General features: G+C 66.7%; 40 protein-coding genes. 17 read left to right on the top strand and 23 right to left on the bottom strand.

Annotated elements, in window-relative coordinates; translation table 11 throughout:
* Window positions 1-537: 537 nt before the first annotated feature.
* The 7 genes from BLW27_RS18605 to BLW27_RS18635 form a co-directional block, all read right to left on the bottom strand.
* Entirely contained in the window at window positions 538-1,863 is a 1,326-nt protein-coding gene (locus tag BLW27_RS18605; RefSeq protein WP_089885890.1) for a c-type cytochrome, read from the bottom strand.
* Between the two features lie 28 nt (window positions 1,864-1,891).
* Complete coding sequence (locus BLW27_RS18610; RefSeq protein ID WP_089885894.1) at window positions 1,892-2,257, bottom strand: hypothetical protein; 366 nt, start codon at window positions 2,255-2,257, stop codon at window positions 1,892-1,894.
* A 9-nt stretch (window positions 2,258-2,266) separates the two neighbouring features.
* Entirely contained in the window at window positions 2,267-4,810 is a 2,544-nt protein-coding gene (ctaD, locus tag BLW27_RS18615) for a cytochrome c oxidase subunit I (RefSeq protein ID WP_089885897.1), read from the bottom strand.
* Window positions 4,807-5,796 carry a cytochrome c oxidase subunit II gene (gene coxB / locus BLW27_RS18620; RefSeq protein WP_089885900.1) on the bottom strand — a complete coding sequence of 330 codons (990 nt, stop codon included), beginning with the start codon at window positions 5,794-5,796 and terminating at the stop codon, window positions 4,807-4,809. Before coxB ends, ctaD (BLW27_RS18615) begins: the two co-directional genes overlap by 4 nt.
* The gene (locus BLW27_RS18625; RefSeq protein WP_218141161.1) at window positions 5,796-6,629 is read right to left on the bottom strand and encodes a cytochrome c oxidase assembly protein; all 834 of its coding nucleotides are present in this window, start codon (window positions 6,627-6,629) and stop codon (window positions 5,796-5,798) included. Before BLW27_RS18625 ends, coxB begins: the two co-directional genes overlap by 1 nt.
* Window positions 6,630-7,384: 755 nt before the next feature.
* Entirely contained in the window at window positions 7,385-8,194 is an 810-nt protein-coding gene (locus tag BLW27_RS18630; RefSeq protein ID WP_089885904.1) for an extensin-like domain-containing protein, read from the bottom strand.
* Window positions 8,194-9,186: a L,D-transpeptidase family protein gene (locus BLW27_RS18635; protein ID WP_089885906.1), complete on the bottom strand. Its 993-nt coding sequence runs from the start codon at window positions 9,184-9,186 to the stop codon at window positions 8,194-8,196. Before BLW27_RS18635 ends, BLW27_RS18630 begins: the two co-directional genes overlap by 1 nt.
* Window positions 9,187-9,580: 394 nt before the next feature.
* Here BLW27_RS18635 and BLW27_RS18640 point away from each other — a divergent pair, with 394 nt between their 5' ends.
* Window positions 9,581-11,539 (top strand): bifunctional 2',3'-cyclic-nucleotide 2'-phosphodiesterase/3'-nucleotidase, encoded by a 1,959-nt coding sequence (locus BLW27_RS18640; protein ID WP_089885907.1) that lies wholly within the window; start codon window positions 9,581-9,583, stop codon window positions 11,537-11,539.
* 171 nt (window positions 11,540-11,710) lie between these two features.
* Here BLW27_RS18640 and BLW27_RS18645 read toward each other — a convergent pair whose 3' ends face one another.
* Window positions 11,711-12,223 (bottom strand): hypothetical protein, encoded by a 513-nt coding sequence (locus BLW27_RS18645; protein WP_218141162.1) that lies wholly within the window; start codon window positions 12,221-12,223, stop codon window positions 11,711-11,713.
* Window positions 12,224-12,684: 461 nt separating this feature from the next.
* Between BLW27_RS18645 and BLW27_RS18650 the strand changes: the two genes are divergently transcribed.
* The 6 genes from BLW27_RS18650 (at window position 12,685) to glgB (ending at window position 23,321) form a co-directional block, all read left to right on the top strand.
* Entirely contained in the window at window positions 12,685-13,107 is a 423-nt protein-coding gene (locus tag BLW27_RS18650) for a CBS domain-containing protein (RefSeq protein WP_089885910.1), read from the top strand.
* An 82-nt stretch (window positions 13,108-13,189) separates the two neighbouring features.
* Window positions 13,190-13,441, top strand: a complete 252-nt coding sequence (locus tag BLW27_RS18655; RefSeq protein WP_089885913.1) for a DUF3309 family protein — start codon at window positions 13,190-13,192, stop codon at window positions 13,439-13,441.
* A 136-nt stretch (window positions 13,442-13,577) separates the two neighbouring features.
* Window positions 13,578-15,566 carry a protein-L-isoaspartate(D-aspartate) O-methyltransferase gene (locus tag BLW27_RS18660; protein ID WP_089885916.1) on the top strand — a complete coding sequence of 663 codons (1,989 nt, stop codon included), beginning with the start codon at window positions 13,578-13,580 and terminating at the stop codon, window positions 15,564-15,566.
* A 281-nt stretch (window positions 15,567-15,847) separates the two neighbouring features.
* Window positions 15,848-17,818: an alpha-1,4-glucan--maltose-1-phosphate maltosyltransferase gene (locus tag BLW27_RS18665; RefSeq protein ID WP_089885919.1), complete on the top strand. Its 1,971-nt coding sequence runs from the start codon at window positions 15,848-15,850 to the stop codon at window positions 17,816-17,818.
* Entirely contained in the window at window positions 17,815-21,114 is a 3,300-nt protein-coding gene (gene treS, locus BLW27_RS18670) for a maltose alpha-D-glucosyltransferase (RefSeq protein WP_089885923.1), read from the top strand. Before BLW27_RS18665 ends, treS begins: the two co-directional genes overlap by 4 nt.
* Window positions 21,111-23,321, top strand: coding sequence for a 1,4-alpha-glucan branching protein GlgB (glgB, locus tag BLW27_RS18675; protein ID WP_425429306.1), 2,211 nt, complete (start codon window positions 21,111-21,113; stop codon window positions 23,319-23,321). Before treS ends, glgB begins: the two co-directional genes overlap by 4 nt.
* Window positions 23,322-23,437: 116 nt before the next feature.
* Here glgB and BLW27_RS18680 read toward each other — a convergent pair whose 3' ends face one another.
* The 11 genes from BLW27_RS18680 to BLW27_RS18730 all read right to left on the bottom strand — a co-directional run bounded on the left by BLW27_RS18680 (window position 23,438) and on the right by BLW27_RS18730 (window position 32,790).
* Window positions 23,438-23,926, bottom strand: coding sequence for a YciE/YciF ferroxidase family protein (locus BLW27_RS18680; RefSeq protein WP_177177999.1), 489 nt, complete (start codon window positions 23,924-23,926; stop codon window positions 23,438-23,440).
* A gap of 148 nt (window positions 23,927-24,074) precedes the next feature.
* Window positions 24,075-25,283, bottom strand: coding sequence for a permease (locus tag BLW27_RS18685; protein WP_089885929.1), 1,209 nt, complete (start codon window positions 25,281-25,283; stop codon window positions 24,075-24,077).
* A 189-nt stretch (window positions 25,284-25,472) separates the two neighbouring features.
* Window positions 25,473-26,213, bottom strand: coding sequence for a PRC-barrel domain-containing protein (locus BLW27_RS18690; protein WP_089885932.1), 741 nt, complete (start codon window positions 26,211-26,213; stop codon window positions 25,473-25,475).
* A gap of 132 nt (window positions 26,214-26,345) precedes the next feature.
* Complete coding sequence (locus tag BLW27_RS18695; RefSeq protein WP_218141163.1) at window positions 26,346-27,236, bottom strand: c-type cytochrome; 891 nt, start codon at window positions 27,234-27,236, stop codon at window positions 26,346-26,348.
* A complete protein-coding gene (locus BLW27_RS18700; RefSeq protein WP_089885935.1) occupies window positions 27,233-27,571 on the bottom strand; it encodes a c-type cytochrome in 339 nt (112 codons plus the stop codon). The genes BLW27_RS18695 and BLW27_RS18700 overlap by 4 nt, the downstream gene beginning before the upstream one ends.
* Window positions 27,568-28,446, bottom strand: a complete 879-nt coding sequence (locus tag BLW27_RS18705; protein WP_177178000.1) for a cytochrome c oxidase assembly protein — start codon at window positions 28,444-28,446, stop codon at window positions 27,568-27,570. Before BLW27_RS18705 ends, BLW27_RS18700 begins: the two co-directional genes overlap by 4 nt.
* 1 nt (window position 28,447) lies before the next feature.
* The gene (locus BLW27_RS18710) at window positions 28,448-28,858 is read right to left on the bottom strand and encodes a hypothetical protein (protein WP_089885939.1); all 411 of its coding nucleotides are present in this window, start codon (window positions 28,856-28,858) and stop codon (window positions 28,448-28,450) included.
* Window positions 28,859-28,866: 8 nt separating this feature from the next.
* A complete protein-coding gene (locus BLW27_RS18715) occupies window positions 28,867-29,484 on the bottom strand; it encodes a cytochrome c oxidase subunit 3 (protein WP_177178001.1) in 618 nt (205 codons plus the stop codon).
* Entirely contained in the window at window positions 29,481-31,400 is a 1,920-nt protein-coding gene (gene ctaD / locus BLW27_RS18720) for a cytochrome c oxidase subunit I (RefSeq protein ID WP_089885945.1), read from the bottom strand. The genes BLW27_RS18715 and ctaD (BLW27_RS18720) overlap by 4 nt, the downstream gene beginning before the upstream one ends.
* Window positions 31,397-32,392, bottom strand: a complete 996-nt coding sequence (locus BLW27_RS18725; RefSeq protein WP_089885948.1) for a cytochrome c oxidase subunit II — start codon at window positions 32,390-32,392, stop codon at window positions 31,397-31,399. Before BLW27_RS18725 ends, ctaD (BLW27_RS18720) begins: the two co-directional genes overlap by 4 nt.
* Entirely contained in the window at window positions 32,392-32,790 is a 399-nt protein-coding gene (locus BLW27_RS18730) for a sensory rhodopsin transducer (protein ID WP_245710945.1), read from the bottom strand. Before BLW27_RS18730 ends, BLW27_RS18725 begins: the two co-directional genes overlap by 1 nt.
* A gap of 186 nt (window positions 32,791-32,976) precedes the next feature.
* On the opposite strand from BLW27_RS18730, the gene BLW27_RS18735 reads away from it, so the two are divergent.
* The 10 genes from BLW27_RS18735 to BLW27_RS18780 all read left to right on the top strand — a co-directional run bounded on the left by BLW27_RS18735 (window position 32,977) and on the right by BLW27_RS18780 (window position 43,539).
* Window positions 32,977-34,752 carry a thiamine pyrophosphate-requiring protein gene (locus tag BLW27_RS18735; protein ID WP_089885957.1) on the top strand — a complete coding sequence of 592 codons (1,776 nt, stop codon included), beginning with the start codon at window positions 32,977-32,979 and terminating at the stop codon, window positions 34,750-34,752.
* Window positions 34,752-35,861, top strand: a complete 1,110-nt coding sequence (locus tag BLW27_RS18740; RefSeq protein WP_089885960.1) for an enolase C-terminal domain-like protein — start codon at window positions 34,752-34,754, stop codon at window positions 35,859-35,861. The genes BLW27_RS18735 and BLW27_RS18740 overlap by 1 nt, the downstream gene beginning before the upstream one ends.
* Window positions 35,858-36,796, top strand: a complete 939-nt coding sequence (locus BLW27_RS18745) for a hypothetical protein (protein WP_218141164.1) — start codon at window positions 35,858-35,860, stop codon at window positions 36,794-36,796. Before BLW27_RS18740 ends, BLW27_RS18745 begins: the two co-directional genes overlap by 4 nt.
* The gene (locus BLW27_RS18750) at window positions 36,793-37,410 is read left to right on the top strand and encodes a gluconate 2-dehydrogenase subunit 3 family protein (RefSeq protein WP_089885963.1); all 618 of its coding nucleotides are present in this window, start codon (window positions 36,793-36,795) and stop codon (window positions 37,408-37,410) included. Before BLW27_RS18745 ends, BLW27_RS18750 begins: the two co-directional genes overlap by 4 nt.
* Window positions 37,407-39,032: a GMC family oxidoreductase gene (locus tag BLW27_RS18755; protein ID WP_089885965.1), complete on the top strand. Its 1,626-nt coding sequence runs from the start codon at window positions 37,407-37,409 to the stop codon at window positions 39,030-39,032. Before BLW27_RS18750 ends, BLW27_RS18755 begins: the two co-directional genes overlap by 4 nt.
* A 4-nt stretch (window positions 39,033-39,036) precedes the next feature.
* On the top strand, window positions 39,037-40,893 hold the full coding sequence (locus BLW27_RS18760) for a glycoside hydrolase family 15 protein (protein WP_089885968.1): 1,857 nt from the start codon (window positions 39,037-39,039) through the stop codon (window positions 40,891-40,893).
* Window positions 40,890-41,393 (top strand): hypothetical protein, encoded by a 504-nt coding sequence (locus BLW27_RS18765; RefSeq protein ID WP_089885972.1) that lies wholly within the window; start codon window positions 40,890-40,892, stop codon window positions 41,391-41,393. The genes BLW27_RS18760 and BLW27_RS18765 overlap by 4 nt, the downstream gene beginning before the upstream one ends.
* 19 nt (window positions 41,394-41,412) lie before the next feature.
* On the top strand, window positions 41,413-42,477 hold the full coding sequence (locus BLW27_RS18770) for an SDR family oxidoreductase (protein WP_218141165.1): 1,065 nt from the start codon (window positions 41,413-41,415) through the stop codon (window positions 42,475-42,477).
* 132 nt (window positions 42,478-42,609) lie between these two features.
* Window positions 42,610-42,825 carry a DUF1858 domain-containing protein gene (locus BLW27_RS18775; protein ID WP_089885975.1) on the top strand — a complete coding sequence of 72 codons (216 nt, stop codon included), beginning with the start codon at window positions 42,610-42,612 and terminating at the stop codon, window positions 42,823-42,825.
* 285 nt (window positions 42,826-43,110) lie between these two features.
* Window positions 43,111-43,539 (top strand): pseudoazurin, encoded by a 429-nt coding sequence (locus BLW27_RS18780; protein ID WP_089885978.1) that lies wholly within the window; start codon window positions 43,111-43,113, stop codon window positions 43,537-43,539.
* Window positions 43,540-43,669: 130 nt separating this feature from the next.
* Here the strand turns inward: BLW27_RS18780 and BLW27_RS18785 are convergent, their stop codons facing one another.
* The 4 genes from BLW27_RS18785 to BLW27_RS18800 all read right to left on the bottom strand — a co-directional run.
* The gene (locus BLW27_RS18785; protein ID WP_089885981.1) at window positions 43,670-44,746 is read right to left on the bottom strand and encodes an NnrS family protein; all 1,077 of its coding nucleotides are present in this window, start codon (window positions 44,744-44,746) and stop codon (window positions 43,670-43,672) included.
* Window positions 44,743-45,738, bottom strand: a complete 996-nt coding sequence (locus tag BLW27_RS18790; RefSeq protein WP_177178002.1) for an FAD:protein FMN transferase — start codon at window positions 45,736-45,738, stop codon at window positions 44,743-44,745. The genes BLW27_RS18785 and BLW27_RS18790 overlap by 4 nt, the downstream gene beginning before the upstream one ends.
* An 11-nt stretch (window positions 45,739-45,749) precedes the next feature.
* Window positions 45,750-46,307 (bottom strand): nitrous oxide reductase accessory protein NosL, encoded by a 558-nt coding sequence (locus BLW27_RS18795; RefSeq protein ID WP_089885987.1) that lies wholly within the window; start codon window positions 46,305-46,307, stop codon window positions 45,750-45,752.
* Window positions 46,304-46,975, bottom strand: a 672-nt coding sequence (locus BLW27_RS18800; RefSeq protein WP_143042360.1) for an ABC transporter permease subunit, incomplete at its 5' end; no start/stop codon positions are given. The genes BLW27_RS18795 and BLW27_RS18800, both read right to left, overlap by 4 nt.

Consider the following 46,975-nt stretch of genomic DNA (forward strand, 5'->3'; position numbering starts at 1 on the left):
ATACGCGCAGCCACGGCACGACCTGAGCCGCCCTGTCTGCGCGTATCTCGACGAGGCTCACCGGCTCAAGCCTCTCGACGGTATCCCGGTCTTCCTAGACCAGTCGCGACCTCGTCCGCCTGGTCTCTTCCGATGGCGCGGGCGAGGTCGACGGCAACGCCTGCTCGGTGAACTGGCGGTTGGGCGGCGAGCGGGTCAGCGTTCTGGTGACCGGCACGGCTGCGCGTCAGGCATGGCGGTCAGGAAGTCGCGTGCCATCGGCTGAGATCCGGTGGACCGGACGCACTCAGAAGGCATCACGGGCGACCCGCTGGCCCGCGCCGCGACGCAGTCCGAGCCTGAGACCGCACCCGTATCGCCTAGCGCACCGGTGTTTCGGTGCAAGACGCTTCACGAAGAAGGTGTGACTTCACGGGAGCGAAGCCGATTGCGGCGTAGACCGTCTTTCCTTCTCGCGAACTTGCCGCGCAACTGTTCCGGTCAACCGGATCCAGCTGTCAAGGTGACGACGATGATGCTTATCCGCGCGCTTCGACCCTACCGGCTTTCGCCGTGCGCCGCGTACCAGGCCGAGGCGGCCTCTATCTGTTCGTTCGTCATGTTCCTGGCGATCTCCGACATGACATGGGCGTACGGGGTGCCGCCGCGCTTCCCCTCTTTCCAGAGGTGCAGGTGCTCCGAAAGGTACCGTTCCGGCTGGCCGACCAGGTACGGATAGTACGGGCTCTTCGAGCGGCCGGTGCTGCCGTGGCAGCTTTGGCAGGCTGGCAGCTTGCGCGACGCGATGCCCTCGAGCGCGATACGCCGACCCAATTCCAGAAGGTCATTCCGGGTGCCGGGCGGGCCGGCAGTCGCGGCCATCGGCACCTCGCGCCCCGCCGCGTCCCCCTCGCCATCCAGAATCCCCGCCCGATCCTGCCAGACGTCAACGGGTGAAACGAGCGTCTCGATCGCGTCCGTCGCCATAGCGGACAGGTCGAGCGCCGGGGCGTCGTCGCCGGTGTCTCGTCCCTCCGGCCCGGCCTCCGCGAATTCGTCGACATGAAGCGGGGGCTGGGCGGCATAGTACCGGGCCAGCTCGAAAAGCACTTCGGGTTCATAACGCGTCGCGGGCGGCTCCATGAAGCCGCTCTCGCGGAAGCCGTGGGCGAATGCGAGCAGGGTGGCGTAGAGGTAGGGCGCCGGCTGACCGGCGATCACCGGGAAGGCCTCGGGCTCGCCGCGGCCGAGGCCGTCGCGCCCATGGCAGCGCGCGCAGTCGGTGAGCGCGGTGTCGACGATACCGTCGAGCGCCGCCGTGGTTTCACCGCCGGCTTCCAGCGCGTCGCCGGCGAAGCCGCCACCAAGGGCGAGTTCGGCGTACTCGGCCCGCGAAAGGTCGGGCAAGGCGCGGAGGAACGCGACCTGCGCCCAGACCTCGTCGGTGCGGTCCTGCGCAGGCCAGGCGGGCATGCCGGAAAACTTGATGCCGTTCCTGACGATCCAGAACAGCTCCTCGTCGCTCCATTCCGCGACCTTGTGCTCGAGGCGCGGCGGCGCCGGGACCATCTCTTGGACGACGGGCGATTGCGGCACGCCGGGTGCGCCGTGGCAGGCCGCGCATCCCGTGGCGTAGTGCCCCGCCGCGCGACGTATCAGCACCGGATCGTCAAGGTCGGTCCCCTCGGGTTTCGAGACCAGAATGGATTGCGTCTCGACGGCGTTCTCCATCGTCCAGCCCAAGTACCAGCGGGTCACCGCCCAATGCCCGGACGAGGCGGCGATCGAGACCAAACCCGACCAGCCCAGCAGCAGCGCACCCATCACGCCGAGCACGAAAAGCGCGGCGATCCTTTTCCAGGTGACGATCAGCTTCAGTCGCATGGCTGCCTCCGAGGTGTTTCCGCGCACATCAACGGCAATCCCAGAAGACGAAGATGGGAAGCGTCTCGAACACCACGGCCACGAAGGAGAGCGCAGCAAGAAGCAGCGTCGAGAACTCGAGGAACCGCTCGCGCGCGTTGTCCGTGGCCTGATCGTTGCGGTAGGCGCCGCCGTACGTGCGCCACTCCCGGCCGGCGCGCCGCGCGATCAGCAGGATCAGCAGCAGGCAGATCACTGTGACGACCGCGATCGCGGCGCGGGTTCCGAAGATGTCGTCGTTCGGCGCGCATCGGTACGCCGCCAGGAAATAGCTGAACAGGAAGTGAAAACCCCAGATCGCGGGCGCGGCAATCAGGGTCCACAGGTTGTCTTGAGTCTTGCCGAATACCTGCATCGATCGCCCTCAGGTCAACAGGGGAAGATAGGCGAGCGTTCCGACGGTGACGATCACCGCGAAGCCGACAAAATGCCAGTAGAGCGCGACGTTCCAGATATCCATGTCGTGCTTGGGCGTCATTCGGCCCACCAGCGACCGCGCGAGACAGTAAGCGAGCATCAGGCTGCCTGCCACGCCGTGCAGCGCCGTCCAAATGGCGATGACCCAGACCGTCGCCGGATACACATGCGCGGCCGGCCGCAGGCCGGTGGTGTAGGGCCCCCAAAGCAGCGCCGCGCTGCCGCCCAAGGCTGCGACCGCGCCCGCCGCCATCAGCCCCCGCGCAAGACCTATGCGCCCGGCCTGGTTCGTCAGCCGCGCTCCCAGCGCCGTTGCCCATGCCACCGCGAAAAGGCCGAAAGCGACGCTCGGCCAGAGCACGCCGGGGCCGACGTTCGCCGGCGGCGGGAAATCGGCGTGGATGGTGAAGAAGTAGTAGTAGCCGAAGACCAGACCGAGAAACGCGGTCGTGTCGCCCATCATCGTGATGAACATCGCCCACCAGCCGACGGAGTGCGGCCCGGACGTGTAAAGCGGCAGGTGCAGGCCGCGGCCGACATTCTTCTCCGGCTTCTCGGGGATGATCGCGGTGCCGCGCCAAAGCCAGACGATGATCGAGATCGCGGCCAGCACCATCGCGGCGATCGTCGACGCCCACCAATGGAAGGTCGCGAAGATGAACACTGCGCCGGTGAAGATCGCCGCGACCATCGGCATGAAGCTGGGCCCCGGAACCCGCAGGCATTGCAGCGGCGTGCCGTCGAGGACCGAGGTGATGATCGTCTCGCGCTTCATCTCCTCGGCGTCGGGCAGGTAGAACCGGCCCTTGTCGACGTCGTCGATGAAGTTCGGCTGCTCCCAGAGCGGGTAGCGCGACGTGACGATCGGGATCGACCGGACGCCCCAGTCCTCGCCCGGCATCTCGACCAGCCATTCAAGGGTGCCGGCGTTCCACGGGTTGCGCTTGGCGTAGGGCTCCTTGCCGCGCGGGCGCAGCACGTCCCAGACGATGACGAGGATCCCGGCGGCGAAGATGAACGCGCCCACGCTCGAAATCAGGTTGGCGGTGCCGACGCCGAGGCTTTCGGAATAGGTCCAGACGCGCCGCGGCATCCCTGCAAGGCCGCTGTAGTGCATCGGCAAGAAAGCCGCATTGAAGCCGACGAACATCAACCAGAAGGCGATGCGGCCTAGCCGGCTGGACAGCTTGCGGCCGGCGACGAGCGGCCAGTAATAATAGACGCCCGCGGCGATCGGGAACAGCACGCCACCGATCAGGACGTAATGCAGGTGCGCCACGACGAAGTAGGTGTCGTGCGCCTGCCAGTCGAACGGAACCAGCGCCACCATTACGCCGGTCAGCCCTCCGATCACTAAGTTGGCGAGCGAACCCGAGACGAACAGCATCGGCACCGAGTAGATCACCCGGCCGGTGAGAAGCGTCGCGATGAAGACGAAGATCTGAACGCCCGTCGGGATCGCCACCGCCTCGGACGCGGCCGAGAAGAAGCCCAGCGAGATCGAGGGCAGCCCCGTCGCGTACATGTGGTGGACCCATAGGCCGAACGAGATGAAGCCGGTCCCGACCGCCGCCAGCACGATCCACGAATAGCCCAGGATCGGGCGCTGCGCGAAGGTCGGCACGATCATCGCGACCAGAGCGATTGCGGGCAGGAACACGATGTAGACCTCCGGATGGCCGAAGATCCAGAACAGGTGCTGCCACAGGATCGGATCGCCGCCGCGGCTCGGGTCGAAGAAAGGCCAGTCGAACATGCGCTCGAACTCGAACAGGATGTCGCCGGCGATCAGCGGCGGGAATGCGAACAGGATCATGCCGGCGACCACCAGCACGTACCACGCGTAGAGCGGCATCAGGTTCAGCCGCATGCCCGGCGGGCGGCACTTCAGCGTGCCGACGATCAGCTCGACCGCGGCGGCCAGCGACGCGATTTCGATGAACGACAGGCCCAGCAGCCAGATGTCGGGTCCGTATCCGGGCGTATACCGTTCCTCGGTGGTCAGCGGCGGATACATGAACCAACCGGAACTGGGGGCCTGGTCAAAGAAGATAGACCCCGTGACGAATACGCCGCCGATCACGAAGCACCAGAACCCGAACGCCGAGAGCCGCGGGAACGGCAGGTCGCGCGCGCCCAGCAGCTGCGGCAGGATGATGATCGCGACCGCCTCGAAGATCGGCACCGCGAAGAGGAACATCATCGTCGTACCGTGCAGCGTGAATGCCTGGTCGTAGAACGTCGGCGAGACGAGGTCGTTCTCGGGCACCGCGAGTTGCGCCCGCACGATCAGCGCCAGCACGCCGGCGAACAGCATGAACCCGAACGAGACGGCCGTGTACCAGACGCCGACTTCGGTGTTGTTGACGGCCGACCAGTAGCGCCAGCCCTTTGGCGCCGCCCAGACCTCGCGCAGTCTGTCCTCCTGCGCGCGGCGAACGGCCTCGTCCTCCTGGTCCGGCGCTTCCGTCTGGGTCGTCCCCTCGATCATTCGAGCGTCTCCAGCCACTCCGCGATGGCGACAATTTCCTCCTCGGGAAGCATTCCGAAGCTCGGCATCTCCACTCCGGGTTTCACGTGGTCGGTCGAGCGGATGAACTCCGCGAAATTCTCGATGGTCGTCGGAAGAAGGCCCGCCCCGATGGTGCTTCGGCTTGCCACGTGAGTCAGGTCCGGCCCGACATCGCCATCCGCAGGCGTGCCACGAACGGTATGGCAGGCGGCGCAGCCGTTCTCGAGGAACGACTGCGCGCCCCGACCGTCGTCCACCGCGGCGGGACGCGCCTGCGCGGCAACGTAGGCCTCGAATTCGTCCTCGGGCACGACGAAGACGCGGAGCCCCATGTAGGCATGGGCCGTCCCGCAATACTCGGCGCAGGCGCCGTGATAGACGCCTGTCTCCGTCGGCTCTAGCACCAGGCGGTTCACCCGGCCCGGCACCGCGTCCATCTTGCCCGCGAGGGGCGGCACCCAGAAGGAATGGATCACGTCGGGGCTGCTCAGAAGGATTTCGGTGCGCTTGCCGAGCGGGATCCATATCTCGTTCGAGCTCGGGACGCCGCCGCGCGGCAGGTTGCGGATCACGCCCGGGCCGCCCTCGACGGCGTAGGCGACGCGCCACCAGAACCGCTCGCCCGAGACGGCGATGGTCGGCCCGTCGGCCGGTCGACGCAGATCCGGCATCATCGCCAAGCCCCACCACAGCAACGCGGCCAGAACAACAGTGGGAAAGACGCAGCCGCACCAGATAATCACCAGGACGCCCGTCCTGTCAGAATAGACCTTGGTCTTCGCCTGGGCGGCGTAGACGCTGACTGCGATAACGGCGATCCAGATGGCGACGCCGCCGCCCAGCATGATCCAGAACAGGAGGAGGACCCGCTCCGCCTCGAGGCCCGCCGGATCGAACGCGGATTGCGCTCCCTCGCAGCCGGCGACGGCAACGGTTCCGGCAAGGGCGGCGAGACGGGCGCGCATCAGCGGACCTGCTCCGGCCGTGGCATGCCGACCGGACGACTCTTGGACGCGTCCATCGCGCGGAACCATGCCGCGATGAACACAAGCGCGGCGACCAGGTACATCATCGCCTGGACGATCATCATCAAGAGTCCCGCCAGTTGCTGGTCCTGGAGAAGAGACAGACCCCAGGACAGGCCGCGATCCGAATAGCTGTCGTAGAAGGCGCGCGAGGAGAAGGCCAGCAGCGCCCCCAGGACAAGCGAGACCTTGAAATTCACGAAGAGCGCCAGAATCGCCGCCCCGGCCTCGTCCCCGCGCATGCGCAGGATCGCCGTCCAGAACAGCAGCCCCGAGGCGAGAAGCGAGCTGTGCATCAGCGCGTGAACGACGTCGTCCTCGAGCGACAGCGCGATCGCCGCCGGTACATGCCAGAAGGTGAAGACCAGCAGCTGCAGTAGTGTGGCCAGACCGACGCGCGTCAGGGTGGCCCAGGCCCGGCGCCACGGCCGCCAGCTGACGAAAAGCGCCAGGCCGCGCTGCCATGGTCGCGGAAGCGCCCGGATCATCGTCGGCAATGGCAGAGCCAGCACCAGAAGCGGCGCCGCGATCCCCATGAGCACGATGTGCTGCGCCATGTGCGCCGAGAAAAGACTCTCGCCCATCGCGTCCAGCGGCCATACGAGCGCTGCTGCCAAGGCGATCAGCCCGAGCGCGAACAGCACGGCCCGCCAGACGCTCGCGCCTCGTCCGAAGCCGGCCCGACTCCAGACGAGATGCAGACCGCGCCCATAGAGCAGCGCTGCGAGCGCCACGGGAAGGACGACGGTGGGCGCGAATGTCCATGCAGACAAAAAGTCTTGCGGCGACACTGGCGCCCCGTTCGAATGGGCACCAGCCACCGAGGGAACCGTCGTTGCAGTGTAGAGGGCCAGAAGACTGCCGAGCCGGGAGGCCGAGCAGACCGGCTGCGCATGCAACCTCCGGCTGATCCGGGACTGGCGGTGATCCGACTTCACACGCGCACGTCCGTCGAGTCGTCGGGCGAACAGCCCCCGCTCCGCGATCGGATGAATTCACGCTTAGACGAAGGCGAAAGGCACCCGGCGCCCGAAGCAGTCATGTGAAGAGGGACGTATGTCGGTCGCGGCCTCATGCGCCTGCGTGGTCCTTGCCAGTGCCGGTCGGCAGCCAGAACTCGGCATCCGCCGCGAGCGTGCCCAGACGTGTGGCTGCGTAGCCGAGCGAGGCGACATCTCCACTTGCATGAACTGGAGGGAGCGTGGGGCCGGGAACCAGCCGGAATACGGTCATTGGCGACTTCCTGTCGAAATTGGCTGGCGCGACGGCGGCCCGCACATTGACATCATGACGTGCTGAAAGCGGTGCAGCGGTTGAAGCGGCTCGGGCGAACGAACTTTCATCGACTGCACAAGGTTCCGCGGGGAGCCTTCGAAAAATGAAAGGCTTGGCACGCTGGAGGCTGCTGCGCTCTCGCAGAAACCACGCCGAGGCAGGAGGGAAACGTGCGAATACGTTGCGTGCACTCAAGAGCCGCCGGACGAAGATCCGCGGGCGTGCTACATGCTGCGCCCGCACTCAGTTGAAGTCACTGGCACAACCTAAAGGCGTTGCGGCGGTCCTTGACGTCGAGATGCAGATGGTCGGCATGCGAGGCATCCGATCTGGGGCCAAGCACCGTCGTGAACTGCAGGCAGGCGGTTGCGCGCACCGCGTCCTGAAACGCCTCGGCCATGGTGCCGTCACGCTCGCGTGGTTGCACCGGGATCGGATCTCCTTCGGCAAAGCGGAACGCCATCACGTCGACGGCATTGCCGAAGGCGTGCTCCGACAATTCGCCTTCGGGAAGGTTGTTTCGGCGCCGGCACACATAGGTGCCGCCCTGATCGATGGCGGTCAACTTGCCGCGTTCGGGAAGACGGTCTGCGGCGGCAAGCACGTGGTTCTCGATCCAACGGGCGAGGGATAAGGCGGTGTCGCAACGCATCTGCCCGGCGGGTTCAAGCGCCACGCCGCCGGGAAGGCCGGTCACGTCAAGCGGCGCCAGGATACCACAATCGGCGTCGCCCTCGTCGCGGATCGGGTCGATCTGCTTGAAGGTCACGCCCAGCGACTCGAGTTCCGCCCGGCAGGCTGCCCGCGCCTCCGGCTCGGCCGCGACGCGGCTGGGCATCGGCGGTCCGGTCTCGACCACGTCGACGTCGTTTTCCTCGGCGACGAAACCCGGCTCTCCCGCGTCGGGGGCGGGATCGGCGAGATCGTCCGGCCGCGCCTCGGGCGGCACGGAGAATTCCGGCGGCGGCGCGATCGGGGCGGGTTCCGGCGCATCGTCGGAGGGCTCCTGCGCCATCAGCGGCGTGGCGGCCAACAATGCTGCGACCATGAGGAACCGGCGCATCAGGAGCCGCCTTCCACGAAGATCACGGGTATGCCCGCCGTGACCATTCCGGCCAGTTCGCGCGCGTCCCAGTTGGTGAGGCGGACACAACCATGGCTTTGACTCTGGAACAATACGTCGGGCTCAGAGGTGCCATGAATGCCGTAGGTCGGCTTGCTGAGGTCGATCCAGACGTCACCGACGGGCCCATTGGGGCCGGGCGGAAGCCGCAGCGTCTCGGTATTGTCCATCTGCTGGAAGTTCTTGTCGGGCTTGTAGGTGTAAGTCGGCTCGATCGCGATCGCTTCGACCTCGTGCCGGCCCGAGGGAGACGGCAACTGGTCCGAGCCCACGGTTGCGGGATAGTTCGCCACCATGGTGCCCTCGTCGTCGAAAGCGGCAACCCGGCCCACCGCCTTGCGCACCTCGACCCGCGTCACGTCCGGCTTGATCCTCTCCCCCGGAGCGGCGACGACGAGAGTCTCGCCCGCAGCGAAGGCCGCGCCGGGATTGAGCTCGAGGAGAAAGCCTTCGTCCATGTGGAATTTTTCGGCCAGCCGTTCCGACACGCGCGTGTAGCCAAGCCAGTCGCGCGCGGCGAGTTCGCTGTAGTCCTCGGGCAACGGTTCGGACAGACCCGAGGCGTCGTCCTCGGTGATCCGGTAGGATCGCAAGACGTCCCCGGCGTCGGAGCCGCCCAGCGCATCCCACACCGCGCGGTCCATGCGGCCATCGGGCTCGAGCCCCTCGCGCGCTTCGAACGCTCGGATCGCGCTGCGCGACATCGGCCCGCGCCATCCGTCGATGACGCCGGGGCTGATCGCGGCGCGGTCCAGCAGGACCTGCACAACGACGGTGATCGCAGACTGACCTTCGGGTAAGGGGCCGGATTCGTAGGTGGCCTGGGCGACGGCGTCAGGGTTTGGCTGGGCCAGGGCGTTGCCCGGCGTGACAAGCGCCGCTGCGGGCGCCACGCACGCCAATGCGGCGCAGGTGCATGACAAGACTTTCATGTGATGCAAACCCGCGTTCCGGATTGTTGTTCCTTTCTTCCAAGGCGTCTTCGGAACCGATGGGGGCGGTGGGGCCTGATACTGGAGTTCAATCCTCCAACAGCTGAAACCCGAAAGCGACCTCGGGCACGGGTCGACCTTCATCGATATTTCCCGGTCGTCTCAAGCGACGATGGCTTGGTTGACGATCAATCGATGGCCAGAGTCCGGGGCCGGTGGAGATTTGGGTCCGACATGCGTTGAAAGCAGCGCGGGAGGCTCCGGAGACCGGCGGTGCGCTTGCTGGCTGCGCGCGATTTGATCCTGTGTCGTCGGCACGAGTACTCGACGGGCCTGCTCGTCCAGAGATATTACGAAGGCAGGCGGGCGCGTCCCGCGCACAAAGGAGATTCCCATGCCCATCCAGCTTTCGCGGCGATCATTCCTGGCGGGTACCGCCGGCCTTATCGCGCTCCATCCCTTCTCCGCCCGCGCGCAAGCCGGGCAGGCGCATCTGCGCATCATGGAGACGACGGACATCCACGTGCACGTCTTCCCGTATGACTATTACGCCGACAAGCCGGTGGACACGGTCGGCCTTGCCCGCACCGCCTCGATCGTCGGCGATATCCGGGCCGAGGCGACGAACTCGCTGCTGTTCGACAATGGCGATTTCCTTCAGGGCAACCCCATGGGCGATTTCATGGCCTACGAGCGGGGGCTGAACGAAGGCGACCTGCACCCTGTCATCGCCGCGATGAACACGCTCGGTTTCGACGGCACGACCCTCGGCAACCACGAATTCAACTACGGCCTCGACTTCCTGATGAAGGCGATGGCGCGCGCCGACTTCCCGGTCGTATGTGCCAATGTGGCCAAGACCGCAGGCGCGACGCCCACCGAGGACAAGACGCTGGTGCCGCCCTACGCGATCATCGAGCGCACGATCACCGACGGCGCCGGCGAGACGCATCCGATCAAGGTGGGCTTCATCGGCTTCGTGCCGCCGCAGATCATGAACTGGGACCGCAAGCATCTAGAGGGCAACGTGATAGCGCGCGACATGGTCGCCGCCGCCCGCGCGTGGGTGCCGCAGATGAAGGAAGAGGGCGCCGACATCATCATCGCGCTCAGCCACTCGGGCATCGGCGCCGCCGATCACGAGGACGGGATGGAGAACGCGGCAATTCCGCTCGCCGCGGTCGAGGGCATCGACGCCATCCTGACCGGGCACTCGCACCTCGTGTTCCCGGGACCGGATTACGCGGAATGGCCAGGCGTGGACAACGCCGCCGGCACCATTGGCGGCAAGCCGGGCGTCATGGCCGGCTTCTGGGGCAGCCACATGGGCCTTGTGGACCTGATGCTGGAGCGCGACGGCAACAGCTGGCGCATCGCGTCGCACTCGGTGGAGGCGCGGCCCATCTTCCGCCGCGAGGAAGACCGCTCGATCACGCCGCTGGTCGGAAGCGACGAGGCGGTGCTTGCATCCGTGCAGGAGGATCACGACGCCACCCTGGCCTATGTGCGTCGCGCGGTCGGCAAGACCGACGCGCCGCTGCACAGCTATTTCGCGCTGGTGGCCGACGATCCCTCGGTCCAGATCGTGTCGAACGCCCAGACCTGGTACATCGAGCAGATGATGCAGGGTACGCCGCACGAGGGCCTGCCGATCCTGTCGGCCGCGGCGCCCTTCAAGGCGGGAGGCCGGGGCGGGCCGGAATACTATACCGACGTGCCCGTGGGTGACGTCGCGATCAAGAACGTGGCGGACCTTTACCTGTACCCGAACACCGTGCGCGCGGTCCGGATCACCGGCCAGCAGGTCAAGGATTGGCTGGAGCGCTCGGCGGGGATGTTCAACCAAGTCGATGCCGGCGCCGAAGATGCGCCGCTGCTGAACCCGGACTTCCCGTCCTACAACTTCGACGTCATGGACGGGGTGACCTACCAGATCGACCTGAGCCAGCCGGCCCGGTTCGACAAGGAGGGCAACGTTGCGAACCCCGACGCCAACCGGATCGTCGACCTGCGCTTTCAGGGCGAACCGATCGACCCCGCGCAGGAGTTCATCGTCGCCACGAACAACTACCGCGCATCGGGCGGTGGCAACTTCCCCGGCGCGCAGGGCGACACGATCGTGTTCGAGGGGCCGGACACCAACCGCGACGTGATCGTCCGCTACATCGTCGAGAAGCAGACCGTCAGCCCGCGAGCCGACGCCAACTGGTCCTTCGCGCCGATGGACGGAACTTCGGTGATCTTCGAAACCGGACCTGCTGGCGCGAAATACGCCGAGAGCATCGAGAGCGTCGACGTTCAGGCCGTCGGAGACAGCGACACCGGCTTCGCCCGCTTCCGCATCCGCCTCTGAGGCAACCAGCTTCCCGGGCGGCTTCGTGCCGTCCGGGAGGTGCCGCCGGGGCCTGAACACTTAATCGCCCCGGCCTCTTCTTGCAGCGCGACGGGCATCAGCCCCTCCTGCGGGTTGCAATCTTGATCGCCGCGCCGCAACCTCTGCCAATCCGGACGAGCATTGCGGCTTCTAGCTGCGGCCAGCGTCGCGCGTCACCAAGGCGCCGATGGCGAGACCGAGCGCCATGGCGCCGAACGTGGTGGCGACCGCGCGTGGTGGCAGGGCGTGCTCCCATCCAGGTGAAAGGCGACGCGGCACCAAGCCGTAATCGACGACTCCGGCGACCGTGCCGGTTGCTGCGGCGCCGAGAGCAATCTGTCCCGCGGACCGGTCCCGCCTCCGGGAAAGCCACCAGGTGAATGGCAGCGCCCAGAAAATCGAGGCTCCATAATTGATCACGGCGCCGACGCCGGTATGCGAGGTGTCGATGCTGTCAACCGTACCTGCCTGGGCGCCGTGAAGAACGTGGCTCGTGGCGTTGACGGGGGCCGCCGCGCTGCGGCCTTCCCGGCGGGCGAGCACACCGAGTGCGCCGAAGACGCTCAGGCCTGCGATGGTTCCGATGACCGCGGCGCGCAGCGCAACAGACGCGGCGTCCGCGCGTTGCGTGCCGAGATGCGCGATGTCCTTGGACCTGTTCATGAGTTTAACCTTCAATGCTTGCGGTCAGCATGAGAACCCGGGACGGCGGGTCTTCGCGTCGTCTACCTTCGATAATAATCGGTATTGCCGCGCTCCGGTTCCAAGGCGGCGACCGCTTGTCTGGCGCGGCGCCTGTCCCACTGTGCCGGGCCCTATAGAGATCGGCCAGTATACGGCGCGCTTCCGGCAAGACCGGTTTGGCCGCTACTCGCGGCCGCGGCGAACGGGAAGGCTTCTTCAGTGGAGCCTGTTGCATCGCCCAAGGCCGGCGTCGGTCTTGTCTTCGGAACCGGCCAGAGACGCGCCGGTTGTTTTTGTGCCGGGTCCCGCCGAATTGTACGCCCGCCTGCTTCCACACAGACGGGCGAATTCTTGGGCGGGCCTGCCATGTCCGCACCCGCTGCCTGACCTGTTTGGCCGTGGTCCGCGGGGATCGATGCACCGATGGAAGGAGCGAAGACATGCAGATCAAGGAAATGATGACGCCCACCGTGGATCTGGTCGATCCCGACACCAGCATCCGCGATGCGGCGATCCACATGCGCGACGGAGACGTCGGCGCCTTGCCTGTCGGCGAGAACGACCGACTGACAGGCATGGTGTCCGACCGCGATATCACCGTGCGCGGCGTCGCCACGGGTAAGGCGCCGGACGACGCCAAGGTGCGCGACGTGATGTCGGAGTCCGTCTACTACTGCTTCGAAGACGAAGACGCAGGCCGCGCGGCCGAAATCATGGCCGACCACAAGGTGCGGCGCCTGCCAGTCCTGAACCGGGACAAACGACTGGTCGGGGTCGTGGCGATCGCCGATCTTGCGGCCGCCGGCGTCGAAACCGTCGCCATCGAGTCGGTGTCGGTTCCGACCAGCACGCCGCGGGTGTGACCCAAACGCTACTTCGAACGGCCGCAACCGGGCGACTTCGCACGGGGCGCCAAGCATCCAGATTTGGTAAAGTGAGGTAGACATGGACGTGTTTCTGTTCTGGCTGGTCGTGGTTCTGCTGCTCATCACCGTTTTCGCGTGGCCGACCTGGCCTTACACGTACGAGCGCGGCGTCTATCGCCGCGGCGGCCGATGGCGCTATGCGCCCTCGGGTGCGTCGGCGGCGGCGGTTCTGGTCATCCTGTTGCTGTTCTGGCTGGGCCTGGTGGTGATCACCCTGCCTTGGGCTACCGCGCCGACGACTGCGCCGACGACCCCGGTCGTCGTCGACTGACGCGGACGGGTCCGCGCCGACCGCGCGGACCCCCACTCGCCCCCCTTTGCGGAGGGGTCATGAAAGAAGACCGGCACCCGATGCGGTCTTCGTATCCGAACCGAAGGAACTCCGTCCGAAAACGAAAGAGGTTCCTATGGCCGACACCGCCCCCGCCCGCAATCACATGGTCGAGCGCCAGATAGAAAGCCGAGGCATCCGCGACAGGCATGTTCTGGACGCGATGCGCCTCGTGCCGCGCGAGGTCTTCGTCGATCCCGGCATGGAAGAGTTCGCCTACGACGACAGCCCCCTGCCGATCGGCGAAGGGCAGACGATCTCGCAGCCCTACATCGTCGCGCTGATGATCGAATCCGCCGAGGTTCGCCCGGGCGACCGGGTGCTCGAGATCGGCGCAGGCTCGGGCTATGCCGCCGCGCTGCTCAGCCGGATCGCCGACAGCGTCCATGCCATCGAGCGGCACGAGGGACTGACGAAGAAGGCCGCCTCGCGCATGGAGCGGCTTGGCTATGACAACGTGACCCTTCGCACGGGCGACGGCACGCGAGGTTGGCCTGAGGAAGCGCCGTTCGACTCCATTCTCGTCGCAGCCGGCGCGCCGACCGCGCCGGAATCGCTCAAGCGTCAGCTGGCGGTGGGCGGGTCGCTCGTGATCCCGGTGCAGCACGACGATCAGCACCAGACCCTGATCCGCATCCGCCGCACCGCCGAGGACGCCTGGGACGAGGAAAAACTGTGCGCCGTGCGCTTCGTGCCCCTGATCGGCGCCGAGGGCTGGGCCGAGGACGGCACCCGCGCCGCGACAAACCACAAGCCGGCCCGCGAGGTGCCGTTGCCCGAGATGATCGCCGAGGCCGCCGAGCCGCTTCCGGACGTCGACGACCCGGCCTTTGGCGTCCTCTTCGAGCGCTACGGCGACCGGCGCGTGGTGCTGCTGGGCGAGGCGAGCCACGGCACGTCCGAATTCTACCGCGCCCGCGCCGCGATCACCCGGCACCTGATCGAGAACCACGGCTTCAACATCGTGGCCGTCGAGGCGGACTGGCCAGACGCCGCCGCGATCGACCGCTTCGCGCGCGACCTTGCACCGCGCGACACGGGCGAGCCGGCCTTCAACCGCTTTCCCACCTGGATGTGGCGGAACACCGTGGTCGAAGGCTTCAGCCACTGGCTGCGCAGCCACAACGCTCGGATCCCGGACCCGGGTGCGCGGGTCGGGTTCTACGGCCTCGACATCTACAACATGCGCGGGTCGATCGCCGCGGTGCTCGACTATCTCGAGACTGTTGACCCGGAGGCCGCGCGCATCGCCCGCGAGCGGTACAGCTGCCTGACGCCCTGGCAGAGTGATCCGGCGACATACGGGCGAGCGGTCCTGACCCAACGCTATCGCGACTGCGAGGCCGAGGTCGTGGCGCAACTGCGCGCCCTGCTCGAAAAGGAACTGGACTACGAGGCCGCGGATGGCGCCGGCTTTCTGGATGCCGCGCAGAATGCCAGGCTGGTCCGGTCGGCCGAGCAATACTACAAGGTGATGTACTACGGCGGCGCGGAAAGCTGGAACTTGCGCGACAGCCACATGTTCGAGACGCTCGAGCATGTACTGGAGTCGCGCGGACCGGACGCGAAGGCGATCGTCTGGGCGCATAACAGCCATATCGGCGATGCGCGCGCGACCGAGATGGGCGCGGTGCGCGGCGAACACAACATCGGCCAGCTCGTGCGCCAACGCTTCGGCGACGAGGCCGGGCTGATCGGCTTCGGCACACATACCGGCACCGTCGCCGCGGCAACCGATTGGGGCGGCGAGATGGAGATCAAGCGCGTCCGCCCGTCGCGCGAAGACAGCTACGAGCGGTTGTGCCACGATGCAGGAGGCGGGCGCTTCCTGCTGGACCTTTCCCGCGATCCCGCGCTTCGAAGGCGGCTGGAAAAGCAACGGCTTGAGCGCTTCATCGGCGTCATCTACAGGCCCGAGACCGAGCTTGCGAGCCACTACGCGGATGCGTCGTTGCCGCGTCAGTTCGATGGCTGGGTCTGGTTCGACGAGACCAGCGCGATCACGCCTCTGGAGACCGAACCCGACCGCGAGGGTATGCCCGAGACCTGGCCGTTCGGACTCTGACGGTAGGACCGACAGTGGCAATTCGGGTGACGGAAGACGGGCCCGATGATACTTTTTATAGCCTCACCCGGCGAAGTTCTGTCGGGGCACCTCGATCGCCGAAATCGCCATTCTTTCGCGCGTCCCTGAACCGCATCAGGTCGATGGTCCGGGCCGCACCCGAGGGCACGACATGCCTCGTCGCTTGTTCGAACGGAACTGTCGCGGCGTTCGGGGACTTCTGTTACCAGGTGCGGAAGCACCGAAGGACGTTTGACAGGACACGAAGCTGGGAGCAGCGAATGGCTGCAAGACAAAAAGCCCGAGCGGACTCGGCCCCCGGGCTGACGGATCTGGCCGAAAACAGGGTGGCCATCGAAGCGGTCGATCCATTGATCGACGGCAGGCGTTTCGCGGCGAAAGCCGTCGAGGGCTGGCCGTTCACGATCAAGGCCGACGTCTTCGGGGACGGACACGAACTTTATGCGGCCGCCATCGAGTTGCCCGATGGCAGCACGGTCCCGATGACGAAGCTGGTCAACGACCGTTGGCGAGCCGAGGTGATTTTCACTGGAAACGGGCCTTCGCGCTACGCCATCGTCGGCTGGCGGGATGTCTGGGGCACGTGGAGGCGCGACACGGCAAAGAAGATCGACGCCGGGCAGGATGTCGGCGTCGAGATGCAGGAGGCGCAGCAGATCCTCGAGGGCATGAAGGCGCCCCGCGGCATGGCCAAGGATCACAAGGCGCTGGTTAAGGCCGCGCGCGCGCACGACGCCGATACGCTGCTGTCCGACGAAACGGCAGCCTTCATGGCGCAGCACGGCCCGCGCGCCAACCTGACCCGGTCGCCGGATATCCCCGTCTGGGTCGACCGCGAGAAGGCGGCCTTCTCGGCGTGGTACGAACTGTTCCCCCGCTCGCAGGGCCCGGAAGGCCGGCACGGCACCTTCGACGGCGTGATCGGACAGCTGGACTACGTCAGCGATCTGGGCTTCGACGTTCTCTACTTCCCGCCGATCCACCCGATCGGCACCACGAACCGCAAGGGCAAGAACAACTCCCTGCGCGCCGAACCCGGGGACGTGGGCTCGCCCTACGCCATCGGCTCGCCCGAGGGTGGCATGGACGCCGTCCATCCCGAATTGGGCACGCTCGAGGATTTCGACCGGCTGGTCGACGCCGCCCGACAGAAGGGTTTGGAGATCGCGCTCGACATCGCGCTCAACGCGTCGCCCGATCATCCGTGGATCGAAGAGCATCCCGACTGGTTCGAGCGTCGCCCCGACGGCACGATCAAGTTCGCCGAGAACCCGCCGAAGAAGTACGAGGACATCGTCAACTTCAAGTACTACAACGCCGACGGCACGCCCAACACGCCGTTCTGGAAGGCGATCCGCGACCTGTTCCTGTTCTGGATCGGCCACGGCGTCACGATCTTCCGCGTCGACAACCCGCACACAAAACCCTTCCCGTTCTGGGAGTGGATCATCGCGGATGTCCGGCGGTCCTGCCCCGAGGCGATCTTCCTGTCCGAGGCCTTCACGCGCCCCAAGCTGATGAAACGGCTGGCGAAGCTTGGCTTCAACCAGAGCTACACCTACTACACGTGGCGCAACACCAAGCAGGACCTGACCGAGTACCTGACCGAGCTGACGACCGAGGAATGCCGGCACTACATGCGGCCGAACTTCTTCACCAACACGCCGGACATCAATCCTTACTTCAACCACGACAGCGGGCGGCCGGGTTTCCGCACGCGCTCGATCCTCGCCGCGTCGCTGTCGGGCAACTGGGGGCTCTATCAGGGGTTCGAGTTCTGCGAGGCCGACTGGCTGCCGCCGAAGGACGAGTACCGCCACAGCGAGAAGTACGAGCTGAAGCACCGCGATCTGGACGCGCCGGGCAACATCAAGGACGACATCCGCCTGATCAACCGGATCCGGCGCGAGAATCCGGCGATGAAGGACTTTTTGAACCTGAAGTTCTTCCCGGCACATGATGACCGCATTCTGTATTACGGCCGCTTCGACGAGCGACACCGGAACTACCTGCTGTTCCACGTGCTGATCGACCCGTTCGGCGGCGCCGAGTTCGACTTCGAGCTGCCGCTGTGGGAGTTCGGCCTGCCAGACGAGGGCTCGATCGAGGTGCAGGACGCGATCCACGGGAACCGGTTCACCTGGCACGGAAAACACCACGGGCTGACGCTCGACCCGCAAAGCCGGCCCTACGCCATCTGGAAAATCTTTCCGCCGGGAGGCGCTGCATGAGCATTGTCGACAAGGACCTTCTGACACCCGATCCGGCCGTCGAGCTGCCCGACTGGTACAAGGACGCGGTGATCTACCAGATCCACGTCAAGGCGTTCCAGGACAGCAACGGCGACGGCATCGGCGACTTCGCAGGGCTGATGCAGCGGCTGGACCACGTGCAGGAACTGGGCGCGACGGCCGTCTGGCTTCTGCCGTTCTACCCGTCGCCCCTGCGCGACGATGGCTACGACATCGGTGAATACAAGGCGATCAACCCGTCCTATGGCACGATGGACGACTTTCAGGCCTTCGTGGACGAGGCGCATCGCCGCGGGCTCAAGGTCATCACCGAACTCGTGATCAACCACACCAGTGACCAGCACGAGTGGTTCCAGCGCGCCCGCAACGCGCCCAAGGGGTCACCCGAGCGGGATTTCTACGTCTGGTCCGACGATCCGACGAAGTGGATGGACAAGACGCGGGTGATCTTCAACGACACCCACGACAGCAACTGGTCCTGGGACCCCGTGGCCGAGCAGTTCTTCTGGCACCGCTTCTTCGACCACCAGCCCGACCTGAATTTCGACAACCCAGAGGTTCTGCGCGAGGTGCTGGATGTCATGCACTTCTGGTTGGAGAAGGGCGTGGACGGGCTGCGGCTCGACGCGATCCCCTACCTGGTCGAGCGCGACGGCACCAACAACGAGAACCTGCCCGAAACCCACGACGTGCTGAAGGCGATCCGCGCCGACCTCGACAAGCATTTCGAGGGCAAGATGCTGCTGGCCGAGGCGAACCAGTGGCCCGAGGATACCCGTCCCTATTTCGGCGAGGGCGACGAATGCCACATGGGGTTCCACTTTCCCCTGATGCCGCGGATGTACATGGCCGTCGCGCAAGAGGACCGCTATCCGATCACCGACATCATCCGGCAGACCCCCGCGATCCCGGAAAATTGTCAGTGGGCCATCTTCCTGCGCAACCATGACGAGCTGACGCTCGAAATGGTCACCGACCGTGAGCGCGACTACCTGTGGGACACCTATGCCAGCGACAAGCGCGCGCGGATCAACATGGGCATCCGCCGCCGCCTTGCGCCGCTGCTGCAGAACGACCGGCGCAAGATCGAGCTTCTGAACTCGCTGCTGTTCTCGATGCCGGGAACGCCCGTCATCTATTACGGCGACGAGATCGGGATGGGCGACAACTACTACCTCGGCGACCGCGACGGCGTCCGCACCCCGATGCAATGGTCCGCCGACCGCAACGCGGGCTTTTCGCGCGCCAACCCGCAGCGGCTGTACCTGCCCACGATCCAGGACCCCGTCCACGGCTACGAGGCGGTGAACGTCGAGGCGCAGCAGCACTCGCCGTCGTCGCAGCTGAACTGGATGAAGCGCATGATCGCGGTGCGCCAGCGGCACCCGGTCTTCGGCCGGGGCGAGATCGAGCTGCTCTACCCGCGGAACCGCAAGGTGCTGGCCTATGTCCGCCGGCTCGGTGACGAGGTCATGCTGTGCGTCGCGAACCTGTCGCGCCAGGCGCAGGCGGCCGAGATCGAGCTGTCCGAATTTGCGGGGCGCGTCCCGATCGAGCTGAACGGCCAGTCACCGTTCCCGCCCGTGGGCGAGCTGCCTTACCTCATGACCCTCCCGGCCTACGGCTTCTACTGGTTCCTGCTTGCCGACGAGCAGGAGGCCCCAACTTGGCATACGCCCCATACCCAGATGCTCCCAGATTTCATCACCCTCACCACGCGCACCGGCAGCTTGAGCAACGCGATGGACGACAAGTCCGCCGCCGATTTCGAGCGACAGGCGTTGCGCGAATACCTTCCGCTTCAACGGTGGTTCGCCGCCAAGGAGGGTAGGATCACCTCGACCCGGCTGCGAAGGCTGGCCGAGATCGACGGCAGGCATCTACTTGCCGTCGTGGACGTGACCGCCGGGCAAGCCGAGCAGCAGTACTTCATGCCGCTCTCCGCCGTCTGGGGCGAGGATCACCTGACGATGGGTCCGCGCCTTCCGGCGACCCTAGCCAAGCTGCGTCAGGCCAACCGCGTCGGCGCCGTCCTCGACGGTGTCGTCGACGAGGAGATGGCCAACGCCCTGCTGGCGCGGCTGCAGGAGGGGGCCGAGATCCCGGCCGGCGACGAGGGCCGCGTGGTCTTTGCCCGCACCGACCGGCTGGACGAGGCCGCCACCGAGCCGGGCGAACCCCGCCTGCTGTCGGCCGAGCAGTCCAACGCGTCGATCGCGTTCTCGGACAAGCTGATCCTCAAGCTATACCGCCGTCTGCAGAAGGGCCTTCAGCCCGATATCGAGGTCGCGCGCTTCCTGACCGAGGAGACCGACTTCACCGCGACGCCGCCGCTTCTGGGCACGATCGACTGGATCGACGCCGAGGGCGAGGTCACCACGCTGGGCGCCGCGTCCGAGTTCGTGCGCAACCAGGGCGACGCCTGGACCTACGTGACCGAGGCGCTCGATCGCGACATGGAGCGGATGGAAACCACCGCGCCGGACGAGGGCGCCGAGGACGAGGAAATCGTCATGGGCGGCCCGCTCGACCTGGGCGAGGTGCTGGGCCGCCGCACGGCGGAACTGCACCGCGCGCTGTCCAGCGGGCAGAAGGGCTCGGCCTTCGGCGCCGAGGACCTGGTGAAGCCCGATCTCGACCGCATGGTCGACGAGGTCATGGGCGAGGTCACGGGCATGTTCGACCGCCTGCAGGGCCGGCTCGACGCGCTCGGCGACACCGGGCGTGCGCTGGCCGACCAGCTGCTCCAGCGGCGGCAGCAGCTGCTGGACCGCGTGTCGGGCCTCAAGTCCTCGACCCCGTCGGGCGGCGTATCGCGCATTCACGGCGACTACCACCTGGGCCAGGTCCTGGTGGTGCAGACCGACGTGATGATCATCGATTTCGAGGGCGAGCCCACCCGCGCCCTGTCCGAACGGACGGCGAAAACCTCGCCGCTGCGCGACGTCGCGGGCATGCTGCGCAGCTTCGACTACGCCCTGTGGTCGACCGTCCGGCGCCGGATCGAGCTTGGCGCCGACCCGCAGCAGACGCTGGCCGGCGTCGATGGCTGGCGCGAGGCGACGGCCGGTACCTTCCTGTCCGCCTACCGCAACACCATGGAAGGCGCGGCCATTCACCCCGCCGACGCTGAATTCGAACGCGCGCTGCTCGATTTCTTCCTGATCCAGAAAGCTGCCTACGAGGTCAACTACGAGATGGCCATGCGACCCGACTGGATTGAAATCCCGCTGCGCGGACTTCTTGCACTGATCGAAGATGGGACTGACACGTGACACAGACGAGCTATCCCGACACCGCCCCGCCCGCCGCCGAGATCGAGTCGATCCTGAGGGGGCAGAACCGCGACCCGTTCCGCGTCCTCGGCATGCGCCAGGACGAGGGCGGGCCGCTGACGGTGAACGTCTTCGCGCCCGACGCGGCCGAGGTGACCGTCTGCGACCGCACGGGCGCGGCCGTGGCCGATCTCGACCGGATCGACGCCCAGGGCTTCTTCCACGCGGTCATCCCCGGCCGCACCGGACCCTTTGCCTACCGCCTCAAGCTGCGCAATGCGGTGGGCCATGAATGGGAGGCGATCGATCCCTACGCCTTCGGCCCCTGGCTGGGCGAGATGGACGAATACCTGCTTGGCGAAGGTCGGCACGAAGAGCTCTACCTCAAGCTCGGCGCGCACACCGTCACCCACGAAGGCGTCGAGGGCACGGCCTTTGCCGTCTGGGCGCCCAACGCGCGCCGCGTGTCGGTCGTAGGCCACTTCAACGCCTGGGACGGTCGCCGCCACGCGATGCGCCGCCGCGGCGCCACCGGCGTGTGGGAGATTTTCCTGCCCGGCATCGGCCGCGGCGAGGTCTACAAGTACGAGATCGTCGGCGCCTACGGGCATCTCCAGCCGCTCAAGGCCGACCCGGTCGGCTTCCGGGCCGAGCTTCCGCCGCAGACAGCGTCTGTCGTTCACGGCATGCTGCGCCACGAATGGACCGACGACGGCTGGTTCAAGGCGCAGGACCGCGACCAGCGCGAACAGCCGATCTCGATCTACGAGGTCCACCCCGGCAGCTGGCGCCGCGGCGACGGCAACACGATGCTCAGCTACGAAGCGATGGGCAGCGAGCTGATCTCTTACGCGACTGAGATGGGCTTTACTCATGTCGAGTTCCTGCCGATCGGCGAGCACCCGTTCTCGGGGTCGTGGGGCTATCAGCCCGTGGGCCTGTTCGCCCCCACCTCGCGCTTCGGCACGCCCGAGGAATTCGCCGCGATGGTCGACCGGCTGCACAACGCCGGCATCGGCGTCATCGTCGACTGGGTGCCCGCGCACTTCCCCGAGGACCCGCACGGGCTGGGGCAGTTCGACGGCACGGCACTTTACGAGCACGCCGACCCGCGGCAGGGCTTCCACCAGGACTGGAACACGCTGATCTACAATTTCGGCCGGCGCGAGGTGGCAAACTTCCTGCGCGCCTCGGCGACCTATTGGCTGAAAGAGCTTCACGTCGACGCGCTGCGCGTCGATGCGGTCGCCTCGATGCTCTACCTCGATTATTCCCGGAAAGAGGGCGAGTGGATTCCCAACCGCTACGGCGGGCGCGAGAACATCGACGCCATCGACTTCCTCAAGGGCGTGAACGAGACCGTGCGCAGCTACGCGCCGCATTCCCTGACGATCGCCGAGGAAAGCACCGCCTGGCCCGGCGTGTCCCGTCCGGTCAGCGAAGGGGGCCTCGGCTTCGACTTCAAGTGGAACATGGGCTGGATGCACGACACGCTGGAATACATGCGCCAGGACCCCATCCACCGGAAGTACCATCACCACGAGATGACCTTCGGCCTGCACTACGCCTTCTCCGAGAACTTCGTGCTGCCGCTCAGCCACGACGAGGTGGTGCACGGCAAGGGCTCGATGCTGAACAAGATGCCCGGCGACCGCTGGCAGAAATTCGCGAACCTGCGCGCCTACTACGGCTTCATGTGGGGCCATCCCGGCAAGAAGCTGCTGTTCATGGGCAGCGAGTTCGGACAGGAGCGCGAGTGGAACCACGACCAGTCGCTGGACTGGCACCTGCTCGACGACCCCATGCACGACGGCGTGCGCAAGCTGGTCCGCGACCTCAACAAGCTCTACCGGACCCAGCCGGGCCTGCACCAGCGCGACTGCGAGCCCGAAGGCTTCGCCTGGATCGAGGGCGGCGACACCGACAACAACGTGTTCTCGTTCGTGCGCTACGGCAAGGCCGGCACACGGCCGGTGGTGGCCGTGTGCAACATGTCGCCCGTTCCGCACGACAGCTACACGATCGGCGTGCCGCAGGCGGGGAGCTGGCGCGAAAGCCTCAACAGCGACAGCGCGGAATACGGTGGATCCGGTGTGGGCAACTTAGGCGGCCTTCAGGCTTCCGACGAAAGCACGCACGGATTTCCCGCCTCGCTGTCTCTGACGCTTCCGCCACTGGCGACGATCTTCCTCGTACCGGAAAGCTGAAAAAGGGCTGGTGCAGGGCCCCAGGCCCTGCGCCAGCCGCTTCTGTTTGTCTGCGATTTCGTTACTTGGCCCACCCGCGACATTTCCTGCCGCGCAGGGCTTTGCCGGGAGATGCGTCAGGTCGGCGCGCCGGGATTCACGGTGCCCTTTGCGATTTCAGTGAGCTTGTCATCCGCGCCCTTCTCCTCGTCGAGGATCGCAACCAGTGTGTCGAGTTCGTCCAGTCCAAGCTGCTTAGCCCATGTGGCGAGCGAGCCGTAGACGGCTATCTCGTAATGCTGGACCCGCTGCGCCGACGCGATGATCGCAGCATCGCGGACCGCGGCATCGTCGATCATGCCTGCCCATTTCTCGGCTTCCGCACAGATCGTCGCCATCGAGTTGTCGCGGTGCTCGTAGGGTTCGGCACCATGGCTGTCGATGATCTGCGCCAGACGCTCGACCTGCGAGCGGACTTCATCCACATCCTCTCGGAGCATATCCTTGAGTTGAGGATCGGTCGCCACCTCTGCCAGCTGCGGCATCGCCTCGGCAAGCAGCTCTTCCATGGAGCGCGCCTCTTGCAACTCGGTGACGTAAAGGGTTCGAAGATCGCTGATATTCATGATCTTTCCTTTCTCGCCGGGATCGACACCGCGGCGCGTCTCCCGGCACTGAGACAAGTCCGGCGGGCGTGAGCCGCCCGTCCGACGGAAAAACCAGTACGATCCGAGCTTCGTTCCAACGCTTCCCGAAGGGGTTGGCCTCGCCGTCCTACCCGGCCAGCAGCGGCGCGATAAGCCACCCGCCCGCCAGCCATGCATACGCCACCATCGAGAGCACGAAGAGCACCTTTTCGGTGGCGTCGGCGCCCCAGTCCAGCGAAAGGCCCGAACTCCGCATCTTCCACACGATGAAAACCACGGTCACGGCGATAAAGGCCGCGTTGAGGAAAAGGGTGTAATCGACTTGGAAGAAGTCGCGATCCGTGACACTTTGCGCGCTCGAGGGATCCGGCAGAAGACCGGCGAGCTGGAAACCGTAATGCATGGCAATGGTCGCCGCGACCAGCACGACCAGGAAGACCCCCAGAATGTACAGCGCGAAACGCCAGCCGTAATACTTGGCCTGTATGCGCAGCACCGGCAGCACCACCAGATCGCTGAAGATGAACGCCATTACCCCCGCGAAGCTGACGCCGTTCGAGAACAGCACCGCGGCAAGGGGAATGTTGCCCATCGAGCCGATGAAGGTGAAGAACGCGGCCACCGGACCGACGAGCGCGTGCTGCAGTAACTGGAAGAAACCCAAGTCCTCGCTGCCCGAGCCGATAAAGAGCCACTGGAAGAATTCGCGCGGGACGAAGGCGGCGACAATCCCGGCCACAGCAAAGCCGATCGTGACGTCCTTCCAGACCATCGACCATTCCATCACGTACCGGTTGGCGACCATGCCCCAACCTTCGCGGCTGCGGATCAGCTTGCGCCAGTCCGGAACGTCCGTCTCGTCCTCGCCCTCCTGTTCGCGCGCACGCTCACGCGCCGCCTCGGCCAGCTTGTCCGGGTAGGTCAGCCGGACGACCAGCCACATGAGCAGGATCAGCAGCATGCCGCCCAAGTATTCGCCGACCACGAATTGCCACGACAGGAAAACCGCGATGATGATGCCGAGTTCGATCACCAGGTTCGTCGAGGCCAGCAGGAAGGCGAGGGCCGGAACAAGGCCCGCCCCCTTCGCGAAAAGCGAACGCGACGTGGCAAGCGCGGCGAACGAGCAGGAACTGGAGACGAAGCCGAACACCGTGGCGAGCCCGACGCTTCGCGGGCCGGCCTCGCCCATTTCGCGCTTCATGCGAGCCTCGGTGACGAAGACCTGGATCAGGCTCGAGATCACGTAGCCCAAGCCGAAGGCCCAGAACGCCATCCAGAAGAGGCCCGTCGATGTCCGCGCCGCTTCATGCCATAGAGTGAAGAAGTTCTGCACTGTTTCCTCTTGTTCCCCCGCCGCCCGAGGCGGTTCGGCCGGCGGCACCCGCCTGCCCCGCTGCGTCAGGCGTCACCGATGATCCGGCGAACTCGTGGCCGCCGACAGGACTTCGCGAAGGCGGATCGCCGGCCCGGAGAAACGCCGCAACGGCGTGTTGCGGCGTTTCTTGCGAAGAATTGATTCCCGTTACCGGCTAATCCGGGATTCCAGCTGCCCGTAGTCGAAATTCTCGATCGTATCGACCTGTTCCTGACCGTAAGGCATGTCGTAGCGCATGGTATTCATGTTGGCGCGCGGACCGTACGGGTAGGCAAAGTAGCCCGGGCGCCCGGAGGCGCGGGCATCGACCATGATGGCGGACAATGCGCCGTCCTGGACGATGAGGTCGGAAACGTATCCATAGCGGGCATTGTCCTGAAGATACGAATAGTCACCGATCAGGTCAGTTGCCTTGAAGACGTTCTGCCCGGCGACGAGATCGTCGTTGACGACTTGGGTCGTATCGGTCGCTTCCGCCGAGATAACCTCTTCATCGAACCACCCGCTGCCGAACGCGTCGTACTCGCTGACATTTTCCTCGGTCACCGGGATCCGGATCTGCTGGATGCCGGTCTGCATGGTCACTTCGTCCCACGGCACGTAGACATGGGTGTCGCCGATGTCCCAGAACCCGCCGACTTGCGCGATGATGCCAAGCACCTGGCCGTCGTTGCTGAAGACGACGTTCTCGACGTCGCCCACATCCTCGCCGCTGGCGTCTATGATCTCGGTCTCGTCGAACATGTTCTCGACGCTCCAGCCCTCGGCGTAGAGCGTGTCGTAGGACCATGTGGACAGAACGTCAACCTCGTCCTGCGCGATCGCGGCGGTCGACATCAACAGGCCGAGGGCGGTCGCACAGCTTGTCGCGATGGTGATCCGTTTCATGGTGATCTCCTTTGTCTGCGCCAACTTGGGGTCGTCACACTTGGGAAAGCCCCTGAACCATGGATTGTTCCTGATAGTCTGCCTTTGCGTCGGCTTCGGCGCTGTGGGCAGGCCGACGCGAAGTGGCGGCGCCTAGCGCGGGTCGACCGGGGCGGCGCCAACGCTCGCGTGGCCGGTACCGGCAATCGCGTAAAGGTACGCCGCCATGTCCCGTGCGATGCCTTCAGAGACCCCGAGGTCGGGCATTGCGCTCAGAGGGTCCACCTCCTGCGGGTGCATGATCCAGCGGATCATGTTCTCGGGCGTGTTCGGCACGACGCCGGCGATGTACTTCCGCGCCCCCGCATCGTCTAGCGGCGGCCCCACGTGAAGATCCGAGCGGCCGACGATGCCCTCGATCATGTGGCATTGCGGACAGGCATGGACCTGCATCGCCTTGCGTCCGCGTTCGGGGTTGCCGAAGGGCGTGAATGGTCCTGCCTCGGCGACCGAAGTCATGGAATCCAGCTGCTGCGGGCCCGCCTCGACGAGTTCTGCGTAGGCTTCGGGCGACAGTGTCGGGAACGCCTCGACCAGCGCGGTGATGCGCCACATATCGGCCTCGCTCATGCGCATGGACCAGGCGGGCATCCCGCTCATCTTCAGGCCGTAGCGGATGAACCAGTAAATCTCCTCCGGCGGGCGCTCGCGTCCGGCGGCCACGAGGTTCGACGGCACCGGCATCATCCCCAGCGCGAACTCCTCGGGCGCGACGCCCGGCGCGCCATGGCACTGCGTGCAGTGCTTTCGGTAGAGCGCCACGTTCCTGGCATCCGCGACCGGAGCGAAATCCTCCGGAACCTCGTCGGCGTCGGCCTGCAGGGCGACGAGCGTGTCGCGGCCGATGCCGATCGCGTGGAAGACCCAGGCGGGATGTTGCTTGATCGCCGTGATGTCGTAAAAGCCGCCGGCGACGAAAGCCAGCACGCCCGCCGCGGCGAGCGATCCGAGCGAGACCAGCATGATGCGCAACGTCTGCCTCACGAGCCTTCCCCCACCGCGTAGAGGTATTGCGCGATCAGGCGCGCCTCGTCTTGCGACAGGTTGAGGTCGGGCATGGCCGAGCGTGGATCGATCGCCTGCGGGTCCGCGATGAAGGCCGTCAGGGCCTCGAGCGTGTTGGGCACAACGCCCGCCACGTAGACCTGCCGGGACATCGCCGTGAGCGGCGGGCCGGTCACCCCGTCCGCGCCGTCGAATTCGGGAATTTGGTGACACGTGCCGCAGCCGTTCGCCGATATAAGCGCCCGTGCAGCCGCGGACGGATCGTCGTCGCATCCGGCGAGGAGGAGGGGAAGCAGGATCAGCGCCCTCATCATGACGAAACCCTCTCGGCCCGCACCTCGGTGTCGCGCAGGATACCTGCTAGAACTGCGATCGCCGCCCCGATCAGGATGGCGCCGCACGGCACCCACATGATGAGCCCGGCCAGCTGCTGGTCCTCCAGCGGCGAGAGGTTCCACTCGCCTGCCCCGGACGCGTAGGCCGGGTACCAAAGCGTCCGCGCCGTGGTCAGCAAGGCCGCCAGCGCACTGGACTGGAGGGCGGTGGCGAAAATCGCCAGGAAGGCGCCGGCGCGCCCCTCGGCCCTGGGCAGGTCCAGCACCGCGACGCAGAACAGCACCGCGACACCGAGGAAGCTCATGTGCTGCAGCGCGTGAACCCAGTCGTCGCCGAGTGCGAGTTGATAGAGCGTTGGCATGTGCCACGCCCAGAGGACGGCGAAGTAAAGCAACCACGCCCCGAATGGATGCGTCGCCGTCCGCCATACCCGCCCGGTCGCGCCTTGGCCAAGCCGCGCCAATGCCGGACGGCCCCGTTGCGGCACCGCCCAAAGCACCGCGATCCGCGGTCGACCCAGCACCATGAGCGGGGCCGCCACGAGCATCAGCCCGAAATGCTGGATCATGTGCGCCGAAAGAAGCCGCTCGGCAATCGCATCGATCGGCGAAAACAACATGAGCGCGGACAGCGCGAGACCCGCGGCGAAGCTCGCCGCCCTGAAGTGCGACAAGCCGCCTCCGCTGCCCGCTTGGCGCCAGAGCCGCGCAACACCCGCCACGTAGAGTCCGCCCGCGAGAAGAAGGGGAAGGACCACGAACGCGTTCGGGAGTCCGCCGTCGGACAACCCCGCCTCGTGCGCCTGGGCAGTGACTGGAAAGAGCAGGACGATCAAGCCGGGCACCATGCGCATGTTACTGATCCACCCCTGCGCAGACGGAGATGTAGAACACGCCGACATACTCGACGGCGATGCCGCCGAAAGCCGCGCCGCAGAACATCAGGCCCACCAGCGCCATCATCCGCATCCGCTGGGCACTCCGTTCCGGGCGGATCTTCTGCGACCGATGCAGGGCATGGACGGCCGTTGCCGCGCCGATCGCACAGATGGCGACGGCAAAGGCGGTGAGCGCGTGATACGGCCAGACGCGTTGCGTGCCGCAGAGCCATGGCACCATCGCGTAGCCGATCCCCTGATGAAGCGCCCAGGCGGCAGGCGCCAGCACCCAGCCGACCCAAGGGGTCAGCGCCTCCGCCCCCTCCTGATGGGCGCGGATGCCGTCCTCCTTGTGCTCGTGGCTCTGCTCGTGCGCGTCTTCGGCCATCGGCGACCTCACAACCATCGAGGTGCCCAGTAGAGCACCAGGTAGATCGGGATGAAAACGCCGGCGACGAAATACCAGTACAGCGTGTCGACCACGACGCCCAGTTGCCGTTCCGAGGTAAAGTAGTTCTTCCAAGCCAGGATCGAGACGACGGCCGTGCCGAGAATTGCCGAGACGACGTGGGTGAAGTGGAAGCCGGTGATGGCCCACAGGATCGAGCCGTAGGCGTGCTCGTCCCAGCGAATGTCGAACGCCGCGATCTGGAAGCTGCGAAAGACCAGCGCGAGGGTCGCGAGGCCGACGCTTGCCGTCACGCCCAAGGCAAGCTGCGTCTTGCGGTTGCGGTCGGAGCCTCGCCCGGCCCACCACATTGTCACGCTGCTGAGCGGAAGCACGAAGAGCACGATCGTCGCGTAGAGCAGGTCGGGCGGGTCGACGCCCTCGGGTGGCCAGACCTCGTTCTGCGCCATCAGGTAAAAGTAGCTGGTGAGCAGGTTCGCCACGACCGCGGCCTCGATTGCCACGGCACCCAGCACACCCCACCACAGCGGATGCGTGTGCGGCGTCAGGCGCGGCAGTTCCGAGGCGTCGACCTCGACATGCGTTTCGATGACGGGTTCGCTCATACGACCTCCTCGCGCTTGCGCGGCAGGAACCAGAACACGAAGGTCACGAAGGTGCCGAAGACACCGGCCACGTAGAACCACGGGCTGAAGATCAGACCGAAGAAGCAGATCGACGCGATCACGGCCGAGAAGAACGGCCATGGCGTGGGCTTCGGAAGAATCTGCACCGATTGCGGCCGCGCATCGAGCAGCGTCGTCACCACCGTTTCGCGGCGGTCGGATCTCAGCCCGTCGACCACGCCGCGCTTGCCGTCACGGCTCCAGTCCCAGACCGGGTGGCGGCTTTCGACCACGGCCTGGCGGGCGAAGTTGCAGTTCAGCGGCGGCGACGTCGTCGCCCAGTCCAGCGTCGGCGCGTGCCACGGGTTGGGCGGGCTGTCGGCGCCGTGGCGAAGGCTGCGGATGACGTTCCAGAGCGTCAGGGCGAACCCGGCAGCAAGGATCAGCGAGCCGATGCTGGACAGCTGGTTCAGGAACGTCCAGTCCATCTCGGGCAGGTAGGTGTAGACGCGCCGCGGCATCCCCTCGAGGCCCAGCTGGTGCATCGGGAAGAACGTCACGTTGAAGCCTGCGAAGATGATCGCGCAGCTCCATTTGCCCAGACCCTCGTGCAGCAGGCGTCCCGTCGCCTTCGGGAACCAGTAGTAGAGCCCGGCGAACAGCGGGAATACCGCGCCGCCGACCAGGACGTAGTGGAAGTGCGCGACGACGAAGTACGTGTCGTGGACCTGCCGGTCGAACGGGACCGAGGCGACCATGACGCCGGTCAGGCCGCCAGCGATGAAGACGCCGAAGAAGCCCAGCACGAACCACATCGGCGTGGCGAAGCGGATTCGCGCGCCCCACAGGGTCGCGATCCAGCTGAAGATCTGCACGCCCGACGCGATGGCGATCATCGCCGAGGCCGCCTGGAAGAAGGACCGCCCCAGAAGCGGCAGGCCCGTCGTGTACATGTGGTGGACCCACAGGCCGAAGCTGACCATCCCGATGCCCACGATGGCCAGCACAAGCGCGGTGTAGCCGAAGACAGGCCGCTGCGTGAACGTCACCACGATGGTGGTGACGATGCCCAGCGCGGGAACGAGGATGATGTAGACCTCGGGGTGGCCGAAGAACCAGAAGAGATGCTGCCACAGAAGCGGCGAGCCGCCCATTTCGGCGACGAAGAACTGCGTCTCGACAAGCCGGTCCATCATCAGGAACGCGCTTGCCACGATGACCGAGGGCATGGCGAACAGGATCATGAAGGCCATGACCAGGATCGCCCAGACGAAGATCGGCATCCGGTGAAGCGACATGCCGGGCACGCGCAGCTTGAAGATCGTGACGATCAGCTCGACCGCGGCCGTCAGGGCCGAAACCTCGATGAAGGTGATCATCGTCGTCCAAACGTCGATGCCGTAGCCTTCCGAGTAGTCGCGGTTCGACAGTGGCACGTAGTTGAACCAGCCCGCGTCGGGCGCGAGGCCCAGGAACAGCGAGGCGAAGAACGTGGTGCCGCCGATCAGGTAGACGTAGTAGCCGAAGGCGTTCAGCCGCGGGAACGCCATGTCGCGCGCGCCGACCATTAGCGGGACGAGGTAGATGCCGATCCCCTCCATCGCCGGGATCGCGAACAGGAACATCATGGCTGTCCCGTGCACCGTCATGACCTGGTTGTAGGTGTCGGGGTCGAGGAAACCGTTCAGCGGCGACAGAAGCTGCATCCGCATCGCCAGGCCCAGAAGGCCCGCCAGCATGAAGAAGACGAGCGACGTGATCAGGAAACGCAGCCCGATGCTGGTGTGGTTGACATGCGTGAACCACCCGAGGAAGCCCGGCGGCGACAGCCACGTGCGCTCGAGCTCGGCCAGATGCTCGGGCACCGGGTCGTGACGGCTGCGGCGCAGGTCGAGAGCTGGATCGAGATCCGTCATTCGAGCGACTCCAGAAAATCGAGGAGGAGCTGCAGTTCGGCGGCCTCGGGCGCGGTTTCGGGCATCAGGGCGCCGGGCTTCACGCTGTGCGTGCTGGTGATCCAGCCCCCGAGATTGCCGCGCGTGTTCGGGAGTGTCGCCGCCGCGAGCGTCCTTCGGCTTGCCAGATGCGTCAGGTCCGGCCCCTCTTCGCCTTGCGCTTCGGTTCCGCGGATCGTGTGGCAGTCGCCGCAGCCGTACTTCATGAACACGTCGAAGCCCGGCCCTTCCGTCGTTGCGGCGTCCTCGGCCTCGGCCGCGAGCCAAGCCTGGTAGTCGGGCTCTGGCTCGGCCACGACCACGAAGCCCATCAACGCGTGCTGGATGCCGCAGAACTCGGCGCATTGCCCGCGCCAGACCCCGGGAACGGCGGGTTCGGCGTAAAGTTCGTTGTGCGTGCCGGGGATCAGGTCCGTCTTGCCCTGAAGGTTCGGCACCCAGAAGCTGTGGATCACGTTGTCGGATATCAGCTCCAGCCGCGCGCGCTTGCCGACCGGAAGATGCAGCTCGTTCGCGGTCACGGCCACCACCTCGCCCGCCTCGTCGAGATAGCGGAACTCCCACCACCACAGGCGGCCCACCACCTCTATCCTCGGGCCGGCCTCTCCCCGCGGGCCTTCGGTTTCGTCCCCGATCATCACGCCCGAGAGCGTGAGCGCGATGATCGCAAAGATGGGCGCTACGACGCCGCCCGTCACGACCAGGGCGGTCGAGGCGCGGAACGAGATCGGCCGCTCCTTGCCGCCGCGGCTCAGCAGCAGACCGAGAAGCAGAAGCGCGATTGTTACGAAGAAGACGATCACGGCGACGCCGAACAGCCAGTACGTCAGCAGCGCAATCAAGCGCGCATCGTCGCTTGCCGGCGCGAGGACGTTCTGCGACCCGGAGCAGTTCGCGAGTACACCGAGGACGAGGGCGGCGCCGCTGATCCGTATCGGCAGGCGTGACCGCATCAGACCGCCGGGTAGGCGACGGTGCTGAGCAGCGCGAAGGATTCCGGCCGGCTGTCCAGCCGGGTGTGCTGCACGACCACCGGCACGTTCGACTCGAGAACGGTGGCATAGTCGGTATCTCTGGGAACCGGCTCGGGGTCCTCGAGGTCGTTCGCGCGCAGGTGCATCGTCCGCTCGGCGGGCACCGTGACGGTGTATGGCCCCACCGGCCCGCGATCGGCGAAGAACAGCGTGATCGAGATGCGGGCGTCTTCCGGCCCGGTGTTGAGGATGCAGAAGGTCTCGTGGCTTTCCAGCGCGCGATCCCCCTGGATTCCGCCGCTCGGGATGTACCCCTCGGCGATCACCCAGCGCGTCTTTCCGGTCGGCTCCATGTCGTCCCCCGTTGACTGGGCCATTCCCGCCCATGCGCAGGAGCAGCCAACTCAACAACCGGAGCGACCGCAGGAGCGTTCCAAGCGGTCATGAATAAGTCGGAACACATGCGCCGTCGCCCTCGTTCGCCAGACACGGAGGCGCCTTGAAGATCACGTTCAGGGCTGCCCCGAGCGATCCAAGGCGCTGCGAAGCGAGAGGAGAGGGACATGGCCAAGACGACTGCCGATTTCATGCTCGACCGCCTGACGAACTGGGGCGTCCGCAATATCTACGGCTTCCCCGGAGACGGTATCAGCTCGACGCTGGAGGCGCTCGAGAAGGCGATCGATCGGTTCACCTTCGTTCAGGCCCGCCACGAGGAAGAGGCGGCGTTCATGGCGTGCGCCCATGCCAAGTGGACCGGTGAACCCGGTGTCTGCCTCGCGACCTCCGGACCCGGCGCCATCCACCTGCTGAACGGGCTTTACGACGCCAAGCTCGATCACCAGCCGGTGGTGGCCATCGTCGGCCAGCAGGATCGCGCGGCGCTGGGCGGGAACTACCAGCAGGAGGTGGACCTGCACACGCTCTTCAAGGACGTGGCGCACAACTTCGTGCATGTCTGCCAGTCGCCGGCGCAGATGCGCCACCTGATCGACCGCGCCTTCCGCATCGCCAAGGCCAAGCGTTGCGTGACCGCGATCATCCTGCCAGATGACGTCGGCGACGAAGACGCGGTGGAAAGCCCGCCACACGCGCACGGCACGGTCCATTCCGGCATTGGTTACGCGCCGAAGCCCCGCATCGTCCCCGCCGAGGAGGACCTGCGCGAGGCCGCCGCCATCCTCAACGAGGCGAAGAAGCCTGCGATCATGATCGGCGCCGGCGCCATCGGTGCGGGCGAAGAGGTCAAGGCCGTGGCCGAGGCGCTGGGGGCCGGGGTCTGCAAGGCGCTGCTCGGCAAGGCCGCGCTGCCGGACGATCTGCCCTACGTCACGGGCCAGATGGGCCTGCTCGGCACGACGCCGTCCTGGGACCTGATGATGGATTGCGACGCCTTCCTCATGGTCGGCTCGGGCTTCCCATACTCGGAATTCCTGCCCGAGGAAGGCAAGGCGCGCGGCGTCCAGATCGACATCGACCCGGGCATGCTTTCGATCCGCTACCCGATGGACGTGAACCTGGTCGGCGACAGCCGCGACACGCTCGCCGCGCTGCTGCCCTATCTCGAGCACAAGTCGGACCGGTCCTGGCGCGAGAAGATCGAGAAGGACGTCGCCCGGTGGTGGGAGGGCGTCGAGAAGCGCGCCATGCACGAGGGCGACCCGATCAATCCGCAGCGCCTGTTCTGGGAATGCTCGCCCCGGCTTCCCGACGGCGCGATCATCTCGGCCGACAGCGGCAGCTCGGCCAACTGGTACGCCCGCGCGATCAGGATCCGCGAGGGGATGAAGGCGTCGCTGTCGGGTACGCTCGCCACGATGTGCCCCGGCGTCCCCTACGCCACGGCGGCCAAGTTCACCCATCCCGACCGTGTCGCCGTCAGCTTCGTCGGCGACGGGGCGATGCAGATGCTCGGCAACTCGGCGCTCATGACCATCGCCAAGTACTGGCGGGCCTGGTCCGACCCGCGCTGCGTGATCGCCGTCGTCAACAACGAGGACCTCAACCAGGTCACTTGGGAGATGCGCGCGATGGGCGGCTTCCCCAGTCTCGAGGAAACCCAGAAGGTGCCGCCGTTCAACTACGCGGCCTACGCCGAGTCACTTGGCCTGATCGGCATCAGGGTCGAGCATCCGGACCAGATCGGCCCCGCATGGGACAGGGCGTTCGCGGCGGACCGGCCGGTCCTGATCGACTGCGTCTGCGACGCAACGATCCCGACGCTTCCGCCCAAGATCACGTCCAAGCAGCGCAACAACTACTTCAAGACGCTGATGAAGGGCGATCCCGACGAAGGGGCGATCATCAAGAACGCCTTCAAGCGGTACTTCACGTCCTGATGGCCGAGGCTGCGATCAGCAGCGTCCGGGTCGCCGCCTACCGCGTGCCGACGGATCGCCCGGAAGCCGACGGCACGCTTGCATGGGATGCCACGACGATGGTCACGTGCGAGATCGGCGCTGCGGGGCGAACCGGGTTCGGCTACACTTACGCCGACCGGTCAACCGCCTTGTTCGTGACCGACGTCCTGGCGCCCGTTCTCGAAGGAGAGGACGGGCTCGCGACCGCAGCCCGCTGGCGCGACATGGTCGACGCTGTCCGCAACCACGGCCGCGCTGGGGTCGCGGCAATGGCGATATCAGCCTGCGACGCGGCGCTGCACGACCTTCGGGGCAAGCTTCTGGACCAGCCGGTGTCGTCGCTTCTCGGGCGGCGGCGCGACACGGTGCCCGTCTATGGCAGCGGTGGTTTCACGAGCTACTCGCCCCAAGAGATGGCACAGCAGATCGAGGACTGGGTGGAAGCCGGGTTCACATCGCTCAAGATCAAGGTCAGCGGCGACCCTGTCGCCGAGGCGGACCGGATCGCGGAGGCGCGCCGCACTGCCGGCGGCGAGGCCGACCTGATGATCGACGCGAACGGCGCCTGTTCGCGCAAGGACGCCCTTCTGATGGCCGAGATCGCGGCCGACGAGGGCGTCGCCTGGTTCGAGGAGCCGGTTTCCTCCGACGACCTGGACGGCCTTCGCCTTCTGCGCGATCGCGGGCCTTCGGGCATGGACATCGCGGCGGGCGAATACGGCTATGACGCGTTCCATTTCCAGTCGTTGCTGCGAACCGGTGCAGTCGACGTGCTGCAGGTCGATGCGACCCGCTGTTGCGGGATCACCGGCCTTCTGCAGGCGGACGCCATGGCCTGGGCGGCGAACGTGCCGTTGTCGCTGCATTGCGCACCCGCGCTCCACATGCAGGCGGCGACGTGCCTGCAGCGGCTGAAGCACGTCGAATGGTTCCACGACCATGTCCGTCTGGAATCCATGCTGCTCGACGGCGCCGCGCAAGCGAAGAACGGCCACGCGGCGCCCGATCTCACCCGCCCGGGCCTGGGCTTGGCGCTCAAGACGCAGGATGCCGAGCAATACCGGGTCTGGCCGGAGGGCGCGGCATGACGGTCAAGCAGCACCTTCCGCGCGAAAGGTCGCGCGCGGCCGTCGCGCTGACGTCTCTGGCGCTCGGGGCGCTTGTCGTGGGGGTGGCCACGAAGCGTCGGCCTCCGATCAGCCACCCCTCGCGCGATCCGCGCGCCACGCCGGCGCGCGCCGCGCGCAACACCCGTCGCGGCGCGTCCCTGCTCGCCGCCAGTGTCCTCGCCGACAGCGCGGTCGAGCATTATCGCGGCGGCTATCACCACAAGGCGATGTTCGCGGCACCGGTCGCGGCCGGCACCACGCTGGCCGCCACGCTCTGCGGCGAAAGGATTGGCCGGCGCACCCAGAGAGGGATTTTTCACGCTGCCGTCGTGGCAGGTTTGGCCGGCCATTTCTTTCACGCCCGCAACATCATGCGGCGCCCCGGCGCGCTGTCGTGGGAAAGCCTGTTCTACGCCGCCCCCATCGGCGCGCCGGGGGCGCTGCTGCTGGCGGGACGGGCCGGCCGCGCCGCGCTACGGTTGGAGCGCCCAGACCCGCGGGAGGGGACGCGGCGGCAGGTCGGGCGCAGGCTAGCGTTCGGCACGACGCTCGGCCTGCTGGGGACCACGGCCGAGGTGGCACTGCTGCATTTCCGCGGCTCGTTCCACAACCCGATCATGTACACGCCGGTGATCATGCCCACTCTGGCGGCGATCGCCACGGCCGACGTGGTGCGGGGCCCGTCTCGAAGACGCCTGCGCCGCGCCCGCATCCTGTTGCGCGCCACCGCGCTCATGGGGCTCGCCGGCACCGCCTTCCACGCCTGGGGCATCCACCGCAACATGGGAGGCTGGCGCAACTGGTCGCAGAACCTGCAGGTCGCGCCGCCGCTGCCCGCCCCGCCAAGCTTCACCGGCGTGGCCATCGCGGGACTGGGAACCATCGACCTGCTGGAAAGCGAGGAGGCGCGATGACTTCTCCGCCACGCCGCTATCCCGGCTACGACGTCCTCGACAAATGGAACAGCGCGTCATGGGACGACATCACGCGGGACGTGGTCGGTCGGCGTCTGCATGACGTTCCGCAACGGCGCTTCTTCGACCAGGACGAGTGGGCGACGCTGCAGGCCTTGTGCGACACCATCATGCCTCAGCCCGAACGGGCGGATCCTATCCCGCTCGCACCCTTCATCGACGCGGTGATGGCCGAGAACCGGACCTCCGGAACGCGCTACGCCGAGCTGCCACCGATGCGCGAGGCGTGGCGCCGGGGGCTTGCGGCGCTCGATGCCGAGGCGCGGTGCAGGACCGGTCGCGGCTTCGCCGAACTCGCCCTTGAGGATCGTGAGGCGGTGCTGAAGAGGTTGGACGACGAGGACGTTCAGGCTCCCGAATGGCAGGACCTGCCGCCGCGCCGCCTGTTTCGCGAGATCTTCGCGAAGGAGATCGTACGCACCTACTACGGCCATCCCACCGCCTGGAGCGAGATCGGATTCGGCGGTCCGGCGTCGCCGCGCGGCTACGTGCGGCTTTCGGCGAACCGTCGTGATCGATGGGAGGCTTGGGAAGCGGAGGAGGACCTGAAATGACGACCGAACTTCGCGCCACCGACGGCCGCGCCCCTGATGTCTTCTCGACCGACGGATCGGTGCCGATGCGGTCCTTCGCGGATAGCGAAACCGTGGATTTCGCCATCGTCGGCACCGGGGCCGGCGGCGGCGTGCTTGCCGCGAAGCTGGCCGAGGCGGGTTTCTCGACCGTCGCGTTCGACGCGGGCGCGTTCTATCGCCCGCTGTCGGATTTCGCCTCGGACGAGCTCGAGCAGGAAAAACTCTACTGGAACCAGGAGCGGATCAGCGGCGGCAGCGACGCGATCGAGTTCGGCTCGAACAATTCGGGGCGCTCGGTGGGTGGGTCGACCGTGCATTTCCAGATGGTCACCCTGCGCTTCCGCCCGGAATGGTTCCGCTCCCGCTCGCTTCTCGGCTACGGCAAGGACTGGCCGGTCGATTGGCGCGAGATGTGGACCTACTACGACGAGGTCGAGCGTGCGCTCAGCATCTCGGGGCCCGTCCGCTACCCGTGGGGCCCGAAGCGCGGTCGCTATCCCTATCGCCCACACGAGGTGAACGCGGCGGGGATGGTCCTGGCCCACGGTGCCGAGGCGCTTGGGATCGACTGGGCGCCCTGCCCCATCTCCACAGTGTCCGCCCCCCGCGGCCGGGCGCATCCCTGCGTCTATCGCGGCTTCTGCAAGATCGGCTGCTCGACCAACGCGAAGCAGAGCATACTCAACACCTACATTCCGCGCGCACTGGCCGCGGGCGCCGAGATCCGCGACCTTGCCATGGTCGGCCGGGTCGAGACCGACGCAGCCGGACGGGCAACCGGCGTTCACTACCAACGCGACGGGGCATGGCACTTTCAGAAGGCGCGCAACGTCGTGGTCGCCGGCTATTCCATCGAGACACCGCGCCTGCTGTTGAACTCGACCGGACCGGCGCATCCCGACGGGCTCGCGAACGGGAACGGCCTGGTCGGCAGATCCTTGATGGTGCATTCGAACGACGCGGTTTGGGGCGTGATGGACGACGAGATCCGCTGGTACAAGGGCCCGCCGTCGATGGCCGTGACGGAGCACTGGAACTACGAGGACGACAAGGACTTCCACGGCGGATACGCGGTCATGAGCCAGGGGCCGTTGCCGGCGGACTTCGCCGCGGCGCTCGTCACACACACCGGCGCAATCGGGATGGACCTCAGGCACAAGATGGCGCTCTACAACCACATGGCGGGACTGAAGATCGTCGGGGAAGTCCTGCCAGACCTTCGGAACCGGGTGGAACTGAGCGATGAGGTCGACGAACTCGGCCTGCCGCTGGCACGCGTCACCTTCGGCTATGGTGAAAACGACCGCGCATTGACGCGCCACGCGAACGGCTTCATGCGCGAGATGCTGAGCGCCGCGGGCGCGCGCGATCTCTTCGAGACGGAAGGCACCGCGCACCTGATGGGCGGCTGCCCGATGGGGTTCGGACCCGAAGACAGCGTCGTCGACCGGAACGGCCGGGCATGGTCCTGCGACAACCTCTGGATCTGCGACGGGTCGGTCATGCCCACGGGCGGCGGCGTGAATCCGTCGCTGACGATCATGGCGAACGCCGCCCGCATCGCCGACCGCATCACGGAAATGGCCCGAGCGCCCTCCTGAAGCCATGGAACAAGCGACACCCGACATCGACGAGGCACACGTGCACGCACCGGAAGGCTACCCCGACATCGGCAGCTACGCCGTTCTGGGCGACTGCCGGACGGCCGTGCTGGTCGACCGGATGGGCAGGATCGAATGGGCCTGTTTCCCCGACTTCTCGAGCACGGCCTATTTCGGCGCGCTGCTCGACCGGAAGGTAGGCGGAGCTTTTTCGCTCTTTCCCGTGAACCCGCGCAGGACCCATCGGCGCTACCTGCCGGGCACGCCCGTTCTTGAGACCGAGGTCGAAACCGACACGGGAACGGCCGTGATCACAGAAGCGATGTCGGCGCTCAATGCAGAGGATGACTACATCACTCCGGAGAGCGAGATTCTGCGCCGCGTAACGGTGCGCGAGGGCACCGTCGACGTGGCGCTCCGGCTCGAGCCGCGGCGCGGCTACGGTCGCGCGCCGATGACGATGCGCGGCCTCGGTCGCATCGGCTGGTCGTTCGCCGACGGTGGACGGGGCTTCATTCTGCGGACGGATCTCGATGTCGGGCTCACGCAGCGAGGCGCGGTTCTTGAAGGCGTGACGAGGCTCGAGGCGGGAGAAACGCGCCATGTTTCGCTTGCCTATGTGGGGAAAGACCCCGGTGTGGTTCAGCCGCTGGGGGCCGAGGCGGATGCTCGACTCGACGCGACGATCCGCTGGTGGGATGAATGGAGCGGACGCCTGCAATGGGCGGGCCCATGGCGAGAACCCGCGTTCCGCAGCGCGCTGGCGCTGAAGCTCCTGACGCATGCACGTTCGGGTGCGATCGTTGCCGCGCCCACCACGTCGCTGCCCGAAACGTCGGGCGGAAGCCGGAACTGGGATTACCGCTATTGCTGGCTGCGCGACGCCTCGCTGACGGTGCGGGCGCTGGTGACGATGGGCTGCAACAATGAGGCCGGCGCCTTCTTCGACTGGCTGCTGCATGCGACGCGCAAGACGCATCCGCATCTCCGGGTTCTCTACGATGTCTACGGACAGGAGAGTGTGCCCGAGCGGACGCTGCCGCATCTGGAGGGCTGGCGCGGGTCGCAACCGGTGCGGGTGGGAAACAACGCGCACGACCAGCTGCAGCTGGACGGCTACGGCCAGATCGTCTCGGCCGCGGCCGAATTCCTGGCGGGCGGCGGCGAGATCGGCAGGATGCAGCAACGCAGGATCTGGGAGATGGGGCGCATCGTCAGCCGCGTCTGGAAGGAACCGGACGCCGGCATCTGGGAGATCCGCGGGCAGCGGCGCCATTACACGCATTCCAAGATGCTGTGCTGGGCGGCGCTCAACTGCCTTGTGCGGCTGGTGGAAGATGGCGCATTCGAGGGTGATGCCGAGCCGCTGAGGAAGCAGCGCACCGAGATCGCGAACTTCATCGAGGAGGAGTGCTACCACCCCGAGCGTGGCTACGTCGCCGCGTCGGATTCGGATGCGCCCGATGCAAGCCTCCTGACGCTGCCGAAATACGGTTACGTCGACGCGAACGATCCCCGCTTCCTGCGGACCTTCGAGACGATCGACCGTGAGCTGCGCGTGGGAGAGGCGCTGATCCTGCGCTATCCCTTCGGCTTTGACCGCCTGGCCTCGGAAGAGAACGCCTTCTTCATCTGCAGCTTCTGGGCGGTCGAGGCGCTTGCGAGGATGGGCCGAGTCGAACAGGCAGAGCGGCGGATGGAGGTGCTTCTGGAATACGGCAACGATCTGGGGTTTTTCGCAGAGGAGGCCGCGGCTGTGTCCGGCGAGCATCTGGGCAATTATCCGCAGGCCTTCAGTCACGTCGGACTGATCCTGGCGGCCGAGGCGATCAGCCGCGCAAGTCAAGGGAGTCCGCAATGAGTGCCTTCCCCGCCCTCGCCGAGGCGATCGGCCAGATCGAGATCGTGCTGGTCGGGGGGCTGGTGGCGACGTTGGTCCTGTCCGTAGGCATGTTCGCGAGCCAGGGCCTCGGCTACTCGCGACTGTCGCTGCCGTTCCTCATGGGCTTCTTCGTGACCGGCCGCCGGAGTCGGGCCGCCATCTTCGGCCTTCTTCTCTACACGCTGGGCGGATGGATATTCGCGTTCCTCTACGCCTGGTTCTTCGCGATGCTGGGACGGGCGGGCTTGCTGCTGGGGGTCGGCACCGGGCTGCTGCACGGGCTTTTCCTGCTGACGATGATCATGCCGCTTCTGCCGTACTTCCACCCGCGGGTGGCCTCGCCCTATGCGGGGCCGATCGCACAGCGGCGGCTGCAGCCGCCCGGGTTCCTCGCCCTGAACTATGGCCGGATGACCCCGATCACGACGCTTCTTTCTCACGCGTTCTATGGCGCGATCCTCGGCTGGGTCCTGGCGTGATGGCGAACGAAGCAGGCATGTGCCCCATCGGGAGCCTCCAGGCCGGATCCGGCCGTTTTTCTCTTGTAGGACTTGGAGTTTGAAAATGGCAGGGAACAGACGGAGCATCGTCATCACCGGCGCATCGGCCGGCGTTGGACGGGCCATAACCCTGCGCCTCGCTGGTCCCGACACGGCGCTGGCCCTTCTCGCCCGCGACGCCGACGCGCTCGAGGACGTCGCGCGCGAGGTGCGGGCGAGGGGCGGACAGGCCCTGGTCCTGCCGTGCGACGTGGCGTCCGGCGATGCCGTGGCGGCCGCCGGACGGGCGGCGACCGAGGCGCATGGCCGGATAGACGTCTGGATCAACGTGGCCATGGCTGCCGTCTTCGGCACCGTCGACCAAATCACCCCCGAGGAGGTGCGCCGCGTCACGGAAGTCACTTATCTCGGCTTTGTCAACGGGACCATGGCAGCGCTTCGCGACATGCGGACGCGCGAACGCGGTACCATCGTCCAGATCGGCTCGGCGCTCGCCTACCGGGGCATACCGCTTCAATCCGCCTATTGCGGCGCCAAGCATGCGATCCGTGGCTTCACCGCATCCCTGCGTTGCGAACTCGCGGCGGCTGGAAGCGGGATCGCGATCACCGAATTGCATCTTCCCGCTGTGAACACGCCCCAGTTCGACTGGGCACGGACCCACCGTGATAGCGAACCGCGGCCCGCCGGTCCGGTCTATCAGCCCGAGGCGATCGCCGAGGCGGTGGCCTCTGCGATCGACAGGCCCGCGAGGGAATACTGGCTGGGCCGCCAAGGTCCGCTGCTCATCATGGGGAATCAGGTCTGGCCCGGACTCCTGGACCGCTTGATGGCCAAATCCGGAATCGAAGGGCAGAGCACGGAACAACCGGTAAAGCGCGACCAGCCCGACAACCTGTTCACGCCGGTGCCGGGACTACACCGCACGCGCGGCCGGTTCGGGCAAGAGGCCGCGGCGCGGGTTCCGACCTTCGATGCGCGGCTGGTGCGCGCAAGCGCGATCAGCGCCGCCCTCATCGTCGCGGGCATGCTCGGCTTTGCCCTTGGCGCGGCGTTCATCTGAGGCATGTGGCCCTCCTTGCGCGTTCCTGCATAGCGAAACGGCCCTGCAGCAGGCGAAACGTTGAGTAAGCGCAAAGAAGCCCGGGGGCTCTTCGTGCACGGTGCCCGGACTTCTGCGCCGGAGGAATGCCTGATGCAAGCGCCGTCCTTGGATGCGCCCGACCTGGCGCTGTCGGACCTCATGGATATCTGGCCCGAGACGATCGCGGTCTTTCTGCGGTACAGGATGCTCTGCGTCGGCTGCATGGTCGGCCGGTTCCACACGGTGACCGATGCGTGCCGCTCCCACGACGTGGACGAAACCGAATTTCGCGCGGCCCTGGCCGCCGCCGCACGCGTTCGCGCCTGACGCGGTCAGCATCCAGCATACCGACCGCGGCCGGCTTCGCCCGTGCGGCCATTTCCGGCGAAGTCGCTCCGTGCCGCGCGCAGCACCACGCCCGGTCATCCCATACAGGATCCCGCGAGTTGCCCGGTCGTTCGACCGCTGCCCTACGACCCGCCATGAAGCGCGAAGCGGATCGGCGAAATTCTTGCCGTGATGGTCAGGAGATTGATCAAGCGCAAAGTCCGATGTCCTTGCAGTGCCCATATGAAGGTCAGGAATTCAGACGCATGTGGAAAGGACAAATTCATGCTTCGCACTCTCGCTCTCGCCGCCGCTTTCGGTGCCCTGGCCATGACAGCGCAGGCCGCGACCCACGAGGTCAAGATGCTCAACCGCGGCGCAGACGGCATGATGGTGTTCGAGCCTGCCTTCCTCAAGGTCGAGCCCGGCGACACCGTGACGTTCCTGCCGACCGACAAGAGCCACAACGCCGAAACCATCTCGGAGATGCTGCCCGAAGGTGCCGAGCCCTTCGTCGGCGCTATGAACAAGGAGGTCAGCGTGACCTTCACCGAAGAAGGCATCTATGGCGTCAAGTGCAAGCCGCATTACGCGATGGGCATGGTCGCCGTCGTTCAGGTCGGTGACGTGGGCGATGTCGAGGCCGCCAAGGCGGTGAAGCACCCCGGACAGGCAGCAAAGCGGATGGACGCCGCGCTCGCCCAGGTCGAATGACGCCTCGGGGGGGCGCCTAGGCGCCCCCCCTTGCAAGGCACGCATTGAGGGGCCGCCTGACCAAGGGCGGCCCTTTGCCGTCGGAGGCTGCGCGCGCACTGGCGCCGGACGACTAGGCGTTAGCCGTTTCTCAGGCTCCCGCGCCCTTGCCCCACCCCAGCAGCCGCGGCGCGTAGACGACCAGCGCGAGAAGCATCGCCGCGCTCCACACCATGCCGCCGGCTGCGGCAGCAGGGACCAGATACTCCGGCGCGACCAGTGGCACCCCGCCGCGCAGAAGCGCCGCCAGGCTCACCAGCGCCAGGACCACTCCGTCCTTCCAGTCGCCCCGCTGCGCCTCGCGCGCCTGTGCGCGGATTAGGCGCAGCGCGATCACTAGCGTCATCGACCCGACGGCCCCCACCAGGATCAGGTGCAGCGCGTCCCCTGCCCCGATGCCGGTCCCGAACCGCGCGGCGGAATAGGCCAGCAGCCCGGCCGACAGCCAGGCATAGCCCGCGTGCAGCCCCCACAGAAGCGGATCGGACAGCACGCCGCGGTCCCACCAGTGCCACAGGCGATATGCCTGCAGAAGGCAGAGCGCCCCCGCCACCGAACCGGAGGTGACTGCCGCCCCGAAGGCTTCGACCACGACAAGCGCGGCGGCCAGTGCAACGCTGGCCGTTTCGGTCCGCGCAAGGCCCAGGCCGGGGCCGCGGCGCGTGGCCGCCCGCGTGTGGCCGGGCACCAGCCGCCCGCCCACTACGACGATCAGCGCGACCGCCAGCATGGCGGCCATGCGCAGCGCCTCCGCCGCCGCGGCCGGGAACAGGACCATCCCCGCGTTCGCCGCCGTCAGCGCGCCCACGACGCAGATGATCCCGAGCGACATGAACTTCCTGCCCGACCAGAGCGGCGGCTTGCGCAGCAGGATCAGCAGCGGCAGGAACGCGAGGTCCAGCAGCGCGGCGACCCACGGCAACACGTCCGCAAGCAGCAGCAGCCGCGCCGCGATCCACAGTGCGGCCAGCCCCAGGATGCGCGGACCGCGATCGCCCACGGTGAGGAACCCCGCCACCATCGCCGCGAGGTAGCCGTAGATCATCTCGTGCCCGTGCCACAGGACGCCCGCGCCGGGAACGACGCCCGCGTACCGCAGCAGCCAGATCGGTATCCAGAGCCCGGCGAATCCAAGCGCCAGCGCAAAGAAGATCCGCGCGCCGCTCATCCCGCGGCCGAGGCGATCTCTTCGCGCGTGCCGTCCCGGTTCAGCACATGGACCCGGACACCGTCATGGGCGGCAAGGGTCCGACGGATCTGCGCCGTCGACATCTGCATGAAGGCGGTCGACAACGCGTCGGCCAAGGTGGCCTCGGGCGCCACGACCGAGACGCTGGCGCGGCCTTCGGTCGGCGTGCCGGTGCGCGGATCGAAGATGTGGTGCACCCGCCCCGCGCGATCAAAGGCGAAGCCGCCCGGCGCGGACGTGGCCAGCGCGGAGTCGACCAGCTCGACGGTACGCTGCGGCGCACCGCCGCCCGGGTCAGCCAGCGCCGCCCGCCAGGGCGTACCGCCGGGATGCCGCCCCAGGGCCCGCGCCTCGCCGAGATCGACCAGAACGTCGGAAAAGCCCGCTTCACGCAGCAGCTCTGCAATGCGGTCCGTCACGTAGCCCTGCGCGATCCCGTTCGGGGTCAGTGCCATGCCGGGCCGGTCGAAGGCGATCCGGCCGGGCGCCACCGTCACGCGGGCTTGCCCCACAAGCGCCAAGGCGGCCGCATGCGCCTTCGGGGCAGGCAGGTCGGTCCGGTCCGGGTCCTGCGCGAAATGCGCGGAATACAACTGCCAGAGCGGCTGCACACTCATGTCGAACACGCCGCCTGTGCTGCGATGGATCTGCCCGGCGGTGTCGAGCAGCCGCACCAGGTCGAAGGGCGGCGACGAAAGCGCGCCGTCCCGGTTCAGGCGGCTGACGGCCGAACCGGGGCGGTAGAGGCTGAAGATGCGTTCCAGCCGACCTATCTCGGCCACGCACCGGGCGATCGCCGCCTCGGCCGTCGGCCGGTCCGGATGGTAGAGCCGCAAGCTCGCCCGCGCCCCCAGCGCGGTGCCGTTCCAGACGTGCAGAGAGCCCTCATTGACCGCGGCAGGTAGGGCCGCGAGGCCCGCCGCCGCGGCGGTGATGCCGATGAACCGGCGGCGATCCAGCTTCGAATGCATGTGCTGCCCCTTCATTCCGCGTCCGGTCCGATGCCGGACATGTCGCCGTGGTCCATCTGCATCGGCTCGACCGTCGCGCCGAGAACGTAATCCTCGGGCACTGCGTCGAAGGCGACGACCTCGCCCCCGTGTTCGGTCGCGAAAGCCGCCGCGGCGTCTTCGGTCCCGAAGGGAACGGGCTCTTCCGCGCCCATGCCGCCGCGCATGTCGCTGCCGATCACGAAATGCGCCTCGCGCGCCTCGATCCAGACGCCGGGGCCGGGATCGGCCCAGCTTTCCGCGCGTGCCATGTCGGTCACGTAGATCGCGGCGATGTCGCGTGGCTCTTCGGGCAGCAGATGAAAGGCGAATGCATCCCGCACGGACGAGAACCAGACGGGGTCTTCACGGCTTTCCAGCAGGATCTGCGCCTTCGGACCGTCATGATCGACGACGATCATGTGGTCGTAATGGCTGATCTCGCTGCCGGTCAGTTCCTGCGGCGGGGGCGGCGGCGCGGCCTCGTCCTCGTCGCAGGCGGCGAGAAGGCCGACAGACAGAAGGGCGATGGCGAAGAACCGGGCGGTCATAGCTGCCTCCTCTTGAAAAGCACGCTGGCCAGCGCGAGCGGCACGACGATCCAGCAGCCGAGCGCCAGCAGAAGGACCGGCGCGCCGAGGCTGGCGTCGGCGGCAAGGCCCGACATGCCGGCGAACATGCTGGCATCGGCCGAGCCCGCGAGGTTCAGCAACCGGTAGACGTCGGCCGGGTTCAGCAGCAGCAGCACGTTCAGGACCGTCGGCGTGATGATCGAACCTTGGTCGACGACCAGCGCGCCCAGCAGGATCATGTCGTAGACCAGGGCGAAAAGCAGCCAGAGGCCTACCGCGATACCGGCCGCGACGCCGCGCTCGCGGGCCAGCGCGCTGACCGCATAGCCGATGGCCAGGAAAGCGGCCCCCAGCGCGATCGAGTTGCCGATCATGCGGGCGAAGGCGACCCATCCCTCGCCGAGACCGCCGGCAAGCAGACCCAGCGCAAGCCCCGCCGCGCCGTAGCCGATCGTGGTGGCGATCGCCAGGATCACCAGATGGCCGAGGAACTTGCCCAGGATGATCTGCCAGCGCGCCACCGGGTAGCTGAGCAGCAGCAGAAGCGTGCCCCGCTCGGCCTCGCCCACCACGGCGTCGTGCGACAGCAGCAGCGCGATCAGCGGGATCAGAAAGATCGTCAGGCTGGACAGGCTGACGATCATCAC

The organism is Citreimonas salinaria (assembly GCF_900107235.1).
GTDB classification, from domain to species: Bacteria; Pseudomonadota; Alphaproteobacteria; order Rhodobacterales; family Rhodobacteraceae; genus Citreimonas; species Citreimonas salinaria.

Coding starts and splice junctions, on each gene's coding strand:
- BLW27_RS18790 (WP_177178002.1), bottom strand. CDS start 45,738: ATGCATTCGAAGCTGGATCGCCGCCGGTTCATCGGCATCACCGCCGCG.
- BLW27_RS18750 (WP_089885963.1), top strand. CDS start 36,793: ATGACTTCTCCGCCACGCCGCTATCCCGGCTACGACGTCCTCGACAAA.
- BLW27_RS18715 (WP_177178001.1), bottom strand. CDS start 29,484: ATGAGCGAACCCGTCATCGAAACGCATGTCGAGGTCGACGCCTCGGAA.
- BLW27_RS18785 (WP_089885981.1), bottom strand. CDS start 44,746: ATGAGCGGCGCGCGGATCTTCTTTGCGCTGGCGCTTGGATTCGCCGGG.
- BLW27_RS18610 (WP_089885894.1), bottom strand. CDS start 2,257: ATGCAGGTATTCGGCAAGACTCAAGACAACCTGTGGACCCTGATTGCC.
- coxB (WP_089885900.1), bottom strand. CDS start 5,796: ATGCGCGCCCGTCTCGCCGCCCTTGCCGGAACCGTTGCCGTCGCCGGC.
- BLW27_RS18655 (WP_089885913.1), top strand. CDS start 13,190: ATGGACGTGTTTCTGTTCTGGCTGGTCGTGGTTCTGCTGCTCATCACC.
- BLW27_RS18635 (WP_089885906.1), bottom strand. CDS start 9,186: ATGAAAGTCTTGTCATGCACCTGCGCCGCATTGGCGTGCGTGGCGCCC.
- ctaD (WP_089885945.1), bottom strand. CDS start 31,400: ATGACGGATCTCGATCCAGCTCTCGACCTGCGCCGCAGCCGTCACGAC.
- BLW27_RS18605 (WP_089885890.1), bottom strand. CDS start 1,863: ATGCGACTGAAGCTGATCGTCACCTGGAAAAGGATCGCCGCGCTTTTC.
- BLW27_RS18735 (WP_089885957.1), top strand. CDS start 32,977: ATGGCCAAGACGACTGCCGATTTCATGCTCGACCGCCTGACGAACTGG.
- BLW27_RS18700 (WP_089885935.1), bottom strand. CDS start 27,571: ATGATGAGGGCGCTGATCCTGCTTCCCCTCCTCCTCGCCGGATGCGAC.
- BLW27_RS18665 (WP_089885919.1), top strand. CDS start 15,848: ATGGCTGCAAGACAAAAAGCCCGAGCGGACTCGGCCCCCGGGCTGACG.
- BLW27_RS18690 (WP_089885932.1), bottom strand. CDS start 26,213: ATGAAACGGATCACCATCGCGACAAGCTGTGCGACCGCCCTCGGCCTG.
- BLW27_RS18780 (WP_089885978.1), top strand. CDS start 43,111: ATGCTTCGCACTCTCGCTCTCGCCGCCGCTTTCGGTGCCCTGGCCATG.
- ctaD (WP_089885897.1), bottom strand. CDS start 4,810: ATGATCGAGGGGACGACCCAGACGGAAGCGCCGGACCAGGAGGACGAG.
- BLW27_RS18705 (WP_177178000.1), bottom strand. CDS start 28,446: ATGCGCATGGTGCCCGGCTTGATCGTCCTGCTCTTTCCAGTCACTGCC.
- BLW27_RS18640 (WP_089885907.1), top strand. CDS start 9,581: ATGCCCATCCAGCTTTCGCGGCGATCATTCCTGGCGGGTACCGCCGGC.
- BLW27_RS18765 (WP_089885972.1), top strand. CDS start 40,890: ATGAGTGCCTTCCCCGCCCTCGCCGAGGCGATCGGCCAGATCGAGATC.
- BLW27_RS18745 (WP_218141164.1), top strand. CDS start 35,858: ATGACGGTCAAGCAGCACCTTCCGCGCGAAAGGTCGCGCGCGGCCGTC.
- BLW27_RS18775 (WP_089885975.1), top strand. CDS start 42,610: ATGCAAGCGCCGTCCTTGGATGCGCCCGACCTGGCGCTGTCGGACCTC.
- BLW27_RS18660 (WP_089885916.1), top strand. CDS start 13,578: ATGGCCGACACCGCCCCCGCCCGCAATCACATGGTCGAGCGCCAGATA.
- BLW27_RS18730 (WP_245710945.1), bottom strand. CDS start 32,790: ATGGCCCAGTCAACGGGGGACGACATGGAGCCGACCGGAAAGACGCGC.
- BLW27_RS18650 (WP_089885910.1), top strand. CDS start 12,685: ATGCAGATCAAGGAAATGATGACGCCCACCGTGGATCTGGTCGATCCC.
- treS (WP_089885923.1), top strand. CDS start 17,815: ATGAGCATTGTCGACAAGGACCTTCTGACACCCGATCCGGCCGTCGAG.
- BLW27_RS18725 (WP_089885948.1), bottom strand. CDS start 32,392: ATGCGGTCACGCCTGCCGATACGGATCAGCGGCGCCGCCCTCGTCCTC.
- BLW27_RS18710 (WP_089885939.1), bottom strand. CDS start 28,858: ATGGCCGAAGACGCGCACGAGCAGAGCCACGAGCACAAGGAGGACGGC.
- BLW27_RS18630 (WP_089885904.1), bottom strand. CDS start 8,194: ATGCGCCGGTTCCTCATGGTCGCAGCATTGTTGGCCGCCACGCCGCTG.
- BLW27_RS18760 (WP_089885968.1), top strand. CDS start 39,037: ATGGAACAAGCGACACCCGACATCGACGAGGCACACGTGCACGCACCG.
- BLW27_RS18755 (WP_089885965.1), top strand. CDS start 37,407: ATGACGACCGAACTTCGCGCCACCGACGGCCGCGCCCCTGATGTCTTC.
- BLW27_RS18645 (WP_218141162.1), bottom strand. CDS start 12,223: ATGAACAGGTCCAAGGACATCGCGCATCTCGGCACGCAACGCGCGGAC.
- BLW27_RS18795 (WP_089885987.1), bottom strand. CDS start 46,307: ATGACCGCCCGGTTCTTCGCCATCGCCCTTCTGTCTGTCGGCCTTCTC.
- BLW27_RS18740 (WP_089885960.1), top strand. CDS start 34,752: ATGGCCGAGGCTGCGATCAGCAGCGTCCGGGTCGCCGCCTACCGCGTG.
- BLW27_RS18680 (WP_177177999.1), bottom strand. CDS start 23,926: ATGAATATCAGCGATCTTCGAACCCTTTACGTCACCGAGTTGCAAGAG.